At 67.6% G+C, this 55,236-nt stretch carries 51 protein-coding genes, 1 pseudogene and 1 other annotated feature (2 of these 53 only partly in view); of the genes and pseudogenes, 20 read left to right on the forward strand and 32 right to left on the reverse strand.

Going from position 1 to position 55,236, the window contains the following annotated elements:
* The 5 genes from H8R02_RS08865 to H8R02_RS08885 all read right to left on the reverse strand — a co-directional run.
* Positions 1-433: the 5' end (the start) of an amidase gene (locus tag H8R02_RS08865; protein ID WP_187081021.1), read on the reverse strand. It extends 1,025 nt beyond the left edge of the window; 433 of the gene's 1,458 nt are visible here — the first part of the coding sequence; the start codon lies at positions 431-433; the stop codon falls past the left edge of the window.
* A 69-nt stretch (positions 434-502) separates the two neighbouring features.
* Positions 503-1,870, reverse strand: a complete 1,368-nt coding sequence (gene yjjJ, locus H8R02_RS08870; RefSeq protein ID WP_354004887.1) for a type II toxin-antitoxin system HipA family toxin YjjJ — start codon at positions 1,868-1,870, stop codon at positions 503-505.
* A 76-nt stretch (positions 1,871-1,946) separates the two neighbouring features.
* Complete coding sequence (locus H8R02_RS08875) at positions 1,947-2,624, reverse strand: phytanoyl-CoA dioxygenase family protein (protein ID WP_187081022.1); 678 nt, start codon at positions 2,622-2,624, stop codon at positions 1,947-1,949.
* Positions 2,625-2,712: 88 nt separating this feature from the next.
* Positions 2,713-3,966, reverse strand: a complete 1,254-nt coding sequence (locus tag H8R02_RS08880; protein WP_187081129.1) for a type II toxin-antitoxin system HipA family toxin — start codon at positions 3,964-3,966, stop codon at positions 2,713-2,715.
* Positions 3,959-4,294 (reverse strand): XRE family transcriptional regulator, encoded by a 336-nt coding sequence (locus H8R02_RS08885; RefSeq protein WP_255429233.1) that lies wholly within the window; start codon positions 4,292-4,294, stop codon positions 3,959-3,961. The genes H8R02_RS08880 and H8R02_RS08885 overlap by 8 nt, the downstream gene beginning before the upstream one ends.
* A gap of 143 nt (positions 4,295-4,437) precedes the next feature.
* Between H8R02_RS08885 and H8R02_RS08890 the strand changes: the two genes are divergently transcribed.
* Together H8R02_RS08890 and H8R02_RS08895 are read left to right on the forward strand one after the other, a co-directional pair.
* Positions 4,438-5,925 (forward strand): protein adenylyltransferase SelO, encoded by a 1,488-nt coding sequence (locus H8R02_RS08890; protein WP_187081023.1) that lies wholly within the window; start codon positions 4,438-4,440, stop codon positions 5,923-5,925.
* Between the two features lie 81 nt (positions 5,926-6,006).
* The gene (locus H8R02_RS08895; protein ID WP_187081024.1) at positions 6,007-7,050 is read left to right on the forward strand and encodes a Fic family protein; all 1,044 of its coding nucleotides are present in this window, start codon (positions 6,007-6,009) and stop codon (positions 7,048-7,050) included.
* Between the two features lies 1 nt (position 7,051).
* On the opposite strand, the gene H8R02_RS08900 is transcribed toward H8R02_RS08895, so the two are convergent.
* Positions 7,052-8,299 carry a hypothetical protein gene (locus H8R02_RS08900; RefSeq protein WP_187081025.1) on the reverse strand — a complete coding sequence of 416 codons (1,248 nt, stop codon included), beginning with the start codon at positions 8,297-8,299 and terminating at the stop codon, positions 7,052-7,054.
* Positions 8,300-8,391: 92 nt separating this feature from the next.
* On the opposite strand from H8R02_RS08900, the gene H8R02_RS08905 reads away from it, so the two are divergent.
* The gene (locus H8R02_RS08905; protein WP_187081026.1) at positions 8,392-9,033 is read left to right on the forward strand and encodes a glutathione S-transferase family protein; all 642 of its coding nucleotides are present in this window, start codon (positions 8,392-8,394) and stop codon (positions 9,031-9,033) included.
* 22 nt (positions 9,034-9,055) lie between these two features.
* Here H8R02_RS08905 and H8R02_RS08910 read toward each other — a convergent pair whose 3' ends face one another.
* Both H8R02_RS08910 and H8R02_RS08915 read right to left on the reverse strand, forming a co-directional pair.
* Positions 9,056-10,315: a hypothetical protein gene (locus H8R02_RS08910; RefSeq protein ID WP_187081027.1), complete on the reverse strand. Its 1,260-nt coding sequence runs from the start codon at positions 10,313-10,315 to the stop codon at positions 9,056-9,058.
* 85 nt (positions 10,316-10,400) lie between these two features.
* Positions 10,401-11,375, reverse strand: coding sequence for a Bug family tripartite tricarboxylate transporter substrate binding protein (locus H8R02_RS08915; RefSeq protein ID WP_354004888.1), 975 nt, complete (start codon positions 11,373-11,375; stop codon positions 10,401-10,403).
* Positions 11,376-11,527: 152 nt separating this feature from the next.
* Between H8R02_RS08915 and H8R02_RS08920 the strand changes: the two genes are divergently transcribed.
* Both H8R02_RS08920 and H8R02_RS08925 read left to right on the forward strand, forming a co-directional pair.
* Complete coding sequence (locus H8R02_RS08920; RefSeq protein ID WP_187081028.1) at positions 11,528-11,899, forward strand: addiction module protein; 372 nt, start codon at positions 11,528-11,530, stop codon at positions 11,897-11,899.
* Positions 11,896-12,192 (forward strand): type II toxin-antitoxin system RelE/ParE family toxin, encoded by a 297-nt coding sequence (locus H8R02_RS08925; protein WP_187081029.1) that lies wholly within the window; start codon positions 11,896-11,898, stop codon positions 12,190-12,192. The genes H8R02_RS08920 and H8R02_RS08925 overlap by 4 nt, the downstream gene beginning before the upstream one ends.
* A 24-nt stretch (positions 12,193-12,216) precedes the next feature.
* Here H8R02_RS08925 and H8R02_RS08930 read toward each other — a convergent pair whose 3' ends face one another.
* The gene (locus H8R02_RS08930; RefSeq protein WP_187081030.1) at positions 12,217-12,516 is read right to left on the reverse strand and encodes a hypothetical protein; all 300 of its coding nucleotides are present in this window, start codon (positions 12,514-12,516) and stop codon (positions 12,217-12,219) included.
* A 170-nt stretch (positions 12,517-12,686) separates the two neighbouring features.
* Here H8R02_RS08930 and H8R02_RS08935 point away from each other — a divergent pair, with 170 nt between their 5' ends.
* From H8R02_RS08935 to H8R02_RS08945, 3 genes are all read left to right on the forward strand, one after another.
* Complete coding sequence (locus H8R02_RS08935; RefSeq protein WP_187081031.1) at positions 12,687-13,598, forward strand: ferritin family protein; 912 nt, start codon at positions 12,687-12,689, stop codon at positions 13,596-13,598.
* Positions 13,599-13,646: 48 nt separating this feature from the next.
* Positions 13,647-14,603: a Bug family tripartite tricarboxylate transporter substrate binding protein gene (locus H8R02_RS08940; protein WP_187081032.1), complete on the forward strand. Its 957-nt coding sequence runs from the start codon at positions 13,647-13,649 to the stop codon at positions 14,601-14,603.
* 66 nt (positions 14,604-14,669) lie between these two features.
* Positions 14,670-15,650, forward strand: coding sequence for an ABC transporter substrate-binding protein (locus H8R02_RS08945; RefSeq protein WP_187081033.1), 981 nt, complete (start codon positions 14,670-14,672; stop codon positions 15,648-15,650).
* Between the two features lie 18 nt (positions 15,651-15,668).
* Here the strand turns inward: H8R02_RS08945 and H8R02_RS08950 are convergent, their stop codons facing one another.
* The 6 genes from H8R02_RS08950 to H8R02_RS08975 all read right to left on the reverse strand — a co-directional run bounded on the left by H8R02_RS08950 (position 15,669) and on the right by H8R02_RS08975 (position 19,563).
* Complete coding sequence (locus H8R02_RS08950; RefSeq protein WP_187081034.1) at positions 15,669-16,484, reverse strand: mechanosensitive ion channel family protein; 816 nt, start codon at positions 16,482-16,484, stop codon at positions 15,669-15,671.
* Between the two features lie 81 nt (positions 16,485-16,565).
* Positions 16,566-17,534: a Bug family tripartite tricarboxylate transporter substrate binding protein gene (locus tag H8R02_RS08955; protein WP_255429234.1), complete on the reverse strand. Its 969-nt coding sequence runs from the start codon at positions 17,532-17,534 to the stop codon at positions 16,566-16,568.
* A 91-nt stretch (positions 17,535-17,625) separates the two neighbouring features.
* Positions 17,626-17,874, reverse strand: a complete 249-nt coding sequence (locus H8R02_RS08960; protein ID WP_187081036.1) for a hypothetical protein — start codon at positions 17,872-17,874, stop codon at positions 17,626-17,628.
* Positions 17,871-18,092 (reverse strand): hypothetical protein, encoded by a 222-nt coding sequence (locus H8R02_RS08965; RefSeq protein WP_187081037.1) that lies wholly within the window; start codon positions 18,090-18,092, stop codon positions 17,871-17,873. The genes H8R02_RS08960 and H8R02_RS08965 overlap by 4 nt, the downstream gene beginning before the upstream one ends.
* A 41-nt stretch (positions 18,093-18,133) precedes the next feature.
* On the reverse strand, positions 18,134-18,841 hold the full coding sequence (locus H8R02_RS08970) for an RHS repeat-associated core domain-containing protein (RefSeq protein ID WP_187081038.1): 708 nt from the start codon (positions 18,839-18,841) through the stop codon (positions 18,134-18,136).
* Entirely contained in the window at positions 18,838-19,563 is a 726-nt protein-coding gene (locus H8R02_RS08975; protein ID WP_255429260.1) for a transglutaminase-like domain-containing protein, read from the reverse strand. Before H8R02_RS08975 ends, H8R02_RS08970 begins: the two co-directional genes overlap by 4 nt.
* Between H8R02_RS08975 and H8R02_RS30350 the strand changes: the two genes are divergently transcribed.
* Both H8R02_RS30350 and H8R02_RS08980 read left to right on the forward strand, forming a co-directional pair.
* Entirely contained in the window at positions 19,474-19,761 is a 288-nt protein-coding gene (locus tag H8R02_RS30350; RefSeq protein ID WP_255429261.1) for a hypothetical protein, read from the forward strand. The genes H8R02_RS08975 and H8R02_RS30350 overlap by 90 nt on opposite strands.
* Positions 19,762-19,948: 187 nt before the next feature.
* Entirely contained in the window at positions 19,949-21,775 is a 1,827-nt protein-coding gene (locus H8R02_RS08980; protein ID WP_187081040.1) for a GmrSD restriction endonuclease domain-containing protein, read from the forward strand.
* Positions 21,776-21,808: 33 nt separating this feature from the next.
* Here H8R02_RS08980 and H8R02_RS08985 read toward each other — a convergent pair whose 3' ends face one another.
* Entirely contained in the window at positions 21,809-23,359 is a 1,551-nt protein-coding gene (locus tag H8R02_RS08985; protein WP_187081041.1) for a class I SAM-dependent DNA methyltransferase, read from the reverse strand.
* A gap of 19 nt (positions 23,360-23,378) precedes the next feature.
* Here H8R02_RS08985 and H8R02_RS08990 point away from each other — a divergent pair.
* A pseudogene (locus tag H8R02_RS08990) lies at positions 23,379-24,574 on the forward strand (IS3 family transposase); the annotation flags it as partial.
* Positions 23,654-23,770: a sequence feature (AL1L pseudoknot), on the forward strand. It overlaps the preceding pseudogene by 117 nt.
* A gap of 77 nt (positions 24,575-24,651) precedes the next feature.
* On the opposite strand, the gene H8R02_RS08995 reads toward H8R02_RS08990, so the two are convergent.
* The 7 genes from H8R02_RS08995 to H8R02_RS09025 all read right to left on the reverse strand — a co-directional run bounded on the left by H8R02_RS08995 (position 24,652) and on the right by H8R02_RS09025 (position 33,273).
* Positions 24,652-26,271, reverse strand: coding sequence for a DNA methyltransferase (locus H8R02_RS08995; RefSeq protein ID WP_187081042.1), 1,620 nt, complete (start codon positions 26,269-26,271; stop codon positions 24,652-24,654).
* 371 nt (positions 26,272-26,642) lie between these two features.
* Complete coding sequence (locus H8R02_RS09000; RefSeq protein ID WP_187081043.1) at positions 26,643-27,602, reverse strand: Bug family tripartite tricarboxylate transporter substrate binding protein; 960 nt, start codon at positions 27,600-27,602, stop codon at positions 26,643-26,645.
* A 26-nt stretch (positions 27,603-27,628) separates the two neighbouring features.
* Positions 27,629-28,696, reverse strand: a complete 1,068-nt coding sequence (locus tag H8R02_RS09005) for an Ldh family oxidoreductase (protein WP_187081044.1) — start codon at positions 28,694-28,696, stop codon at positions 27,629-27,631.
* A gap of 8 nt (positions 28,697-28,704) precedes the next feature.
* On the reverse strand, positions 28,705-29,454 hold the full coding sequence (locus H8R02_RS09010) for a FecR family protein (RefSeq protein WP_187081045.1): 750 nt from the start codon (positions 29,452-29,454) through the stop codon (positions 28,705-28,707).
* Positions 29,451-31,142, reverse strand: coding sequence for a caspase family protein (locus H8R02_RS09015; RefSeq protein WP_187081046.1), 1,692 nt, complete (start codon positions 31,140-31,142; stop codon positions 29,451-29,453). The genes H8R02_RS09010 and H8R02_RS09015 overlap by 4 nt, the downstream gene beginning before the upstream one ends.
* Entirely contained in the window at positions 31,133-32,761 is a 1,629-nt protein-coding gene (locus H8R02_RS09020) for a CHASE2 domain-containing protein (protein WP_187081047.1), read from the reverse strand. Before H8R02_RS09020 ends, H8R02_RS09015 begins: the two co-directional genes overlap by 10 nt.
* The gene (locus H8R02_RS09025) at positions 32,761-33,273 is read right to left on the reverse strand and encodes an OmpA family protein (RefSeq protein ID WP_187081048.1); all 513 of its coding nucleotides are present in this window, start codon (positions 33,271-33,273) and stop codon (positions 32,761-32,763) included. Before H8R02_RS09025 ends, H8R02_RS09020 begins: the two co-directional genes overlap by 1 nt.
* A gap of 80 nt (positions 33,274-33,353) precedes the next feature.
* On the opposite strand from H8R02_RS09025, the gene H8R02_RS09030 reads away from it, so the two are divergent.
* Entirely contained in the window at positions 33,354-35,222 is a 1,869-nt protein-coding gene (locus H8R02_RS09030) for a caspase family protein (RefSeq protein WP_187081049.1), read from the forward strand.
* Positions 35,223-35,228: 6 nt separating this feature from the next.
* Here the strand turns inward: H8R02_RS09030 and H8R02_RS09035 are convergent, their stop codons facing one another.
* From H8R02_RS09035 to H8R02_RS09050, 4 genes are all read right to left on the reverse strand, one after another.
* On the reverse strand, positions 35,229-37,841 hold the full coding sequence (locus H8R02_RS09035) for an RCC1 domain-containing protein (RefSeq protein WP_187081050.1): 2,613 nt from the start codon (positions 37,839-37,841) through the stop codon (positions 35,229-35,231).
* Between the two features lie 47 nt (positions 37,842-37,888).
* A complete protein-coding gene (locus H8R02_RS09040; RefSeq protein WP_187081051.1) occupies positions 37,889-40,267 on the reverse strand; it encodes an RCC1 domain-containing protein in 2,379 nt (792 codons plus the stop codon).
* Complete coding sequence (locus H8R02_RS09045) at positions 40,264-42,741, reverse strand: RCC1 domain-containing protein (protein WP_187081052.1); 2,478 nt, start codon at positions 42,739-42,741, stop codon at positions 40,264-40,266. Before H8R02_RS09045 ends, H8R02_RS09040 begins: the two co-directional genes overlap by 4 nt.
* A gap of 64 nt (positions 42,742-42,805) precedes the next feature.
* Positions 42,806-43,936, reverse strand: coding sequence for a GDSL-type esterase/lipase family protein (locus H8R02_RS09050; RefSeq protein ID WP_187081053.1), 1,131 nt, complete (start codon positions 43,934-43,936; stop codon positions 42,806-42,808).
* A gap of 196 nt (positions 43,937-44,132) precedes the next feature.
* Here H8R02_RS09050 and H8R02_RS09055 point away from each other — a divergent pair, with 196 nt between their 5' ends.
* Complete coding sequence (locus H8R02_RS09055) at positions 44,133-45,470, forward strand: hypothetical protein (RefSeq protein WP_187081054.1); 1,338 nt, start codon at positions 44,133-44,135, stop codon at positions 45,468-45,470.
* Here the strand turns inward: H8R02_RS09055 and H8R02_RS09060 are convergent.
* Both H8R02_RS09060 and H8R02_RS09065 read right to left on the reverse strand, forming a co-directional pair.
* Positions 45,443-46,639, reverse strand: a complete 1,197-nt coding sequence (locus H8R02_RS09060; protein WP_187081055.1) for a Bcr/CflA family efflux MFS transporter — start codon at positions 46,637-46,639, stop codon at positions 45,443-45,445. The genes H8R02_RS09055 and H8R02_RS09060 overlap by 28 nt on opposite strands.
* Positions 46,632-47,312: an aspartate/glutamate racemase family protein gene (locus H8R02_RS09065; protein WP_187081056.1), complete on the reverse strand. Its 681-nt coding sequence runs from the start codon at positions 47,310-47,312 to the stop codon at positions 46,632-46,634. The genes H8R02_RS09060 and H8R02_RS09065 overlap by 8 nt, the downstream gene beginning before the upstream one ends.
* Before the next feature lie 36 nt (positions 47,313-47,348).
* Here H8R02_RS09065 and H8R02_RS09070 point away from each other — a divergent pair, with 36 nt between their 5' ends.
* The 3 genes from H8R02_RS09070 to H8R02_RS09080 all read left to right on the forward strand — a co-directional run bounded on the left by H8R02_RS09070 (position 47,349) and on the right by H8R02_RS09080 (position 49,173).
* Positions 47,349-48,245 (forward strand): NHL repeat-containing protein, encoded by an 897-nt coding sequence (locus H8R02_RS09070; protein ID WP_187081057.1) that lies wholly within the window; start codon positions 47,349-47,351, stop codon positions 48,243-48,245.
* Positions 48,246-48,307: 62 nt separating this feature from the next.
* Positions 48,308-48,682: a hypothetical protein gene (locus H8R02_RS09075; RefSeq protein WP_187081058.1), complete on the forward strand. Its 375-nt coding sequence runs from the start codon at positions 48,308-48,310 to the stop codon at positions 48,680-48,682.
* Positions 48,682-49,173: a 5' nucleotidase, NT5C type gene (locus tag H8R02_RS09080; protein WP_187081059.1), complete on the forward strand. Its 492-nt coding sequence runs from the start codon at positions 48,682-48,684 to the stop codon at positions 49,171-49,173. Before H8R02_RS09075 ends, H8R02_RS09080 begins: the two co-directional genes overlap by 1 nt.
* Here the strand turns inward: H8R02_RS09080 and H8R02_RS09085 are convergent, their stop codons facing one another.
* Both H8R02_RS09085 and H8R02_RS09090 read right to left on the reverse strand, forming a co-directional pair.
* Positions 49,174-49,620 (reverse strand): type III secretion system chaperone family protein, encoded by a 447-nt coding sequence (locus H8R02_RS09085; RefSeq protein WP_187081060.1) that lies wholly within the window; start codon positions 49,618-49,620, stop codon positions 49,174-49,176. It abuts the gene before it with no gap.
* A gap of 52 nt (positions 49,621-49,672) precedes the next feature.
* Positions 49,673-50,437, reverse strand: a complete 765-nt coding sequence (locus H8R02_RS09090; RefSeq protein ID WP_187081061.1) for an SDR family NAD(P)-dependent oxidoreductase — start codon at positions 50,435-50,437, stop codon at positions 49,673-49,675.
* Between the two features lie 67 nt (positions 50,438-50,504).
* On the opposite strand from H8R02_RS09090, the gene H8R02_RS09095 reads away from it, so the two are divergent.
* The 4 genes from H8R02_RS09095 to H8R02_RS09110 all read left to right on the forward strand — a co-directional run bounded on the left by H8R02_RS09095 (position 50,505) and on the right by H8R02_RS09110 (position 54,795).
* Complete coding sequence (locus H8R02_RS09095; RefSeq protein WP_187081062.1) at positions 50,505-52,181, forward strand: MFS transporter; 1,677 nt, start codon at positions 50,505-50,507, stop codon at positions 52,179-52,181.
* A gap of 93 nt (positions 52,182-52,274) precedes the next feature.
* Positions 52,275-53,363, forward strand: a complete 1,089-nt coding sequence (locus H8R02_RS09100; RefSeq protein ID WP_187081063.1) for a sensor histidine kinase — start codon at positions 52,275-52,277, stop codon at positions 53,361-53,363.
* The gene (locus tag H8R02_RS09105) at positions 53,360-54,097 is read left to right on the forward strand and encodes a LytR/AlgR family response regulator transcription factor (protein ID WP_187081064.1); all 738 of its coding nucleotides are present in this window, start codon (positions 53,360-53,362) and stop codon (positions 54,095-54,097) included. The genes H8R02_RS09100 and H8R02_RS09105 overlap by 4 nt, the downstream gene beginning before the upstream one ends.
* Complete coding sequence (locus tag H8R02_RS09110; RefSeq protein ID WP_187081065.1) at positions 54,094-54,795, forward strand: head GIN domain-containing protein; 702 nt, start codon at positions 54,094-54,096, stop codon at positions 54,793-54,795. The genes H8R02_RS09105 and H8R02_RS09110 overlap by 4 nt, the downstream gene beginning before the upstream one ends.
* 56 nt (positions 54,796-54,851) lie before the next feature.
* Here H8R02_RS09110 and H8R02_RS09115 read toward each other — a convergent pair whose 3' ends face one another.
* Positions 54,852-55,236: the end of a ketopantoate reductase family protein gene (locus H8R02_RS09115; protein WP_187081125.1), read on the reverse strand. It continues 515 nt past the right edge of the window; only the last 385 of its 900 coding nucleotides appear in the window; the start codon falls outside the window, past its right edge; the stop codon is at positions 54,852-54,854.

Genomic DNA, 55,236 nt, shown 5'->3' on the forward strand with positions numbered 1-55,236 from the left:
TGGTGCCGTAGATCTCGTTGTAGCTCTGGAAGTCGCCCAGGAAGAGCGGCACGTTGGTCTTGCCGAACACCACCGCGCCGGCCGCCTTCAGGCGCTGCACGGCCACCGCGTCCTGCGTGGCCATGTTGTCCTTCGCGGGCACGTAGCCCTGTGTCGTGGGGTGGCCCTGCAGGTCGAACGATTCCTTCACCGTCATGGGCACGCCGTGCAAGGGGCCAAGGACCTCGCCGCGCGCGAGTGCCGCGTCCGCCGCCTGCGCATCGCGCAGCGCCCGCTCGCGGTCGTCGACGATGAGCGCGTTCAATCGCGGGTTGAACTTGTCGACCCGCGCGAGGTATTCGCGCAGCAGTTCGACCGCGGAGACTTCGCGGTCACGCAGGGCGGCGGCGAGGGCGGTGGCGGAGCCGAAGGGGAATGCGTCGATGGACTTCATCGGCGCATCGTTGGGCAGCGGGGCGGGCTTGTCAACCGGTGGTGCCGTCGACCCGCTTCAACGATGGCGTCAGCTCGGCGCTGCGCGCTGGAAGCCCTGCTCCTGCGCAGCCGGCCGAGGCAGCCCTTCGGTCTCCTCCAGCCGCAGCACATGGCTGGCCGCAACTTCGCGGAACGCGCTGGAGATGCCCTCGTGCGCCGACACAGCCTGCCAGAACGATTGCGCCGCCTGCCGCGCCGCGGCCCACGCGCGCAGCGTGTCGGTGGACGGCGCCAGCGCCGCGGGGTCGAACTCGCGCGCGACGATTTCGCCATTGACCGGCGCATACAGCATCGGGAGCATGTCGTAGGCCGGTGCAAGCCGCCATTGGTCATCCGGTGCCATCAGCAGCGACACGTTGCCGTAGTGCCGGTCCGTGTTGGCGATGAGCTGGCCGAACGCCTCCATGAACACGAGCCGCTCGGCATCGGTGCGATCGAGCAAGCCCCTGCTTTGCATGCGGCCGGCGGCGGCGGCCCAGTTGTCGATCATGCCGATGTACTCCGAGTCGTACGAGAGCAGCGACACCATGCCGATGCGCCCTTGCCGCGTACGGTCGAATCGCTCCACCTCCAGGAAGGTCCGGCCCCCCGCGCGCGACAGCCGCGACACGGCCGCCGGCACACCCGCCGCGCGCAATGCCTCGAGCGCGAGGTGTTCGCAGGCCAGCAAGTCCGCCCAGCGCAGGTCCGCAGGTGAAGAGCCCGAGGGAGAGAACTTCACGATCACCGCGCAGCCGTCCGGCCGAACGCAGCAGAACTTGGGCTGCTCACCGCCCGCGGAGGAGCCGGGCAGCGCGCCCTGCATCGCGGCCTCCGCCAGCGCGGCATAGCTCTCGGCTGCGCACGGTGCTGCGGGTGTCGCATGCATGTACCGCTCGAAAGACGCACTGCCCACCAGCAGGTTGCCGGGGAGGTCTTCACCGGCATGGCACAACGCGCGCAACACGTCGTCATCGACCCAGTGCGCGGGGTTCGGCGCGAGCCCGAGCGCGGCCTGCGCATGCGCGAACGAGCGCCCGAGGAAGCCTTGCGGCCGCATGTCCGCCACGAACCACGGCAAGCCGCCGTGCAGTTGCGAGGGGCCGCCCTCCTCTTCCATCCAGAAACGCCCGCCGGTGACGGGGATCAGCGTGCCGAAGTTGCGGACGCCGCCATCGCGATCAACCGCCATCACCGGCACGAGCGCGCTCGCGAGCCCCGCGACACCGCGCGGCATCACATAGGCCTGGTTGCGCCCGCGCCCGACTTTCAGCACTTCGCCGGCGCGCAGCAGCGGCGCGAGCGCGCGCGAAACCACCGGTTGGCTGACGCCCAGCGCCTCCTGCAAGTCGCGGCTGCGCATGGCACCTGCCGCCCGCAGCAGTTGACGAATACGGTCGGTGAAGTGATCAGCCACGAATAGAAAGCTTCAGCCAACTCTCATTGGGGAGCCTTCAATATAGCATAGAAAACAGAATAGAAAACTGGATAGATCAGCCAAGCCCTGCCATGAACCGCAAAGCCACCCCCGTGCGGCGCCTGCCCGAGCGGTTCGGCCGCGCCCCGTGGATGGTGAACATGTCGTGCAGCGACAGCTCGCCGGCGAACAGCTCGACGTCCAGGGCAGCCGATTCATCGAAGGAGCTGGAGGCCAGGCGCCGCCGCACGGTGAGGTCGCTGCGCTCTTCGTGCAGGTGCTCGTAGAGGCGCTTGGCGCGGTGCGAGCCGGGGATCACGCGCAGGCAACCGTTGCCGCGGTCGGAGTCCTCCACGGCCACCCACACCGTGCAGCTCGCGCGCGGGCGGCTCGACCAGTACTGACCGTCCTGGTGCCACGGTGTTTCGTAGCCGTCGCCGGGCGGCTTGCAGAACAGTTGGCAGCCGTGCAGCACGGCGTGCTGGCCCAGCACCTCCGACGCGAGCTGCAGGATGTCGTCGTCATGGCCGATGTCCGCCAGCGCCACGGCTGCATCGTCGGTGAGGCCCTCGACGTGCGCCACCGCGAACGATTCGGGCCGCACGCCGGGGTTGCTGCCCAGGAAGCGCTCGACCGCGCTGCGCAGCGCCGCGATGCGGTCATGTGGCAAGCGGAATGCGGGGCGCAGCCAACCTTCGGCGTGGTAATGGTGGACTTCGTGTCGCGTGAGCACGCGATCGCGGACTTGCTGCAAGGCGGACCTCCCTCGGACCGCCATCAGAAACGATCCGTGAGCGCGCGTGAACGGGTGTTTTCCTGCCTGTCAGGTCTGACAGGGAGGGCTAGCGCCCGGCGGGCTTCGTACGGCGGCGCGCGGCGAATTCCCGGCGCTGCGCGCCCAGGTGGTCGCCGTCGATGTACTGCGCGAGCACATCGACCTGCGCGGCTGGTACGCCTGCTTTCCCGAAGTGCTTGCGCCAACGGTCGACCGCGCGCGCCACGTCCTCGACGACGGCGCGCGCGTCGGCCTCCCTCAAGCCGAAGGCACGGCATTGGGAGAGCGCATTGGCGATGGAAGCCTCGGCGCCGGCCGCACCGACCCCGATCGCCTGGTAGCCAAGCCCTTGCGCGGAAGGCACGACGTCGAATGCGGGAGCGAGCGCATAGGAGCCATCCGGCGCGCGCAGCAGCGCATGGTTCTTCTCGTGGTCGTCGGTGTTGTCGATGAGGATGTTGAACACCATCCGCCGGAAGAGTTGCTGCTGCTGCTGCGCGATGGCCGATGCCGGGGCGACGCGGCGCAGCAGCTGCGCGAGTTGCGGGTATCCGTTCTCCTCCCCTACGGCGCGCAACGCGACGAAGGCCGAGACGGCGTGCACACGCACCCCGGGCGCGCGGTCGAACCGGCGGATCGCCACGGCGTGGCGCGTGCCGACCTGGAGCGCGCGCGTGGCCGCGACTTCGATCCCGCAGGATGTCGCAAGCGTCATCGCCGCGTGCTCCATGAGTTCGGTGTCGAGCTCTTCGCCTTCGGTGAACTTCACCAGCCACGCCTCGCCGTCGATCATCACCAGCGACTTGGGCCGCGCACCGCCGAGGGATACGCCTGGCCGCAGCAGGCGCTTCTGGCGTTCCGGGACCGGTTCGTTCGCGAGGATCTTGCGGACCACGTCGGCCATCTCTTCGAGGCTGCCCAAGCCGGGAATCGGTGCCGTCGGCCATGGAACGTAGGCGTCGGGCTCAGTGCTCACGCCCAGCGCCCCGTAGCGGTCGTCGCCGGCAAAGAGGAGGAATTCCAGCAGCGACAGCCGCGGCGACTTCTCGAACTTGCGGATCACGCGTTCGCCCCAACGGTCCGGGCGCGCATCGTCGAGCGCGCCCGCAGCGCTGTCCTTTTCGGGCGGGAGAAACAGTTGCGGTGCGAGCGGCAGGTCTTCGCTCAGCGCGAAGCCGCTGCGCAGCCACTCGGGCGAGTACTGCAAGGCCACTGCGCGCTGCCCCATTGCCAGGCTGATGTCGCCGACGCGCCGTGGCTGCGCCGGGTCGCCGAGCCACCAGAGCGACAGCGTGTCGCGCGGCCGGTACGCGTCAGCCACGGCGGCCACCCCGCGGGCTGTGGCGTTCGGCTGCCGCACGGATTTCGGCTTCGAGCGCGGCAGCGTCCTCCTTGGGGTCCGCCGCGCTGCCGAGTGCCTCGTGCCGGCCGACCAGCCACAGGGCCGTGGCATAGACACCCATCGAGACGGTCGGGTCGCCTTTTTCGAGCCGGATCAGCGTCGGCACGGAAACCTGCAGGCGCAACGCCCAATCACGCAACGACTGGCGCCTGCGCTTGCGGGCCGTGGCCAGGTCACCGCCGAGCTTGCGCAGGGCTGCCGCCGCCACCGGGGGCAGTGCGTGAACAGCGGTGGCGACTTGTGGCATGCCTTATATTTTAACGACTGCGTATGGTTTGTGCAATTATATGTTATCGAAATGACCCAGATGAGGCTGCGCTGCCCTTTGCCGCACGCGGGATTCGGCGCCTGCCCACACCCGTCCCGCCCGGCAGGCGTCAAACTCCCGTCATGCAAGCCCGCTTCGACAACAGCTACGCCCGCGACCTGCCCGGCCTGTACGTGCCTTGGAAACCGGCCGAGGTGCCCGCGCCCCGGCTGCTGTACCTCAACCGCCCGCTCGCCGAGGAGCTCGGCCTCGACCTCGCCACGCTGCCCCCCGGCGAAGTTGCGGCGGTGATCGCCGGCAACCGCGTGCCCGAAGGCGCCGAACCCATTGCGCAGGTTTATGCGGGCCACCAGTTCGGCGGCTTCTCGCCGCAACTGGGCGATGGCCGCGCGGTGCTGCTGGGCGAGGTGGTGGACCGCAACGGGCAGCGGCGCGACATCGCGCTGAAGGGGTCCGGGCGCACACCGTTCTCGCGCGGCGGCGACGGCAAGGCGGCCGTGGGGCCGATGCTGCGCGAGGTGATCATCGGCGAGGCGATGCATGCGCTGGGCATCCCGACCACGCGCGCGCTAGCCGTCGCAGCCACCGGCGAAGACGTGTACCGCGAGCGCGTGTTGCCAGGCGCCGTGCTTGCACGCGTTGCTGCGAGCCACCTGCGCGTGGGCACCTTCGAATTCTTCGCGTCGCGCGACGACCGCGAGAAGCTGCGCCAACTCGCCGACTACGCCATCGCTCGGCACGACCCCGACCTCGCGGGCACGCCCGGGCGCTACCTGCAATTGCTCGCGCGCGTGACGCAGCGGCAGGCCGAGCTCATTGCGCAATGGATGAACGTGGGCTTCATCCACGGCGTGATGAACACCGACAACATGACCATATCCGGCGAGACCATCGACTACGGGCCTTGCGCTTTCATGGAAGCGTACGACCCGCGGGCGGTCTTCAGCTCCATCGACCATGGCGGGCGCTATGCGTACGGCAACCAGCCGGCGATCGCGCAGTGGAACCTGGCGCGGTTTGCCGAGGCCTTATTGCCGCTGGTTGTGGGCGACAACGAAGATTCCGCGCCTGCGGTTGCAGAAGCGACCGCGGTGCTCGAGACTTTCCCGAAGCTGTTCCAGGCTGCGTTGCTGCGCGGGTTGCGCGCAAAGCTCGGTTTCGCCGAGTCGGGTGACGACGCGGCCGATGCAGGCCTTGCGAACGACTGGCTCGGCTTGCTGCACGCGCAGAAGGTCGACTTCACGCTCGGCTGGCGCCGCCTGGCGGATGCGGCGGCCGGCAACGACGCGCCACTGCAATCGCTCTTTGCAGATGCCGAGCCGCTGAACGCATGGCTCACGCGCTGGCGCGCGAGGTGCGCGCAGGACGCCACGCACTCCACCGAAACGCGCGTGCAGCAGATGCGCCGCGCGAGCCCGTGGGTCATCCCGCGCAACCATCGTGTCGAAGAGGCGTTGCAGGCCGCCTCCGAAACGGACGACCTGGGCCCGTTCGAGCGGTTGCTGGCTGCCCTGCGCAACCCCTACGAAGTGACCGCGGAGAACGCCGCGTATGCGCAGCCGGCACCTGAGGCCGTGACGGCCTGCTACCAGACGTTCTGCGGGACTTGAGCACTCACGTATCTTAGAACTTTCAGTTGCAGATGAGGCAGCGTGCTGTTAGATTGCGCGACGACAAATCAGGGAGTGTCCATGAACACCTTGAGTGTGGCGCGCGACTTCGCCGGGGCGTACTGCCCGAACAAAACTTTCTTGTTGCCGCAAGGCCTCGCAGACGAACTGGCTGCCTTGGGCCGCCTGCCCGAACAAATGCCTGCTGGCGCCTACGCCCGCAAGGTGGTCGAACAACTGCTGATCGACCTCTCGTGGTCCTCGTCGCACCTGGAAGGCAACCGCTACACCTTGCTCGACACCGAGGAGCTGTTCAAGAGCGGCGCTGCGCCGACAGACAGCGACGCCATCATGCTGTTGAACCACAAGGCCGCGATCGAGTTCATGGTCGATGCCGTGCCGGTGCAGGGCCTCACGCCCGTCGTCGTGCGCAACCTGCATGCGGTGCTGATGCAGGGCCTGCTGGTCGACGAAACGGCGCTCGGCACCATCCGCAACAAGATCGTAAACATCAGCGGCTCCGTATTCTTGCCTGCGCAAGCGCCGCAGCTGCTGGGCGAGATGTTCGGGCATGTCGTTGCGAAGTCGCGCGAGATCCGCAACGCGGTGGAAGCGGCGTTCTTCCTCTGGGTGAACCTCGCCTACCTGCAGCCCTTCGAAGACGGCAATAAACGCGTGAGCCGGCTCGCGGCCAATATCCCGCTGATGCTCTACAACCAGGCGCCGCTGTCCTTCATCGACGTGGACCGCGACGACCATGCGTTGGCGATGATGGGCGTGTACGAAGCCCGGGACGTGTCGATGGCCGTGGACCTGTTCGCATGGACGTACCGCCGTTCGCAGGCGCGCTACAAGGCGGTGCTCGATGCGGTGGGCAAGCCCGATGCCTTCCGCATCCGCCATCGTGAAGCGCTCACGCAGGCCGTGGTGCAGGTGGTGCGCAACGGCAAGAAGCCTGCCCAGGCTGTCTCGCTGCTGCGCCTGCCCGCCGCGGACAAGGCACGGTTCGCGCAACTGCTCGCGCGCGAGCTGGGCGCGCTCGCGCCGTACAACTGCGCGCGGTTCAGGCTCGGCGTGGACGAGGCGCAGGCGTGGATCGACAAGGGGCGGCCGGGCCTCGCGTGACCTACGGCGACGTCACCGACAACGTGTATTGCCCCTGCGACGTGAAGGTGTTCGAGGTAACGATGATCTCGTGGAACCCCGTGAACGTGGCCGTGTAGCTGAACGTCGCGCGGCCGGCCGTCGTCTTGCGGTCGGTCGCGACGGCGGGGCTCGTCGGCGTGCGGTCGTCGCGCAGGATGAGGAAAGGCGCGAACGCCGTCGTGTCCAGCGTCAGCGTGACGCGCTCGCCCGTGCGCATCATGAGGATGTAGCGGTCTTCCAGGCCGCCCTGGAACGAGCAGGTCGTGCCCTGCGCGATCGACTGCGTCGTCGTGGTGTTGTACGTGATGAAGGTGACGGGCATGCACGTAGCGCCCGTCGCCGCCGTCGAGAAGTTGTTGGACAGCTTGAGCGTGTAGTTGCCCGTGGTGGTGGCCGCCGGCGAGTAAACGCGCACGCTGTAGCTGCCGGCCGGCAGGATGTATTGCAGTTGCAGCGGGTTCACGGCCGCCGGGGCGAAGGCGTCGGACGGCTGCGCACCGACGATGCGCCCGTCCGCCGCGAAGATGCGCAGCTGGCGGCCTTCCGCGCCGGTGACCTCCGCCTTGAAGGCGGCCTGCGACGTGAGCTGCAGCGTGTACTGGTCGTAGCGCACGTTGAGCGCCGTGTCCACGCAGTCGTCTGCCGTCCATGCCCCCGTCGTCGTGAGGCCGATGGTCACCTGCGCGGCCGTGCAGTCCGATGCGACGGCCGTGCCGTTGAGCACGCTCACGGCATTGGCCACCATCGTGTTGAACGCACGGGCAGGCGCGCCCCAGGTCACGTCCGTGGCGAGGTTGGCCAGCAGGCCGGCCAGGTTGTTGACGATGACGCCGCGTGAAGCGCTCCCGTAGGCCGCGAAGAACTGCGCGAGCGCGTCCTGCAGGATCGTGTACGAAGCAGGCGGCACGGTCTGTGCCGTGACGCCGAGGTTGGCGAGCACCGTGGTCGACAGCGAAGTGTCCGGCGTGCCGGCCAGCGTGGCTGCCAACGTGGTGCCCAGCGCAGCGCCCGATTGCGTGCCGAACGTCGCGAATTCGGCCGAGGTGGGTGCCCGGCCGCGAAGCGCGACGAACACGCGGACCTGCTCCGAGGTGGCTGTGGACCCCGCCTGCTGCGCCTGCGGCACGGGCCGGGGAGAGGAAAGGGTAGAAGAAGAAACTACGTCGCTGCCGCCGCCGCACGCCGTGAGCGCGATCGCGGCGGCCAATACTGCCAACTGCCGGTACATCTACTGCCTGCCTGACTGTCGAAACCGCGTTTCTATCAGGCAATGCGCGCGCGCGAGCCGGGGTTATCCCGATGCAGTGCTACCCTGCGCCCATGTTGACCGTCCACCACCTCACCACGTCCCAATCCGAACGCGTGCTCTGGCTGTGCGAGGAGCTGGGCATCGACTACACCATGGTGCGCCACGAGCGCCTGCCGGACACGCGCCTCGCGCCGCCCTCGCTACGCGCGCTGACGCCGATGGGCACCGGCCCGGTGATGCAGGACGGCGACGTGACGATGAGCGAGTCGGGCGCCATCGTCGAATACATCATCCACAAATACGGCGGCGGCCGGCTCGCACTACCGCCCTCGCACCCGGACTACGCGCAGTACCTCTACTGGTTCCACTTCGCGAACGCCTCGCTGCAGCCGGTTATGGGCCGCATCATGATGTTGAAGCGCCTCGAGGTGCCGCAGGACCACGCGTATTCGAAGGCCATGCACGAACGGCTCGACCGCGCGCTGCGCACCGTGGATGCACGCGTGCAGCCGCACACGTGGCTGGCCGGCAGCGATTTCACGGCCGCGGACATCATGACCGTGTTCAGCCTGACGACAATGCGCATCTTCGCGCCGGTGGACCTGGGTGCGTATGCAGGCATCCTTGCGTACCTGCAGCGCGTTGGCGCGCGGCCGGCTTACCGGCGCGCGATGGCCAAGGGCGACCCGGGGATGGAGCCGCTGCTGGCCTGAAGCGGCAACGGCACCTTGACCCTCATGGCGAGGTGACGGTCAAGGTGTAGGTACCCTTCGACGTGAAGTCGTTCGACGTCACGATGATCTCGTGGAACCCGGAGAACGTGGCGGTGTAGCTTACGGTGACGCTGCCCGCCGCGGCCTTGCGGTCGGAGCCCACCACCGGGCTGGTTGGCGTGCGGTCGTCTCGCAGCAGGAGGTAAGGCGCGAAGGCCGCCGAGTCGAGCGTGACGGTCACGCGTTCGCCGATGCGCATCAGCAGCAGGTAGCGGTCTTCCAGGCCGCCCTGGAACACGCACGACACGCCCTGCGCGATGGACTGCGTGGTGGCCACGCCGTACGTGGTGAAGGTGACCGGCAGGCACGTGTCGCCCGCGGCCGCCGTGGAGAAGGCGCTGGACAGCTTCAGGGTGTAGTTGCCGGTGCTCGTGGCAGCCGCCGAGTACACGCGCACGATGTAGTCGCCCGCGGGCAGGATGTACTGCAAAGTCAGGGGGTCCACGGCGGCCGGCGCAAAGGCATCCGACGGCTGCTCGCCCACGGCGCGGCCATCGCTGGCGAAGATGCGCAGTTGCCGCCCCGCGCCGCCCGACACCTCCGCGCGGAAGGCCGCCTGCGAGGTGAGCTGCAGCGCGTATTGGTCGTAGCGGACGTTCAGGTTCGGGTCCACGCAGTCGTCGGCCGTCCACGCGCCCGTGATGGTGAGGCCGATCGCCATCTGCACCGTCGTGCAGCCGGACACAGCCGCTGCGGTGTTGTTCAGCACGCTCAACCCGCTCGCGACCATCGCGTTGAAAGCGCGCGAGGGCGCGCCCCACGTGACGTCGAGCGGCAGGTTGGCCAGCAGGCCCGCCAGGTTGTTCACGATCACGCCGCGGGCGGCGCTGCCGTAGGCGGCGAAGTACTGCGTGAGGGCGTCCTGCAAGGTGGTGTACGACGCGGACGCGACAGTCTGCGGCGACACACCGAGGTTGGCGAGCACCGTTTGCGCCAGCGCAGCGTCCGACGTGGCCGTGGACGACGACGCCAGCGTGGTCGCCAGCTCGGCGCCCGTCTGCGTGCCGAACGCCGCCGCCTCCGCCGCCGTGGGCGCGCGGCCGCGCAGCGCGACGAAGGCCCGAAGCTGTTCGGCCGTCACGCCTGTCGCGGCCTGCTGCGCCTGCGGCTCGGGCCGCGCGGCCTGGGCCTGCGCCGAAGCGGAAACTGCGTCGCCCCCGCCGCCGCACGCTGCGAGCGCCAACGTGGCTGCGATCAAGACACCCTTGCAGATGCGGCTCATGGTGCTGCCCTCCGTGGCGCAGTTCTAGCAGCACGCGTGCCGGGGACGGGGCGGGGTTATCCCTCGGCGGGCTCGCCCCGCATGATCACTCCGCCTTCACCCCGGCCGCCTTGATCACCTTCGCCCACTTCGCGATCTCGTCGTCGAGGTACTTCGCCGCCTGCTCCGGCGTGTTGCCCACCGGCTCGATGCCGAGGGCTTCGAACTTGCCCTTGATGTCGGCCGAGTGCACGGCCTTGGCGACTTCCGTGGACATGCGGTTGACGATGTCGCGCGGCACGCCGGCGGGCGCGAGGAACATCACCCACGTGGACGACTCCAGCTTCGGGCCGCCCGCTTCTGCGATCGTCGGCACTTCAGGATAAGCCGGCAGCCGCTTCGCGGAGAACATGCCCATCGCGCGCAGCTTGCCCGCCTTGACCTGCGGCATCAGCGAGCTGGGCGTGTCCACCAGGATCTGGATGGCGCCGCCGATGGTGTCCTGCATCGCGGGCGCCGTGCCGCGGTACGGGATGTGGACCATGAAGGTGCCCGTCTCCTGCTTGAAGAGCTCGGTGGTGAGGTGCGCCGCCGCGCCCACGCCCGACGAACCGAAGGACACCTTGCCCGGGTTGCGCTTGGCGTAGGCGACGAGCTCCTTCACGTCCTTGGGCGGGAAGTTGTTGTTGACCGTCATGATCAGCGGCGCGATGCCCACCAGCGAGACGGGCGCGAAGCTCTTGACCGGGTCGAAGGGCATGCGGCCCTGGTACAGCGTGGCGTTGGCCGCATGGCCGGCGATGACGGTGAGGAAGGTGTAGCCGTCGGGCGTGGCCTTGGCCGCCAGGTCCGCGCCGAGCAGCGAGTTGGCGCCGGGCTTGTTCTCCACGACGATGGTCCAGCCGGTCTGCTTGGAGACTTCCTGCAGGACCATGCGGGTGGAGTTGTCCGTGATGCCGCCGGGCGGGTACGGGACGATCCAGCGGATGGGCTTGCTCGGCCAGGCTTGCGCGTTGGCAGCGATGCTGGTGGCGGCGGCCAGCGTGAACGCGGCAATGCGAACGAAGGTACTGAACTGCACGGGTGTCTCCTTGTTGTGGTGCTGCGAGGAGACAGGATACAGCGCGGTGGAAGTGGGAGGGAGCGTTGCGTGAGCAGGTCGCGGTGGCGCTCGATGCCGCAGATACACTATGTTCGTTCAGGCGCCTCACTGCGCATATTCAGGGAGCGGGTATGTCGGACATGAGTGATCTAAGCAAGATCGAGCAGGCAATCGCCGAGCTGGGCAGTGACGACCTCGCAGAATTGCGGCTATGGCTCGCCGCGTTCCGCGGGCGCAATGTCGTGTCCGAGCCTCGTGCCGAATACCAGATAGGCGGGGGCCTCGTCGCGGAGCTCGCCGGCAAAGCGCGCAAGCTGGCGGCAGAAGACCGCGCCAGGCTTGTGGACCTGCTTCTTGGTTCTCTCGATGACGCAGCCGATCCCGATGTGGAAGAGACGTGGCGAGCCGAGATTCATCGCAGGGTCGCCGCATACGAGCGTGGCGAAAGCGTGCTGTACGACTATGACGAGGTGATGGCCGAGGCCAAGCGGTTGGCGCCGTGAGCCGCGTTCGCCTTGACGCCGCCGCAAGGGCGGAGTTCCTGCACGAGGTGCTCTACTACGAAACCGTCCAGCGCGGACTGGGCAGGAAATTTCGTGAATCGATCGATACGGCTGTCGAGAGGCTCCTGCGCGTGCCGGACTCGGGAAGGCCGGAGGACCTGGACTGCCGCCGGATACGTGTGGAAGGCTTTCCCTTTTCGCTTGTATATCGCGTGGAGGCCCGGGAGACGGTCATCTATGCCGTTCGGAATGACGCGCGCCAGCCGGGTTATTGGTTGGAGCGAGCCAAGTAGCTGCGCCCCGCGCGCGCCTGGTCGCTATCGGATCTGCGCCTTTCCAAACTTCCACGTGAGCGCGGCCGCGGCCATCGCAACCAGCGCGGCCACGATGGTGGCGAGCCATGCCGGCCACTGCCAGAAGTCGAAGACCATTGCGGCAACGAACCCGCAGGCCAGGGCCATCAACGTGGCGCCGATGGACTTGGTGAAGACGATGAGCACGTCGTCGCGCGTGACGCGGCGGCCGGTGGCGCGCAAGGCGAAGGCGATAAGTGCGGCCAGCACAAAGAGGATGGCGAAGAGCAGCCAGCCGAAGAGGCCGAAGAATGCCAGCGACATGGAGTCCCCTTGTTGTTCTTGGTGGGCGAGCAGATGCTGCCGCAGCGGGGCGTTGGGGGTCAACGCCGTGTGTCTGCCAACTCGGCAGCGATACAGCGCGAGGGCAACTCGCGATTGACTAACCTGCCCGTACCCCGCAGCATGACCGTGGCCAGAACCAGGAGTACCGCATGCAGGCATCGATGCTGGAAGAGATCGTCCAGGTCCCCAACCCCTACCCCATCCGCTTCGCCACCGAATACCCGGAGGTGCTGCGCCTGTGCGACCAGGCGCGCGAGCTGGCGTGGAGCCCGGCGGACATCGACTTCACCGACATCCGCGAAGCCGACCTGCCGCCCGAAGTGCGCGCGGCAGGCGGCGAGTGGTGGAGTCTGCGCAGCTGGATGGAGCACGGCGCCATCCCCTACGGCGCGGAGCGGCTGCGCGAGGCGATCTTTTCGCACCAGCCCATCGAGATCAAGCAGCACGTGGTGAACTTCATCAACGAGGAGCTGCGCCACCACGAGGCCAGCGTGCGCATCGCGCAGGCGCTGGGCGACTACCACCCCGAGCCGCGCGCGGACTACTTCAAGCAGGTGATCCCGCGCTTCCACGACGAACGCGACGAAAAACAGATGAGCTTCTTCGCGGGGCTGGCGGTGAACACGCTCTTCGAGCAGCTCAGTGGCGAGCTGCTGCAGGCGCGCTACGAGAACGCGCGCTTCAAGAGCATCAAGACGGCGTGCCAGCTGATCCTGCGCGACGAAGCGCGCCATATCCAGTTCGGCCGCATCATCATGCGGCGCTTCTTCAGCGAGCTGCCCGCCGACGAGAAGCGGCTGCTGGGCGTGAAGGTGGCCAAGAAGCTGCGCGGCAGCTTGCTCAACGGCGTGTATGCGGTGGTGAACCTGCCCGACGACGAGCGCCAGCGTGCCGGCCGCAACCGCGCGCTGGCCGCGGACCATGGCCTGGGCGCGACGCACCCCGACGACGAGGTGGCCATCATCCGCCGCGGCCTCACGCAGATCCGCGAAGACGTGGCGCCGTATGGCGTGGAGATCCCTGAAGTGCCCGAAGTCGATCGCGCCGCCGCGCAAGTGTGACGTTGTCATGCCGGGCTCGACCCGGCATCCATGCCAGGAGTACCCGCCATGTTGTCCCGCCGCCTCTTCCTCACCGCGTTCGCCTTCGCCTCCATCGCGCACGCGCAATCCTTCCCCACCAAACCCGTCACCCTCGTCGTCCCCTACCCACCCGGCGGCAGCGCCGACATCCTGGCCCGCGCCATCGGCATCGAACTGGGCAAGAAGCTCGGCCAACCCGTCGTCGTGGAGAACAAGGCGGGCGCGGGCACCGCCATCGGCGCGAAGGCCGTCGCCGGTGCGGCGCCCGATGGCCACACGCTGCTGCTGGGCACCGTGAGCAGCCATGCCATCAACCCCGCGATGACGAAGGTGGGGTACGACCCGGTGAAGGACTTCGTGCCCGTGTCACCCATTGCCGCCATCCCGTTCGTGCTGGTGGCCCACCCGCAGTTCAGCGCCGCGAACATCGCCGATGTGGTGAAGATGGCCAGGGCCACGCCCGGCAAGATCGGCTATGCGTCCGCGGGCCCGGGCACGTCCAACCATCTCGCCGGTGAACTGCTGGCCAGCACGGCCAAGGTGGACTTGCTGCATGTGCCGTACAAGGGCAGCGCGCCTGCGCTGAACGACGTGCTGGCGGGGCATGTGCCGCTGATGTTCGACTTGATTGCGACAGCGCTGCCGAATGTGCAAGGTGGGAAGCTGAAGGCGCTCGCGGTGACTTCCGTGAAACGGAGTCCGTTGCTGCCAGATGTGCCGACGGTGCAGGAGAGCGGAATGGGCGACTTCGATGTGACCGCGTGGTTTGGCGTGTTTGCGCCGGCGGGGACGCCCGATGCCGTCGTCACGAAGCTGAATGCGGATCTCACTTCGATCATTCAGTCGAGTGAGATGCAGAAGAAATTGAGGGACCTGGGGGCGGAGCCGGAGACGGGTTCTCCCGTTGCATACGCCAGGTATGTGCGCGAGGAGAGCGGGAAGTGGGCTACCGTGCTGCGCAAGGCGGGCTTGGCGCCGCAATAGGGCCCTTGCGGAATCCTGCATTCCCACGCAAAGTGGCGCAGCACGAACACGCCGAAAGGTGACCCGATGCTTCGTCGACGCACTTTGGTCCGCGCAACCGGCGCCGCCCTGCTCCCCGCAGCCGCATTGCTGCACGCGCAGGCGCAGGGCAGGCCCATGCGCGTCTCGTACCACTCGGTGCGCATCACGCCCAACGAGTTCGAGCAGGCCTTCGAGCGCGGCATGCGCGAGCGCGGGTGGGTGCCGGGCTCCAACCTCCTGCTGGATTACCGCTTCGCCGGTTTCGACGCCGACCGGGAAGCCGCGCTCGTCACGGCCGCCCTGCAGTCCAAGCCGGACCTGTTCGTCGTGGCGGATGCGATGTTGTCACGCTCGCCTTGGACACTGACGACGGTGGCCCCGATGGTGTTCCCGGCCTTCGGAGACCCCATTGCCAGCGGCGCCACCACCAGCCTGTCGAGGCCGGACGGCAACGTGACGGGGACGACCGTGTTCCATATCGAGCTCAGCGCCAAGCGGCTGGACTTCCTCAAGCAGGCGCTGCCCGACATGCGCCGTGCCGCGGCACTGTTCAACGTGCGCCGCCGCGTGAAGCCCACGGGCGTTGCGGCCAGCGTGAAGGCCGGCGAGACGCTCGGCATCGCCGTCAGCGAACTCGGTGTCGTGTTGCCCGACGGCCTGGAGGAGGCGGTGGGCCACGCCGCGCGTCAAGGCGTGCAAGGCATCGCCGTGATTTCGGACCTGGGCACCATCAGCCACCGCGCGCGAATCTGCGACGTGACGCAGGCGCACAAGGTGCCGACGATCTTCTCGAACCGCACTTACCTGCGGGCCGGTGGCTTCATGAGTTATGGGCCCGACCTGGAGGGCGTGTTCCACCGCGGCGCGTACTTCGCGGACCGCATCCTCAAGGGTGCCAAGCCGGCGGACCTGCCCATCGAGCAGGCCACCAACTTCCAGCTGGTGTTGAACCAGAAGACGGCGAAGGCGCTGGGGCGGAAGTTTCCGGCGGCGTTGATGGCGCAGGCCACGGAGATCATCGAGTAGCGCACCCGCGCGCGCGAACTACGCCACCTGCTGCACCCGCGTGACAGTCACCGGCACCGGCGCGGGCCAACCCGCTTCCTTGCACGTACGCGCAATCGTCTCGTTGGTGTCGAAGTACACCTGCCAGTAGTGCTCGTTGCTGGTGTAGGGGCGCACGGCAATCAGCGACCCGAGCCCATTCAGGTCGAGCACGTTCACTTCCGGCGCGGGCGACGTCATCACGTTCGGCACGCGAGCCACGGCTTCGCGCAGCCGCGCGCAGGCTTCGACCGGGTCTACCGCGCCGGACAGCTGCGCAGTGCGGTCCACGCGGCGGTACGGCAGCGTCGAGAAATTCTGGATGGTCTCGGCAAACACCTTGCCGTTGCCCACCATGGTGAGGACGTTGTCGGGCGTGATGATGCTGATGCCGAACATGCCGAGCTCGTGCACGGTGCCGGTGATACCCGCGACGCTGACGAAATCGCCCACCTTGAACGGCCGCAGCATCAGCATGAACGCGCCGGCCGCGAAGTTGCCCAGCAACCCGCTCCACGCTGCACCGATGGCGAGCCCGGCGCCGGCAAGGAGCGCGGCGAAGGAGGCCGTCTGCACGCCGAAGTAGCCGAGGATGCCGATCACCAGCACCACCTCCAGCGTGACCTTGATGATGGTGCCGAGATACCGGCCGAGGGTGGGATCGAGCTGCTTGCGGTTCAGCGCGGCCTGCACGATGGCCACCACGCGCACGATGATCCAGCGGCCGACCACCCAGAACGCGATGGCGGCGAGGATCTTGAGGACGAGTTCGAGTGCGGTGACTCGCAGGAAGGTTTCGACAGCGGTGAGGTCCATGGGTACTCCTGGCGGGTGGCGCGGGAGGAGGACTTTATCGGACCGGTGCTCAACAATGGGCCCGATGGACGCGCGCCGTCGCTAGTCGGCCTTGATGTTGTTCTCCTTCACCACCTGGGCCCATGTCGTGAGCTGCTTGTCGATGAACGCCGCAGCCGCCTCCGGCGTGCCACCGACGATCGTCATCCCCTGCCCCTGCAGCCGGCTCGCCACCTCGGGCACCTTCAGCGCCTTGTTGATCTCGTCGTTCATGCGCCGCACGATCTCGGGCGGCGTCTTCGCGGAGGCGAGCACACCCCACCACGCCGGTGCGTCGAAGCCCGCGAAACCGCTTTCGGCGACTGTCGGCACGTCAGGCAGGTCCGCCGAGCGAACGCTGGTCGTGACCGCCAGGGGGCGCAGGCGCTTGCTGTCGATGTGCGGCTTGGTCACCACGATGGATGCGATCGACAGCGGGACGTGGCCCGCCACTGCGTCCTGCATCAATGGACCGCCGCCCTTGTAGGGCACGTGCGTCCATTCGAGGCCGCCGTTGCGTGCCAGCAGGGCCATCGCCAGGTGGCCGAGGCTGCCGTTGGCGACGCTGCCGACACTCACGTTGCGGCGCGCCTTGGCTGCTGCCACGACGTCCGCGAACGTCTTGTATTCGGAGTTTGCGGCGGTGGCCAGCAACATCGGCGCGGTGCCCACCAGGATGACCGGTGCAACGTCTTTTCGGGTGTCGAACGGGATGTTCGAGATGAGGCTCGGGTTCACCGCGTGCGTGTCGAACACCACGGCGAAGGAGTAGCCGTCCGGCGGGCCGTTCACGACGGAAGCAGTGCCTACGACGCCGGAAGCGCCGACGCGGTTTTCGACGATGACGTTCTGGCCGAGTTGGGTGGAGAGCTGCTGCGCGAGGATGCGGGCGACCTGGTCGACCGAGCCACCGGGGGGGAACACGGCGACGAGTTTCACTGGCTGGCGCTTCGGCCAGTCGGCGACTTGGGCGAGTGCAGGTGCCCATACGGCAGACACGATCAGGAGGGTGCAAAATGCGCGGCGCAGCATGGGATCCTCCATCAGGTTTGAGGCATGGTACGGGCGGCGCTGCAAGAAGCACTCCGAAGGAACCCGCATGGTCAGCGAGATGTCGCCTCGTTCAGCCGGCGATGCGTTCCCAAACCCACCACAACGCCGACGAAATGGCTGCAACGTACAGCGCTTGGGCGAGGGCAAACTGAACAAGCGATAGGGGACCGTCAACACCGAACAAGAAGTACGGAGCCAAGTAGAACAACAACACATCGCCCGCGTGAACGAACTCCGCTCGCCAATGAAGTGCGACGAACGACAAAAGGACGCCGACCACCGCCCATGTCGAAAACCAGATGCGGGCCTGCTTGCTCACTTTCGATCGGCTTCGGCGTCGCCGCGCGAGCGTACCCAAACTGCCGCCTCGAACCAGAACCAGTACCAGAGCGCATTGCCGACGGCTGCAACAGCCCACGCGATGTACTCGTTGGTGAACGCGCCGAAGAACACCGGGATCATTCCTGGGAAGCCGAGGAGAAGCAAGGCGAAGCCGCCTTCCGAATGGGCTATGACCATGCCCAGGCGCTCGGCCATGAAGACGCCGAGCGCGCCTGCGACGAGCAGGAGGATTGGCTTCAGTGGCAACCGCACTCCGAAAGATCTCCTTGCAACACAGCTCGCATCCTCCCAAGCGTGCGCTCAGTGTGGAAGGGTTGCTTCGCCACTGCAAGGTTTTCGGCCGAAGTGGGCCACGGGCCGTGCTTGTGCCCGTCCCTTGTCGCCCCGTTCCAACGCTGGAAACCCTCGTGCGACGGGGAGGTGGAATCCATCACCGCGTGAAGCGCCATCCCGAGCCAGAACCATTGGCGCGGGCTGCCCGCCCGGCTGTCTGCTTCGGCGCGGCTCAAGTGCTCCTGCACGTACTTGCACATGAGCACCTGCGCCTGCGTGGGCGTAAGCGATGCCGAGGACATGGCGTGCATGTACGCGAACTCCGCGGCCTGGAACCTCGGGGTATCCGCATACGCGCTGCCCTCTTTAATGATGTCGCGGATGGGGTCGCTCAGGTGCGGGAACATCTTGTCGATGAAGTGGTTGTGCGCCTCGGTCGACCAACGCCCGTCAGGATCGACACGCGTCAACGGCGAATTGTCCGCGTAGACAAATCGGTTGATGCCTCCCACGAGGCCCACCGTGTCCGGCTGGAGAAAGCGCCCGGTCCCCGGCTGCCAGGTCCTCGTGATGTTGTAGAGAAGATTCGACTCCTCATCAAAGTAGGTCGCCAAAGCTGGCACCGAAATCAACAGCGCAAAAGCAGCGGCAAGCGCATGTTTGAACTTCATGAGTTCTCCTTTGTGGTGGGTCGTTGCGGCTGGGGCACAAGTTCGACCGGCACATAGCCAAGATCGGTGGCTCGCTGTGCCAGCAGTTGCGCGCGCTTGCGCAACGCGCCGTAGCGGCGAGGATCATGAGCCGCGAGGCTCGCGAAGACCCTTGCAAACTCGTTGTGGGCAAACGCGTCGCGCGGGCCGAGCTCCAGCGATTGCTCGGCGTACCAGATGTACTGGTCGTAGTCCCCGCGTTTCAGCGGAATGGCTGCTGCCGTGTAGAACAGGCTGCCGAGATGCTCGCGCCTGGACAAGCCACGCATGTAGGCTCCGGTCTCCATGCCGCGGTCGCTCACGAGGAATCGCCGGATGTAGCGCTCGTCCGGCGTGTACTTGCCACCATTGGTGCACTCGATGTTCGGGTACGGGAGCGGCGGAAATGCCTTGTAGCGCGCGAAGACGTGGTCCGGCACGTTCACCGGCTGAACGGGGAACCCGGCACGCTGTGCGACTGCAACGTAGGCCAGAGGAAGACCGACGCACGTGCCAAGCTTTCGAGCCAGCACCCCGTGCAGAAAGTAGTTCAGGATGTTGCCGCGTGCGTCGGCGCTGTGGTCGTAGCCCAGGCGCTCCTCCCTGAACATCACATGATTGAGCGCACGAATGTGCACTTCCGGATCATTGATGCCGCCGCCGGTTCGAAGAAGGTAGTGAACGCGATCTGCGAGCGACTGCAGTTTGCGGCTGCACGCGGCTACATCAACCTCGAAGAATTGCGCGCCGAGCAAGAACGAGGCCTCCCCGATGTCGATGCTGGTTTCGGACGCAGCTGCGAGATGACGGATTGGGGAGGGAGTCGGGGGCGCTGGACCGGCGAAGCAGATTCGATGGATGCTTGCGGTACACGCAATACCAGCCGTGGCCCGCAGCACTGACCTTCGTGTCAACGCTGGCAAGGCGGGTCTCCCTGAGTCCGGCGGGCATCATAAACACTGCGCAGCAACCGTCAAGTACAACCTCGCGGTATCTCCCCTAACCGAAGCTCGAGCGGCCGCGCCGCAGCGAAAGGCAGGATTGGCGCACTACTTCGAATACCATTGCGGAAGCATCGGGGGCACTTAGATGAGCACGTTCGACAGCACGAAGCGCTTGTTGCCTGACATCTTGTCAGACATTGTGAAGGGCAAGATCCAGCTGCCCGACTTTCAGCGCGGCTGGGTCTGGGATGACGATCACATCAGAAGCCTACTTGTGAGCATCGCGCGCTCATTTCCAGTCGGCGCTGTGATGTTGCTCGAAACCGGTGGCGAGGCCAAATTTCAGCTGCGGCCTATCGAAGGCGTTGGACTTACACCCCAAGACAGCGAAGCGGAACTCCTGATCCTCGACGGACAGCAGCGGCTCACAACTCTCACTCAGGTATTGGCGCTGAAGTCGTCGGTCAAGACACGCACGGAAAAAGGCAAGCCTATCGAGCGCCACTACTACTGGGACATTTCGAAAGCGCTGGACGGCACTCCACTTGAAGACGCCATCGTCGCCGTCGAGGCTGATCACCGGCTCCGCACGAATTTCGGGAAGGAAATCAAACTCGATTTGAGCAGCACGGAGCTCGAGTGCGAACAATTGCACTTCCCTTGCGATCAAACTCTGAAGTCGGACGCTTGGGAATCCGCATTAATCAAGATCAGCCCGGAGAAGTTCATGACATACATGAAGTTCCGGGAGTCAGTCCTTGACGCATTCCGCAACTATCAGTTGCCCGTAATCCAGCTGCACAAGTCCACCTCTAAAGAAGCTGTATGTTTGGTCTTTGAGAAGGTCAACACAGGGGGTGTTCCGCTTAACGTCTTCGAGCTTGTCACGGCAACGTATGCGGCAGATGGCTACAACCTTCGCGACGACTGGTACGGCAGCGCTGCACGAAAGGTATCGTCCCGCCAGGAACGACTTCGCAAGGAGCCGGTGCTTGAACAGGTGGAGACCACGGATTTTCTGCAGGCAATCACGATGTTGCAGACACTGGAACTCCGAAAAGCTGATCTTGCGACAGGGAAAACTGGCAAACAGGTCACACCAGCAAGCGCCAAGAGAGCTTCGATCCTGATGCTGGAGCTCGGGGACTACAAGAAGTGGGCGGGGCGAGTGGAACGCGGGTTTCTGCTTGCCGCAAAATTCTTGCGCAAGGAACAAATCCGAGACCCTCGCGAGCTACCGTATCGCACTCAGCTCGCACCCCTCGCGGCGGTCCTGGCTTTGCTTGAAGAGCGGTGGCTTGAACCGGTAATTCAAGGCAAACTTTCGCGCTGGTACTGGTGCGGTGTGCTAGGCGAGCTTTACGGTGGAGCTGTCGAGACTCGCATCGCCAACGACGTTGAGGAGCTTCTGCAGTGGATATTGGACGACGGGCCGGAGCCCCGCACCATCCGCGATGCATCCTTCAGTCCTGATCGACTCGACCGAATCACTTCCCGCTTGAGTGCGGCGTACAAAGGCATCAACATGCTCGTATTGCGTGAAGGTGCAGCGGATTTCTTCTGGAAGGCGCAAATCAAGGAGCTGGAGCAGGAAGAGATCAACCTCGACATCCACCACATCTTTCCGCAGATCTGGTGTGAAAACGCGGGGATCAAGCGAGCCACCTATAACGCAATAGTGAACAAGACTCCGATCTCGTACAAGGCTAACCGAATGATCGGTGGTTCTTCCCCTTCGTCATATTTGCGCCGCCTTCAAGATCACAAGCAGGTGCAGCTCTCTGACATCGCGATGAATGAATTGCTATCAAGCCACTGCATTGACCCGGCAGCTATGCGCTCCGATAACTTCAACTCCTTCTACCAAGCGAGAAAGAAATCGCTCCTCGCGCTAATTGAGCGCGCCATGGGAAAATCCCCAGTGCAAGGTTCGGTCGACGAATCTGAATTCGATGACGCCGAAGCCGCGTAGCAACGATGGCCGTTTAAGGGGTGAGTACGCTGTTCATGCTGCGCGCCTAAGTGCAGCCTGCGAGTCGCGTACGCCTCCCTTGGGGCTTCTCCTGGCGCCGAGTCGCGTGCGCGGCTTGAAGCCGGAATCCACGTCGAATTGAATTGAGAATTGCGTCATCCGAGTCGAATTTAGTGCTAGAACGCGCTTCAGTATTTCGTCGTCGGACATCTCCGGAGAGTACTCCGTCCAGCCGTATGCTGCGGCAACGGCCCTATCGAGATTCGCGTGCGCTTCGGCCAGCCAGGTCGGGAACGCGTTGTACAAGTCGGTTAGCGTTCGACCCTCAAGGTCTGCTTCATGTCCGGGCTTTGGCAACACCCGTTGGGGATACGGGCTGGACTCCAAACCAATTGGGGTTACCTCTTCGGAACGGTCGCACCACTCCGGCGGGTTCAGCCAGCTTTCTCGAAGCGTGTTCAATTTCACCGCAGCCGCCGAAACCTGTCTGTGCGCTTCGTCAGAAGCAGAAGCGCTTGGGAACGGGAAAGTTTCGAAGCAGGACTCCGCGTTGTACGTCGGGTCATTCCCCACACCATGCATTGACGCCTTAGCCAAGCTCCAAACAGTGTGAATTCGAGAAGAGAGAACACCGAAACTGAAATCGTCGTCTAGCGTTATGGCCAAGAGGCGCGAGTCTGGCCAAATGCTCGATGAAAGCCAAACAAAGAACCGGTGCTTCGAAACTCGGCTTGTCGCAATGTACCGGTCGATCCCCGCGACTGCCTGCCTAAATTCGGCGCCCGAGCGTCCGTGCCTCCACCAATAGAACTTCCTTGATGCGTCGTTCTGCTTCATTCTCGCTGGATAGACGTACTTCTTGACGTGCTCGAACGGATCGAAATAAAGACTTGCATCAGCCTCTGTAAGTCCGTGAAAGTCGATGATCCAACGATCGGCCCGCCGCCCCGTCACATCATCACCATTCATCAGCGGCTTCAACACATCTGCGTTCGACTTCCCTGATGGATTTGGAGTCGCGAGCCATTTCCTTGCGAGGTCACCGTCTATATCGAATGCGCCGACTTTCACTGGCCCCTGAAACGCCTTCCCGTGATTCTCACTAAGATCTCCAGCAGTGGTGAGATCAAAGCTGGCGTTTCCCCGCAGGTCGGCAGTGATAACAGGGACCTCGGAGCCATCAAGCCGGCACTCTTGATTGGTGCGTCCAAAACAAACCATTGACACTCGTACTGCGGTGCCCCTGTCCCACCAAGGCTCATCTGACCATGCCTCGAAAACCCGAGTGGCTTTGCTGATTGCGTCGAGTACGGAACGGTTCGCTCCATTACGAATTGCCTGCGTCGCAACCAGCCCGACTGCGCCCACTCCGCGTTCGACGAGCTGTTTTCGACTCTTCTCGAACCAATAGCACACAAGGTCAACTTCCGCCGGCAAGGCCCCTTTGTACGCAGCACGAAGTGCGGTAGCATACTCGGGGCCGAGTTCCCGCCTCACCTTCTTGTTCCCGACGAATGGCGGATTCCCAACTATCACACTGGAATCTGGCCTGAACCGCCCCGGGATTTGAGGAGGCTCCTTCATTTGAGAAGATGGAGCCATCATGAGGAAGTCAAAGTTCTCCCCCGAGGTGCAGGAACGTGCAGTGCGCATGGTCTTCGACGCCAAGGACCAATATCCGTCGCAGTGGGCGGCGATCGAATCCATTGCCATCAAGATCGGCTGCACGCCTGAGACGCTGCGGCGCTGGGTGCGCCAGGGCGAGCGTGACATCGGCGTGCGCGAAGGGCCGACGACGGCTGAACAGCAGCGCGTGAAGGAACTCGAGCGCGAGGTGCGCGAGCTGCGCCGCGCCAACGAGATCCTGAAGCTGGCCGGCGCGTATTTCGCCCAGGCGGAGCTCGACCGCCGCTTGAAGTCGTGATGTCGTTCGTCGACGAGCACCGCGCTCGTTTCGGGGTCGAGCCGATCTGCAAGGTCTTGCAGGTTGCCCCGTCGATGTATTGGCGCGAGGACGAGCGTCGCCGCGATCCAGCACGCTGCCCGCCGAGGCGCCAGCGTGACGCGCGGCTGATGCCCGAGATCGATCGCGTGTGGAACGCCAACATGCGTGTTTACGGCGCCGACAAGGTCTGGAAGCAGCTCAATCGCGAGCGCATCCGGGTGGCGCGCTGCACCGTGGAGCGACTGATGCGCCGGCTCGGCCTGCGCGGTGTTGTGCGCGGCAAGAACGTTCGCACGACTGTTGCGGACGCGAAGGCGCCGTGCCCATTGGATCGCGTCAATCGGGAGTTCCGCGCCGACAGGCCCAACCAGCTGTGGGTCAGCGACTTCACCTACGTGTCGACCTGGCAGGGCTTCGTGTACGTGGCTTTCGTCATCGACGTGTTCGCTCGGCGCATCGTCGGCTGGCGAGTCAGCTCCTCGATGACAACCGACTTCGTGCTCGATGCGCTGGAGCAGGCGCTTTACGCGCGCAGGAACGAACGCGAAGGCGACCTGGTCCATCACTCCGACAGGGGCTCGCAGTACGTCTCCATTCGCTACAGCGAGCGGCTTGCCGAGGCGCGCATCGAGCCCTCGGTGGGCAGCAGGGGCGACAGCTACGACAATGCGCTGGCCGAGACGATCAACGGCCTCTACAAGGTCGAATTGATCCATCGTCGGGCGCCGTGGAAAACGCGCGAGGCCGTCGAACTCGCGACGCTGGAATGGGTCTCGTGGTTCAACCACCATCGCTTGCTTGAACCGATCGGCTACATCCCGCCGGCCGAGGCCGAGGCGAACTACTGGCAGCAGCAGAGGGCCTTGCATCCTGGGGGGCCTCCGGCGGCCCCTGCGGGGGGCTTGAAGAAAGGAGAATCCAAAAGCCGAATTCAGCAGACCGCTTCGGTCTGACTCACACCAACTGGTCTCCACGAAACCCGGGGTGGTTCAGGCCACTGCGCTGGAGCAACATGTCCGCTACTTTCTGACAAGAGCGCATCACGACACTCAATTTGATCAAGGGGCTCAAGCACCGGATTCAGTTTCCACCCGTAACCATTCTGCTTTCGCCACTGCAGCTCACCAATCCAAATTGTCATTCGCGCAAGTTCGGCTGCGTACTCGTTGATCTCAATGCCGCGCACGTTGTGGGGACCCGTCACGGGCAATTGCGGCTGAAGCCCGAGCATCTCAGCTTCGATGTTCACTTGGCGCTCAATGTCCTTTAGTACCTTCAGCGCGAGATAAAGAAAATTCCCGCTACCACATGCTGGATCAAGCACTGTGAAGTTCTTGAGGCGCTCAAGGAACAGTGAAAAAACTGCCTTGGCATCGCGATCGGCCTTGTTTGCCCGAGCCTGGAGCCCCGAATGGCGCTTCCGCAGCGCCTCTGTCTTGCTGGAGATGCCCTTCGCACGTACTCGCAAGTAGTCACGCGTGCTCAGGAGAGTGGAAATCTGAGTCTTCGCAACATTCCACTCATGGATGAGCGGACGTCGAATTACCGGATCTATGATCTTCCAGATGATGCTTGGATCTGTGTAGAAGGCGCCGAGCTGGCCTCGCTTCGCAGGATCAAGTCCACGTTCAAACAGCGTTCCAAAGATGCTTGCGTCTATCGCACTCCAGTTCAGCGATGCGACTTCGGCGAGTGTGTCGACGCACGCTGCAGGTAAGGAAGGAACTTCGATCCGGTTGAACAAACCACCATTGAACCAGGCGATGTCATCCGCACCGAAGGCCCCGCCCAGACGCATCGCGTCGAACAGACCCTGCAGCCCTTTCTGCAGTGCCTTTCCCTCAGACCTCTTGAGAAGCATGCGCTTGTACACGTTCTTCGGAAGAAGTCCAATGTCCTCCGCGAAATAGCAAAACACGCATTGCGACAAAAAGTGCGCGACGACCTGCGGTTTCGCACCGGAGGACCTCAGCGACTCGGCTATCGATGCGAAAGCCGTTGCTGCACTTTCCGTAACTTGCTTCGAGCTCTGCGCTGGTTGAAAGCTGTATGGGTCGGTGAAAACTGCTCTAAGCTTTTGCCGAACTCTCGCATCGCGAAGATCGTCGGCTGAGAATTCGATGGTGGTGCTTGGAAATCCCGTGAAGTGCGTGTGTATTTCAAAGCGCAATCGATCGCAAACGATTAGAAGCGGCGGATTGTCAAGCGGCAACGTGTACTGCATTAGCTGCTCAAGCGCTTCGCGCAGGTCACCACCAGGCCTCTTGTACTCCCATGCAAAGCAGCCTTGCTTCCATACGTCCGCGAACCGCACGCGTCCACTCGCGGAGTTGTGACCGCGCTCGAAACAATAGCTATCAGCATCTTCCGGAGGATCGACGCCAAGAATTCGGCAAAGCCCAATGAAGTGAGGCTGAGCGCCAGCACGTTCGCTAAGTCTGAATGACTTACCGCTAGCGCTCCATTGCCGAATAAAGTCGACAACTTCGGCCGCGATGGGAGCTGGCGCTTCGCCTGCCGGCGTGGCGAGCTCTGACCCACTCGTGTTCATTCTGTCTCTCCCAATCCGGGAGAAGACATGGTCAACAGCCATTGAAGTAGGGTCAACAATGCACGCGCCAGTTCACAATGGCCCAAGGGTAACCCCTAACACCACTGACGCACGAGAGCAACGAATGCTCCAAGTAAAGAATTCAAATTTACTAATCGACCGTCGTCCGCAGTCTCCTGCGAATAGCAAAGGTCGCGGCCGTATACAGAGGGCTCTAGGTTGGGTGCAAATAGATAGTTGTTCCAACTGACACCGTGTATGTACCCAGCATCTTCACCGTTTTGCGCGGCGGCGCCACACCCTTGTTCAGTTGCCGAGCGATTGCGGCTAGCTTTTCGTCATAAACCATATCGCGCCCCCTCATACTGCAACTACTCTGAAGTTATCCCATTCTTCCGGATCAACTCCCCATACTTCACCAACTGCCCCTTAGTCGCCACCCCCAACTCCTCCGGACTCGTCCCCCTGGGCGTCAACCCCTGCGCATCCAGCTTCGCCTTCACTTCCGGATCCTCCAGCGCCTTCTTCACTTCCTCCGCCAGCCGATTCACGATCCCCTTCGGCGTCCCCGCCGGCGCCATCAGGGCGAACCACGAATTGAACTCGAACCCCGGCAACCCGCTCTCCCCCACCGTCGGCACATCCGGGAACTGCGGCATCCGCTTCGGCGTCGTCACCCCCAGCAGCCGCACCTTCCCCGACTGGATCAGCGGCTTCACGGTGCTGATGCCCTGCATCGCCGTCAGCACCTCGCCCGCGCCCACGCCCACCGCCGCCTGCGTCGCGCCCTTGTAGGGCACGTGCTGCATCTGCACGCCCGCCTGGCTCGCGAACAGCGCCATCGCGATGTGCTGCGGGCTGCCGTTGCCGCCGCTGCCGTAGTCGATCTTGCCGGGCGCCTTCTTCGCGCTCGCGATCAGGTCCGCGGCCGTCTTCTCGGGCGCGGTGGCAGTCACCACCAGGCCCCACTCCACGGTGGCCACAAGCGATACGGGCTCGAAGTCCTTCAGGATGTCCCACGGCATCTTGGCCGTCATGTTGGGCACCATGGTCATGATGCTGTCGTTGAAGCCGCCCAGCGTGTAGCCGTCCGGCGCGGCCTTCGCGACGTCGGTGGCGCCGATCAAGCCCGCGGCGCCGGGCTTGTTCTCGATGACGATGCCCTGGCCCATGTTGCGAGACATGCGTTCGGCGACGATGCGGGCGGCGTTGTCGACGGCGGAGCCGGCGGCCAGGGGGACGATGATGCGGATGGGTTTGGTGGGGTAGCCCTGTTGCGCGTGGGTACTCGCGACGAGCAGCAGGGCAAAGGCGATGGCGAAGGATTTCATTGCGGCACTCCTCGATAGATCCCGGGTCAAGCCCGGGATGACTGTGTTGACAGCCGTGGGACGCCAAGATCGTCGGCGAAGGTGTGCAGGTTGGCAAGCAACGCATCGGGCAACGCGATCCCGTCGCGCTCGTTGGCGAGCCGCTTCGCATGGCTCTGCTCGCCCGGCATCCAGATGCGGTCCACGCCCGGCATGCGCTCGCTCGCGCGCAGCTCGCGGATCAACTTGTCGACACGGGCCTTGAACTCGGCCACCTCGCCGAACGCATCGGGGTCGATCACGCAGATCGCCTGCCCGGTGTTGGTCACGCTCACGATGTCCTTGTTGAAATCGATCGTCTCGCTGCCCATCGCCGCACCGTTCAACGTGCCCGCCAGCAGCCCCACCACCATCGCGAGCCCATAGCCCTTGTAGCCGCCGATGGGCATGAGGAAGCCCTCTTCCGACCGCTTCGGGTCCGTCAGCGGCTCGCCCTTGCGGTCGATCATCCAGCCCACCGGCATCTGCTCGCCGCGTTGCGCTTTCGCCTTCACTTTGCCGTACGCAGCAACCGTGGTCGCCATGTCCAGCACCACCGGCGGCTCTTCGCCGGCGGGCACTGCGACGGCGATGGGGTTCGTCGACAACAGCATGTCCAGCCCACCCCAAGGCGGCAAATGGTTCGCGTTGCCCACCGCGTAGTACATGCCGATCATGTCGTGCTCGAGCGCCATGCGCGCATACAGGCTCGCCGGCCCCGCGTGGTTGGACAGGCGCGCGCCCACCCACGCCACACCGCAGTTCCTCGCCTTCTCGATTGCGATCTGCGCGGCCCGCTGCATCACGAGGTGGCCCATGCCGTTGTCGCCGTCGAGGAGCGCCATCGCGGCTTTCTCCTTCACCACCTTGATGTTCGGCGTGAGGTTCATGCCGCCCGCGCGGATGCGCTTCGAATACGGGATGAGCCGGATCACGCCGTGCCCGTCGCTGCCCTGAGCCTCGGCTTCGGCCATGAGGTGGCCCACGGTCGCTGCGTCCTGTGGCGGCAGGCCCAGTTTTTCCAGGCAGGTGGTGATGAAGCGGCGCAGCTGCGCCACGGGGATGCGGTCTGTCATTCGCGTTACTACCTCAACAAATCGTCCATCGACCCACGCTGGAAGAGGCCCGGCGGCAGCGTCACCTTGCGCACGAGCGGCGTGCGCACGATGCCGCGCGCCGTCAGCCCGGGCGGCGAGGCCACGGCCACTTCGCCGGGCGTCACGCTCACCGTCGCATCGCGGCCGGCCAGCTCCACCTCGCCCTCGTTCACCCGCACGTAGGTGCCAACGTCGAAGGTGCCGCTCGGGCTGGCCTCGACATGCGACGCGTCGAAGTCGGTGCCGCGCACGCCGATGGTCGACGTGGGCGTGAACACGCGCACGTTGCGGCTCACCGTGGCCCTGCCGGACACATAGCGGATCGCACCCTTCACCATTCGCGCCTTCACCGCGCCGCGCTCGGGCCACTGCGGGCCGGGCACTTCGTGCAGCTTCAGCAGCGTCTCCGGCCGCATCGCCACGCGCGAGCCGTCGTCGAACTGCAGCAGCACTTCGGACTGCTCCTCGGTCAGCACCTCGTCATCGTCGCGCAGCTCCATGCCCTCGGTGGCGGGCAGCACCACCGCGGCGCGCTGCACCGTGGCCTTGCCGCGCAGGCGCGCCAGGATGCCGGCGTCGGCGTCCACCGAGAAAGCGCCCAGCAGCACGGCGACAGCCAGGGCGGCCGCCGCGCGGCAGCGGCTCGTGCGCCCATCGACAGGGTCGCGGCCCGCCGACGTGCGCCCGTCGACGGCGGTGCGGCGCCCCGTCATGCGTCCATCCGCGGCTTCGGTCATTGCGTCTCCTCGATCTTGAACATGGCAGCGCCGAACGGCTCGCGCGTGAGCAGCGCGCCCAGGTTGGCGCGGCCCTCCTGGTTGTTCAGCGACTTGATGAAGGGCCCGAGCTTCGCCGCGGGCAGCTGCGACAGGTCGCGCGGCGCATCGGTCACCAGCACCAGCAGCTCGTTGGTGCCCGCGGGGCCGGAGGCGCGCACGCGCCAGGTGTCGCGCGGCAGGGCGAGCGGCTTGCCGGGCTCCACGGTGTTGGCCTTGTCCAGCTCGTTGGGGAAGAGCACGTAGAGCGACTGGTTGTCCGAGCCGGCCATGGCCACGTACACGTAGCCCTTGCGGTTGGCGGTGACACTGAACTCCAGGTAGTCCTTGCCGATGGCGAGGCGGTTGCGCGCGGCCTGCACGCGCACGTCGCGCTTGGCATCGCGCTGGTCGTACACCTGCTGCAGCGCCTCGGCGCCCGTCAGCGGCTTCGTGGTGGTGGGCAGCGCGGCGGCGACCAGCTGCACGGCGCTGAACCACGTGGGCACGAAGCCCGCGTTGCCCTGGATGAGGAGCGTGCTCGGCTGGAAACGCACCTCCTTCTCCAGCCGCTTGACCAGCTTGGCCTGCGCGCACTGGCGTATCTCGTCGATGGTGACGGCGCCACTGCCATCGAGGTCCTTCGCGTCGCGCAGCAGGCAGTCGCGCACGAACTGCGTGGCCAGCCCGCCCTTGTCCTCGTCGTCGAAGCTGATCTCGTTGTCGCGCGAGCTGCTCAGGTGCACCACGTCGTTCGGCGGCACGCCCTTGGCCGTCACTTCGGGCAGCAGGTTGCGCGTCTTCACGTTCGCGGGGCGCGAGCACTCGTCCGACGCCGGCGAGAACTTCGGCCGCAGCCGGCCTTCGTCGCCCGGCGAGAGCAACCCGCGCGTGCGGATGCCCGCGTCGGCCGTGAGCACGCCGCCCGAATGGCACGCGTCGTACATCACGAACATCTTGTCCGCCTTGCGCGTGAGCGGCGCCAGCAGGTCGGCCATCTCGCGGTTGGTGAGCGTGCCGCGCGCGCCGCCGTCGTGCGCGAGCAGGGACTCGACGCAGCCGCCCGCCGCCGCATCGTGCGTGCGCGTGCCGTGGCCGCTGAAGTGGATGTAGACGCGGTCGCCCTCGGCCATCTGCTGCTCCAGCTCGCGCAGCGCCTTGCGGATGCCGTCACCCGTGGCCTTCTCGTCGGCGAGGTAGCGGATGTTCTCCTGCGGGATCTCCATCGCGCGTGCGATCTGCGTGGCCGACTCCACGTCCACCCGCGTGCCGGGCAGCGGCGCGATGTTGGGGTCCGCGTAGGTGCCGACGGTGATCACGAGCGCGTGGCGGTTCGCACGGGGGGTGAGGCTGCGCACGCCCAAGGTCTGCATCGTGCCGGCCGTCATGCGCGCTGATGGCACGCTGGCCGCGGCTGCGGTGGCCGTCGCGAGTTGCAGCGTGCCCGCCCTCACCCAGCCACGCTCGCTGCCCGCCTGCACCCATGCCCAGCCGCCTTCGAGGCTGAGCGGCTGCACGCGCGCGCCTTGTGGCAGCTGGCGCAGCACGGCGGCGGTGGGCAGCTTGTCTGCGCGAAGTTCGGTGGCGCGCAGCACCTGCACGGCCGGGTCCTGCGCCTGCGCGATGGCGCAGGCGGCGAGCGCGGCCGCAGCGAGGGTCTTCAGGCGCATTGGGCTTTCCTTTCCTCTTGTTCCTGCATGCGTGCCGCCGTGGCGGGGAAGTCGGCCCACAGCCGCAGGCACAGGCGCGCGAGTGCTTCGCGGTCCGCGCCGGCAGGCGTGGCGACGGGCTCGCCGGTGCGGCCGGCCAGGCGCTTCAGCCGCGGCTGCAGCTTGGTGTGCGCGGCGCGCAGTTCTTCGGCGGGGCCGACGATGGCCGCGTACTGCGCGAGCTCGGGCCAGCGCATGCGGCCGGGCCAGCGCACCCACGTGTCGGCCACGACCACGCGGCAATGCGGCGCATCGCGCTCCACCGCGTCGATCAACCGGTCCACGGCCTGCGGCGCCCACGCCTTGCGGCGCGCGAGCGGCAGCACGGCCATCCCTGCCCCGCGGTCGGCGGGCAGCTCGCACCAGTGGCGGCGGCGCTGGTCGCTCCACAGGCGCAGGCTCACGAGGAAGGCCAGCGCGAGCGCGGCCGGCGCCTGCAGGTCCAGGAAGACCGGGCTGCCGTGCAGCGAGGCATAGGTCAACGCGAGAAGCGCAGCGGGCAACGTGAGCAGCAAGGGTTCGAGCGAAGCGACGGAGCGCCAGTGCGCCCACGCGGCGATCGCAAGGCACATCGCGATGCTCAGCGCCGCGAGCAGCCACCGCGGCAGCTCCGCCATCGTCTCGCGGTGCAAGGCGTTGTCGATGGCGGTGGCGATGATGTCCGGGCCCGGGTGCGCGCGCGCGAGCGGCGACGCATGCACGTCGTGCAGCGCAGGCGCGGTGCTGCCGATGACGACGATGCGGCCTTTCCAGCGCGGCGCGGCGGTGGGGTTGCGCTCCGCTTCCTGGAACACCTGCCAGAACGGCACGCGCTCGTACTGGCCGGCGGAGCGGCGCCAGTTCAGCAGCGTGTCCTGCGGGTGCAGGGGCGAGTCGAGGTGCGCGACGATGGCTTGTGCCGCGGTCGGATCCACGGCCGCCGCGGCACTGAGCGCGGTGGACTTCAGCACGCCGCCATCCGGCAAGCGCTCGACGTAGCGGAAGCGCCGCACCACGCCATCGCTGTCCGCATACGCGTTGTTATAGCCGAGCGCGCCGGCAGCAACCGCGGGCAGCACGGGCGGGATCATGGCGACGGTTGCGGTGCCTTCGCCGGGCGCGAGCCACAGGCCCGGCAGCACTTTCGCGGTGATGCGGCTGGCGGTGTCGTCCGCCTCCGCAAGCCGCACGACGGAAAAGTGGCTGTGGCGCGACTTGCGCACTTCGGCATCGAAGGCCGCGTCGCCGCCCGGGTTCAGCTTGTCCGCATCGCTGAAGAGGATGTCCCAGACGATGGCCGCGGGCTCCTGCTTTTCCAGGTGCGCGAGCACGGTGGCGAGCGTGTCGCGCGGCCACGGCCAGCGGCCGAACTGCGGGGCCATGCGCGCGAGCGAGCCTTCGTCCACGTCGACGATCACGATGCGCGCATCGGGCTTCGGCGCGTAGAGGCGCCAGCGCACCATCGAGTCGAACGTGCTGTGCGCCACGCCGCTCGTGGCGCCGACCGCGAGGAAGTCCACGAGCGCCCACGCGCAGAACACCAACGCCAGCCCCCAGACCACGCGGCTGCTGCGCCAACTGCCGACGCGGGGCAGCTTCATCACTCGAGGTTGACCACCCGCACGCGGCGGTTCTCGGCGGCCAGCGGGTCGGCCGGGTTGGCCGGCTCGCTCGCACCCTTGCCCGAGGCGACGAGCCGCGCGCCGTCCACGCCGCGCTGCATCAGCACCGCGCGCACGGCCTCGGCGCGGCGCTCGGAAAGGCGCTGGTTGTAGTCGGCGCGGCCTTTCGCGTCGGTGTGGCCCTCGAGCGCGAAGCGGTAGTTGCGCAGCTGGTCGGAGGCCAGTGCTTCGGCCAGTTTCTCGAGCTGCGAAGTGCTTTCGGGGCTGACCTTGGCCGAATCGAAATCGAAGTGGATCTGCAGCGAGACCGACGCGCGCTCGGGCACGAGGTTGCGCGAAGGCGCGGCGATGGAGCGCGTCAGCGGCCGCTGCCTGGGCGTGAGGCTCTCGACGAGGTCCCGGGTCTCCACATCGGCCGCCGTGGCAGCCGACGCGCCGCACGCGAGCACCGCGCATGCAAGCAAGTTCAACACCCGGGTCCCACCAGCCATCGCCCGATCTCCTCGTATTGCCGGCGCATGTTAACCCGTGCCGCTTGGGCCCGAGCGGCAAATAGGGTACAACGCCTTGCATGAAGTCCTACGCTGTTGCCCGTGCCTTGCTCGCCTTCACCGGCCTGGCTTTCACGAGCAGCGAAGCACAGTCCCCGCTCGACGTGCGCGTGGCGCTGGTCATCGGCAACACCGCCTACCAGCACGCCAACCCGTTGCCCAATGCCGGCAAGGACGCCGAAGGCGTGGCGACCGCGCTGCGCACGCTCGGCTTCAAGGTCGAGCACGTGCGCGATGCCACGCGCGAGGACATGGACGCCGCACTCGCGCGCACCCGCCAGGCGCTGGACAAGCGCAACGGCCTCGCGATGCTGTACTACGCGGGCCACGGCCTGCAGGTGTCGTGGCGCAACTACATGGTGCCGGTGGATGCGCGCGTCACCAATGCGGCCGACCTGCCGAAGACCACCTTCGATGTAGCCGGCGTGCTGGACACCTTCGCGCGCACCGGCTCGCGCATGAACATCATCGTGCTGGACGCCTGCCGCGAGAACCCCTTCCCGGCCGCCGGCGGCTCGCGCGGCCTTGCGCAGATGGGCGCGCCCATCGGCACCTTCCTGGCCTATGCCACGCAGCCGGGCGCACTCGCCGAGGACGGCGACGACAAGATGCCCTTCGGCCCTTATGCCGACTCGCTCATCCTGGAACTGGGCCGCCCCGGCTCGCGCGTGGAGGACGTCTTCAAGCGCGTGCGCTTCCATGTGCGCCGCAAGACCGAGGGGCGGCAGGTGCCGTGGGACGCGACGACGCTGGAAGAAGACTTCGTTTTCAACGACGGCAAGAACACCGTCAAGCTCGACCCGACGCTCGTCGCGCGCATGATCACCGACGCGCGCCAGCGCGAGCAGCAGCTGCGCGAGGAAGCCGAGCGCGCGCGCCAGCGCGAGCGCGAGCTGGCCGAAGCCGCGGAACGTGCGAAGCGCGAGGCGGAAATTGCCGCGGAGCGAGCACGCCGCGAGAGCGAAGTGGCCGCACAACGCAAGCGCGAGGAAGAAGCGGCGCAGGCTCGCGAGCGCGAAGCGCAGCTGGCCCGCGCCCGCGCCGACGAGGAAGCACGCAAGAAGCGCCTCGAGATGGAAGCCGCCATGGCGATTGCCGCGGCGCGCCAGCAGCAGCAGGTCCAGGAGGAGCAGGTCGCCCTGGCCGCCTTGCAGAACGCCAACGCGCAGCGCCGCCGCGAGGAGTTCTTCCGCATCGAGAAGGCCAAGTGGGACCAGCTGAAGGATTCGCGCGACCCCGCCCTGCTCTACGACTACCTGCTCGCGCACCCGAGCGGCGCGATCAGCGAGCTGGCGCAGGCGCGGCTCGAAGTGATCCAGCCCGCCAAGGTGACGCCGCAGGCGGACCAGACTGGCCTGGTGCAGCCGCTGGCCGCCAAGCGCTTCCGCATGGGCGACCGCTACGAGTTCGTCGTGCGCGACCTCTTCACCCGGCTGCAGGTCGAGCGCCCCGTCTTCACCGTCGTGCGCGCCACCGACGAGGAAGCCGAGTTCGACCAGGGCTACCGCGTCACGCAGGCCGGCGCGATCATCCGCACCATCGGCGGCGCCACGCTGGACCCGTACCAGCAATGGATCCCCGCGGGCGAGTACTCGGTGGGCCGCAAGTGGTACACGCGCTCGATCATGCGCATGCCCGACGGCACGACGCAGTGGGTGGAGCTCAATGGCAAGGTGGTGGCGCGCGAGACCATCGAGGTGCCCGCGGGCCGCTTCGACACCTTCAAGATGGAGATGGAGCAGCTCGCGCAGGACGGCACGCGCCTGAAGATCACCTACTGGGGCCAGCCCGACTGGGGCGTGGCCATCAGGCAGATCCGCGAAGTGCGCGACACGCGCGGCGCGCTCTCGGGGCAGATCTACGAGATGGCCGCGCGCTCGCGCCGCTGAGCGCGCCTACCGGTAGTCGCCGGTCTGGTCGTAGGTGTCCTCGAAGTCGAGCGTCACCTTGCCCGAGGTGAAGAACACCGCGATGCTGTTGTGGAAGGCCGCGAAGTGCCGGATGGGCTCAGGCGGGGTCACCCGCCGCGGAGCCACCGACACCGCGCCCGAGCGGATGTCCTGGCGCAGCCCGCCCATCGTCAGGTACGTGCCGTCGAAGGTGCGCAGGCGCAGGCCCCGGCAGCACGTCACCTCCATCTGCGCGATGTTGGTCAGGTTGGCCAGCACCACGGGCCGCGGCGTGGGGGTCGGCCGGCCGCCGCCGAAGTACCCGTCGTAGTCGGAGCCCCACGCCCGCACCGTGCCGCTCGCCTCCAGTACGTACGCGTTGCCGCTGCCGATGGCGAACTTGCGCACGACCCCCAGCCCCGCAATCTGGGTCGGCGTGGCGATGCTCGTGAAGTTGGACAGGTTGCCCTGTGGATCGACCGTGCCGTCCGAGTTGGCGAGCATGCCGATGCCGCCCGCGCCCCAGCCGTACAGCTTGCCGTCGCTGGTGAGCACGAAGTAGGTGTCGGCGCTGGTGTACACCTCGATCGCATTGGGGAAGGCGTCGTAGCGCCGCATCGCGGTGTCCTGGTATTCGTCCCCGCGCGTGCCACCGGCCCGGGGTGTCGTGCCGCACAGCGCGTTGCCGCCCAGGCGCGTGTCGCGCCCGCCGAAGCCCCACGTGTAGATCGTGCCGGCACGGTCGCGCGCGATGACGCTGCGCCAGTCGGAGCGGATGGAGGTGACGTCGCGCAGGCCGGGGATGGTCACGGGCTGCGGGTACTTGCCGTTCGGCAGCCCCGGGTTCAGCCGGCCGCAGAAATTCTCGCCCCAGCCGACCACGGTGCCGTCGGTCTTGACCGCGTAGTTCACCGAGCCGCCGGTGGAGAGGTACTTCACGTCGGTGATGAAGCGCGTGATCTTCTGCTGGCGCTCGAAATCCGCCGGGGTGAAGCTGTAGTGGCACACGCCGTTCACGTTGTTGGGCGTCATGCGCAGCACCGTGACGGTGGCATCGCTCATCAGCGCCACGGCGTCGCGGAAGCCCTGGCAGTCCACGTTGAAGTTGCTGTCGGCGTCCACGCCGTCGACCTGCGTGAACGACATCTCGTCGATCACCCGGCCCACGGAGGCCGTGAGGCGCGTGCCGAAGCGCCCGGCCACGGCGTTGGCACCGATGCTGGCCGCGGCGGGCAGCCGCACGCTTTCGTAGCTGCTGCGGTCGGCACGGGCGATCTCGCTGCCGTCGAGCGCGAAGCCGTTGATGCGGCCGTCGGTGAGGTCGCGAGCCAGGTCGTTGGCCAGCGTGAGCGCGGGTGCAGCGAGCGCCGCGTTGAAGTCGCTCGCGGCGCGCACGAGCCCGCCGTTGACGGCGGCCGAGCGGCCGTAGCGGCTGTCGTTCAGCGAGGCGGTGTTGCTCGCGGAGTCGATCGGCGTGGAAAGCGAGCGCGCCGAAGCGAGCTGGTAGTTGGCGGTCAGGCGTTCGTTCACCTGTGCGCGCACGAGCTCGTTGGCGGCGACCACCTGCGCGCGCGTGAGGCCGACGAGGCTGCCGCCCGCCGCGAGGCTCGCGCGGCCCGCGGCGATGTCGCCGGCATTGGCCTTGTAGTTGTTCAGCGCGTAGCGGTACGCCGCTTCCGTGAGCGGCGACACGCCCACGTGCTCGTCCCACTGGTCCACCAGCGCGTGCAGCGCGCTGCCCGCCGGGAAGTCGACGAGCGCGTTCCTGCCCTCGTCGAAATACCGTGCGCCCGCCTTGCCTTCCAGCCGCAGGAGGAAGGGGCCCGCAAGGCTGCAGGTGCGGATGGTGACGAGGCCCGTGGCGCTGTCGGTGGTGCCCTGCCCCACCACGTTGCCGGTGGCCAGGTCGGTCACGGTCATGGTGCCGCCCAACACCTTGCCCAGGCCGCCGCCCGCGGCCGCGCCGCCGCCGGAACCGCCCGAGCCGCCGTCGCCCGCGCCCGCATTGGCCGCGGCCGTCTCGATGTCGCCCTGGAAGCCGGTGGCCACGCCGGCCACGCAGGCGCCGCCGCTGCCCGTCGACGCGGTGACGACGGCGCGCGCGCTGTCGACGCTGGTGTTGAAGCCTCGCGCCGCGGCGCCCCAGGTGGCGTCCGCACCGAGCCCCGCGAGCAAGCCCACCAGGTTGTTGACGATGACACCGCGCGCCGACGCACCGTACGCGGCGAAGTACTGCGTGAGCGCGGTGCGCAGGATGTCGAGCGAGGCGGCGTTGACTGTCGCAGCGGTCACGCCCATGTTGCCGAGCACCGTGGAGGTGAGGGCTGCGTCGCTGCTGCCCGCAAAGCCCGCCGCGAAGCCGGTCGCCAGCACCATCGAGTTCGGCGAGCTGAAGGCATTGAACTCCGCTGCCGTGGGCGCGCGGCCGTAGAACGCCTGGAAGACGCGCAAGGCGCCCGTCGTCGGGTCGGCCTGCTGGGCCTGGGGTTGCTGCGAGGCTTGCTGTGCCGTCGGTTGCTGCGCGGCAGGGGCCTGCGCCATGCTCACCCGCTCACCGCCGCCGCAACCGGCAAGTGCCATCACCAGTGCCAGTGCCGGCACGTCCAAACGAAACTTCATCGAGGTCCCTCCGTCGTCCGACCTTACACCACGCGGCGTTTGCTGCTTCAGCGAAACGCCGCGGCACGGTCTTCGGCGGCGCCGGGTGCGACGACGGCGCCTGACACGAGGTGCACCTTCGCCTCCTCCTGCATCGCGCGCGACAGCGAGAGCGCGCGCACCGAAGGCATCGCCTGCAAGGGCGTGCCGCCCGCGGTCCATTCGACCAGCGAGCCGTCGTTCTTCAGCAGCAGGAAGCCGTTCGCGCTGGCGCCGATCTGCCGCACGCCGCTTACGTCGGCCACGCGCGTGGGCCGCAGCGACGGCGCCTCGGTGCCGCGGCCGAAGATGCGCGATTCGTCGGTGCCCCACACGGAAACCGTGCCGTCGCGGTGCAGCGCCATCACGGACATGCGGTAGTAGGCGATGTCCACCACGTTGCTCAGCGACGCGATCTGCGCGGGCCGGGCCACGCGCGGCGCCTCGATGCGCTGGATGGTGCCCACCTGCCCCGCCCCGCTGAAGAAGCGCGTGCCGTTGGCCAGCACACCGTCGTAGCCGAGCCCCCAGCCGAAGACGTTGCCGTCATGGTCGATAGCCACGTAGCTGTCTGCGCCCACGGCACGCACACGCGCGATGTTCGAAAGCTCCGGCATTCGCGTGAGCGTGGTGGGGATCGACGTGCGCCAGTCGTCCGTGGGCGTGCGGCGGTTGGCGCGGCCGAAGTCCCACACCGAGCCGTCGGCCGTGCGCGCGAAGGCGTCCTGTGCATTCGCGACGGAAGTGACGTTCGTGAACCCGTCGATGCGCTGCGGGTTGTCCAGCGGCACGCCGGCCGCCACGCCGGGAAACTGGCCGGCGGTGACGAGGTCGCCGAGGACGTGCACCGAGCCGTCGGCCTTCACTGCCAGCGTCCACGCGCCGAGGCCCTGCAGCGCGGTCACGTCGGTCATCACGCCGCGCAGCAGGCCGGGCTGGCGCGCCGTGGAGCACACGGGGTGCTCGGTGACGCCGCTCGTGATGTCGGTCAGCGGCACCTTGCGCCGCACGATGCGCACCTCGCCGTTCGCCATCAGGCCTACACGATCCACGAAGCCGCACGCGGAGATCGCATTGGAGGTTTCATCCACCAGCGTGAGCGGGGTGTCCGCGGTGCCGAAGCGCCCGGCCACCGCACCGAGCCCCGCGAGCACGTGCACGGGCAGGCGCGCGAGCTCGTAGCTGCCCGCGCCGGTCGCTGTGCGCTGGCCCGTGCTGGTGAGGCCGTCGATGCGGCCGTCGGCGATGTCGCGCGCGAGTTCGGCGGCGAACGCCAGCGCAGGCGTGGCCAGCGACGAGTTGAACGCAGCGGCCTGGCGCGCCAGCCCGCCGTTCACGCGCGCGGCAGCGGCGTAGCGGCCCGCGCCGAGAACGGTTGCCGTGCTGGATGCGTCCACTTGCACCGGCAGCGAGTTCACCGACGCCAGCGCGTTGGGTGTCGCGAGGAGCGCGTTGACGAGGCCGAGCACGGTGCGATTGGCGTCCCGCACCTGCGCGGCACTCGTGCCACCCAGGCTCCCGAGCGCGTAGCGGTACGCCGCCTCCGACAGCGCGGAGATGCCGACGTGCTCTTCCCACACGTCCACCATCGCGTTGAGCGCGGTGCCCGCGGGGAAGTCCACCAGCGCGGCGCGGCCCGCGTCGTAGTAACGCGCACCGGCGCGGCCTTCCAGCTTCAGCAGGAAGGGCCCCGTGAGGGTGCACGTCTTCACCGTCGCGAGGCCGGTCGAAGTGTCGGTCGTGCCCTGCGCGACGAGCCTGCCGGTCGACAGGTCGGTGATGCTCAGGCTGCCGCCCAGCACCTTGCCGAAGCCGCCGCCCGCCGCCGCGCCTTCGGCGGACGCGGCGAGCGTTTCGAAATTGCCGCGGAAACCCGTGGTCACCGAGGGCGTGCAGGTCGCGACCGCTACCCGCGCCGCATCCACCTGCGCATTGAACGCGCGCGCCGCGGCGCCCCACGTAGGGTCGTTCACCAGCCCCGGCAGCAGGTTGACGAGGTTGTTGGCGATGACGCCGCGCGCCATGTTGCCGTACGCGGCGAAGTACTGCGTCAGGGCCGTCTGCAGGATCGCGAGGGAGTTCGCGTTGACGGTCTGCGAGGTCACGCCCATGTGCGCGAGCACGACGGACGCGAGTTCGGCGTCGCCCATGTGGCCGATGCCGGTGAAGTAGCTCGTGGCCAGCGCTTCGGCGGTGGGCGCGGTGATCTCTTCCCACTCGGCCGCTGTCGGCGCGCGCCCGAAGAACGCCTGGTAAACGCGCAGCAAGCCCGTGGTTAGGTCGGCGCTGCGCAGCGCCTGCGGCGCGGGGCGCGCAGCCGCAACCGGTGCGATCGGCGCGGCCACTTCGCTGCCGCCGCCACAAGCCGAGAGGGCGAGGACACAAGCCAGTACTGCAAGCCGTTTCATCGCACGAGCCTCGTCAGGTCGTCGGACGGGTTGGCGACGTTCACGAGCCGGCCGTCCGTGGTGTAGACATAGTTGCTGTTGAACAGGTGGATCGACAGCGAACGCGTGGCGCCCAGCCGCGGGAACTCGATGCGCTCGAAGCGCTGCTCGTTGAGCGCCTCGTACTGCGTCACGCCCCAGAAGACGACGCGCCCGTCGTCGCGCAGCAGGAAGAAGCCGACGCGGCTCTCGGCGGGCGAGATCGCCGTCGCCCACGGGTGGCCCCAGTTGAAGACGCCCGCGATCTGCTTGATGCCCGAGATGTCGGTCACGCGCACCGGGTCGAAGTGGAAGGCGGCCGGCCGCTGGCCGAGGCTGAAGATGCGCCACTCGTCGTAGCCCCAGTAGGTGAGCGTGCCGTCGCTGTGCAGCGCCAGCACCGTGCCGTTGGCGGTGGTGGCGATGTCGATCACGCGCGACACGTCGGTCATGCGCTGCGGCACGCTCGAGGCACGCGAGCCCGTCTCGTTGTGCGGGATCGCGGGCCCCTGCCCCCACACGTACACGTTGCCCTGCGAGTCGATCGCGAAGCGCGCGCCGTACGCCGACCTCACCTTGACGATGTTCGAGAGCCCGGCCACCGCGACCGGCGCGCGGTTGTCCGAGGGGATCTCCAGCACCTCGCCGGACGCGGTGCGGGCGTACATCGTGGGCCACACGTCGGAGGCCGCGATGGACGTGACGTTGCGCAGCCCCTGCACCTGCACCGGCCGCTCGTAGTAGCCGGCCGCCAGCGTGCCGATGGTGCGGCCGTTGGTGTAGCCCCAGAACCAGACGTCGCCGTTCTTCTTGATGGCCAGGATGCCCGCATACGCCTCGACGATGCCGACCACGTCCGTGACGAAGCCGGTGATCAGCTGCGCCGGCGCGTCGATGGACGCCCGCGGGCACTGCGTGTGGTTGATGGCCTCCCGGTCGCCGACGCGGTAGACGCGCAACTCGCCGGTGTTCATCAGCGCGGCGAGCTGGCGGTAGCAGTTGAACTGCTCGATGTGGTCCGAGATGGTGGCGCCGGCCGACGAGAGCGACGCGGTGCCGAACTGCTGCAGCATGCCGTCGACGCCGATGGTGGTCTTCACCGACACGGCGGACGTGTCGTACGCGGGCAGCTCGCGCGACGACGGCGTGCCGTCGAGCGCCTTGCCGTCGATGCGGCCATCGGTCATGTCGCGCGCGAGCTGGTCGGTGAGCGTGAGCGCGGGCGCCGCCGCGACCGAGTTGAAGGCGGTGGCTTGCCGGATCAGGCCGCCGTTCACCTTGGCGGAGGCCGCGTAGCGCGACGTGCGCAGCGCCGTGGAGCCGCTCGCGCCATCGATCGGCGTGGGCAGCGATTTCGCGGACGTCAACGCCACGTCGGTGTTGAGGTACGAATTGACCTGCGACGCGACGACGGCGTTGGCGGCGACGACCTGCTCGCGCGTAAGGCCCACGAGGCTGCCCGCGGCGCGCAAGGCTTCGGTGCCGCCGCGGATCGCAGCCGCGTTGCCGCGGTAGTTGTTGAGCGCGTAGCGGTACGCGGCCTCGGTGAGCGGCGACACGCCGACGTGCTCGTCCCACCGGTCCACCAGCGCGTGCAGCGCGGTGCCCGCCGGGAAGTCGAGCAAGGCGTTCTTGCCTTCGTCGAAGTAGCGCGCGCCGGCCGCGCCTTCCAGCGTGAGCAGGAACGGCCCGGCGAGGCTGCAGGTGCGGATGGTCACCAGGCCCGTTGCTGCGTCGGTGGTGCCCTGCCCGACAGTTGCGCCGGTGGAGAGGTCCACCACCGACATCACGCCGCCCAGCACCTTGCCGAGGCCCCCACCTGCCGCGGCACCGCCGCCCGAGCCGCCGCCGCCGTCGCCGCCCGCGGAAGCGGCGACGACTTCGATGTCACCCGCGAAACCCTGGGCTACGGAGGGCGTGCACCCGCTGGAGTTGCTCGTCGACGCGCCCACGAGTTGCCGCACGCCGTCGATGGTGGTGTTGAAGCCGCGCGCGGCCGCGCCCCAGGTTGCGTCGTTCACCAGCCCGGCCAGCAGGCCGACGAGGTTGTCCACGATGACGCCGCGCGCCATGTTGCCGTAGGCCGCGAAGTACTGCGTGAGCGCGGTGCGCAAGACCGCCAGCGATGCGGCGTTGACGACCTGGTCGGTCACGCCCATGTGGCGCAGCACGGCGTCGGTGAGGTCGGCATCGCTCATGCTGCCGATGCCCGTGAAGAGGCTGGTGGCCAGCGTCTGCGAACTGGCCGGGAACGCGAGGAATTCGTCGCGCGTCGGCGCGCGGCCGTAGAACGCCTGGAACACGCGCAGGGCCGCCGTGGTCGGGTCGGCCGCCTGCTGGGCAAGCGGCACCGGCCTTGCCTGTGCGCCCGGCGGTTCGGGTGCGGCCTCCCGGTTGCCGCCGCCGCAGCCCCCCACGACGATCGCGGCTGCGGCAAGAATCACGCGAAACTGCATCGCTGTTCTCCTCCGTCAGGCCGCTTGTACCAGCTTAAGCCGTGGCAGCCAAGGCGGCACAGCCCTAGTTCAATGTGATGAGGTCGAGCGCATTGGCGATGGCGGCGTGCCCAGCTGCGTTGGGATGCAGGTGGTCGCCGCTGTCGAACGCGGGGCGAAGCCACAGCGGGTCCGCCGGGTCGCGCAGCAGCAGGTCCCAGTCCAGCACGCCGTCCGCGCCCGCCGTGTTGGCACGGATGAAGGCGTTGACGGCCTGGCGTTCGGCCTCGCCGTTGTAGGGCGCCGCGTCGGTGTAGTACGCGCAGCCGCGGTAAGGCAAAAGCGTTGCAACGTAGACCTTCAGACCCTGCGCCTTCGCGGCCTGGACCGCCGTGCGGATCGCGGCCGTGATTTGCTGCGCGGTGACGAGCTGGGCGGCGTCACCGAGCACACGGCTGTAACTCCAGCCGTTGCCGATGTCGTTGATGCCAAGGTGGATGACGACGTGCGTCACGCCGCGTACCTGCAGCACGTCGCGTGCGAAGCGTGAGGCGCCGGCGGGGCCGAGCGCGCCGAGCACCCAGCGGTTGCCGGCAATGCCGGCATTGAGCACCGCGGTGTCGCGGCCGGCCTGCGCGAGGCGCAGGCGCAGCTGGTCGGTCCAGCGCTGCTGCGAGTCGAGCGCGGTGCCGAAGCCTTCGGTGATGGAGTCGCCGAACGCCACGACGACGCGCGGCGTCGCGCTGCGCAGCACTTCGATGCGCGGCATGAAGAACGCGGAGGCCAGCGGCTGCGCGCCGGTGAGCGTGCCCGCGCCAGCCTGGTCGCCGGCGGCGAGGTAGTTGGTGCGATCGGAATAGCGGTGGGCCGTGCGGCCGGTCGCGCGGGGCAGGTAGAGGCTGACCGACACGTCGGTGCCGTTCTCGACGCGCAAGGCGACGGCGTCGCTCGTGGCTTCGGCGCCCGGCGCGATCGTCACCGAAGCCTGGCCGTTGAACAGCACGGCCGTGTCGCTCGATGCGTCGACGGCGCCCGCGGCCAAGGCGCGCGCCACGCGCACCTTCGGGACCACGAGCGCCTCGGTGCCGTACTGGTTCGAAAGCGTGATGCGCAGCGCGTCGCCGGAGACTGCCATGCGCGCCACCTGCCGCAGGGTCTGCGCCTGGAACTCCTGCAGCGCGGGCACGAGCGCGGGCACGCCACCGGGCTCGGTCATGTCGGACTGCGGCGCAAGCCACGCCGCCACCTGCACCGATGGCGAAGCCGCGCTAGGAGGCGGTGCGGTGGCTGTATCACCACCTCCGCCACCGCCACCACCACATGCCGAGGCCAACACGGCGAGCGCTGCGATGCACCACGCGCGGACGCGAACCGAAACGGACATCCGGCCAGCATAGCGGCATACTGGCCGCATGATCCAGCAGTTCCGGATGTTCGCCGCGGCGCTCGCGCTCGCATGGCTCTCGGCGTGCGGCGGCGGAGGCGGCAGCGGCGGCGGTGCCCACGCCACCGCTTCAACGCGGCCGCTCGCGCAGGCGCAGCGCAGCGCGGAAACCGCCACCGGCCAGATGCGCGTGTACCAGGCCTTCTTCGGCCGCGCGCCGACCGCCGCGGAATGGGCACAGATCACCGCGCCCACGGCCGAAGCGCTCGCCACGAGCTACTTCACCGGCATCCCCCAGATGGGCGATGCGGAGCTGTCGGCCGCGGTGCTGTCGCACATGAACGTGAATTCACAGACCGTGAACGCAGCGTCGCTGGCGGTCCTGCAGGCGGCGCTCACGCAGTACTTCGCGGCGTACGGCAACATGGCGCGCGGCGTGATCGCGAACAACCTGGCCAACCTGCTCGCCGGTCTGACGAACGACGCCACGTGGGGCACCGCGGCGCGTGCGTTCAACGCGCAGGTCGCCGCCGCCTGCACGTCGCTGTCGGCATGCAGCGGCAGCGGCGCGCAGAAGGTGGGCGAAATCTTCAGCAGCGGCTCGGAGCTGGCGACGTCGGAGCTGCGCATCACCTTCGGCTACGCGGGCAACCTGCCCACCTCGCGCGCGATCCAGGCCGCGGGCAAGCAGAACATCCTCGACATGCTGTTCATGGGCCATGGCCCCGCCGCCGGCGACAAGCTGGCGGGCCGCCTCGCGCCGGACGTGGAGCAGCAGCTGGCCGCCTACGTCAGCGCGAACCAGGCCTTGCTGGTGCCGGGCGTGCGCGTGCTGGTTGCGGACGAAGTGTTCTGGAACCCGGCCGACACGCGCGACACCGACGCGGTGCTGCGCCCGCAGCTCGAGGCGCTGCGCACGGCCGTCGCGCTCGTGCGCCGCTACCTGCCCAACGCGATGATCGGCGCGACGCTGAGCCCCTATGCCACCTTCGGGCGGCCCAACACCGTTGCGTACATGCGCGAGGTGATCCCGCTGCTGGATTGGGTCGGCACCGACCCGTACTGGTTCGGCGACCCGGGCAACGTGCAGGCACTCAACGACTGGACGGCAGGATTCGTCGCGATGGCCAAGGCGGCGAACCCGCGCGTGGAGACGTGGTACATCGCGCAGGCCTTCCGCTTCCCCAACTGGGACCTCGCGACTTACCGCGCCTTCACCGCGCGGCAGCTCGAGCTGTCGCTCGCGTTCGACGGCGTGCTCATCTTCGGTTGGCAGTTCGTCTCGGAGATCGACCCGTCGACCGCGGGCAAGTTCTTCGACGCGGAGACGCGGCGGCTCTACGCGCGTTTCCTGCTGTCGCCCTGACGCGCCGCGGCGCGCATCAGCAGCAGCGCCACCAGCCCCGGCACCGACCACGCGAACAGCACGAGCCCAAGGTCCACCTGGCCCGGCCCCGGGATCAGGCCCACGGTGTAGCCGCCCACCGCACCCCCGAGCTGCTGCAGCACGCCCGCCATCGCGGCGGCGGAGCCGGCAACCGCGGGCACGAGGCCCACCGTACCGGACAGCGTGGGCGGCACGAGCAGCCCGTGGCCGATGCCCAGGATGATGAAGGGCAGCGAGAACGCCAGCGCACTGTCCGGCACCAGCACCCCGAGCGCGAGCACGATGACGAGCCCCGCCATCGTGATGAGCTGGCCCGCCAGCATGATCCAGTACTCGCTGTGCGTGCGGATCAAGCGCGTCGTCACGATGTTGCCCACGATGTACGCGATGGGCGGGCCCATGATGTACCAGCCCAGCCGGTCCGGCGTGACGCCGTAGCCGCGCAGCACGAGCGGCGCGCCGCCGAGGAAGGCATAGAAAGTGCCCGTCGTGCCCGCGAGCAGCATGGCATACCAGATGAAGGAGGGCTCGCGCGCGAGTGCCGCGTAGCCCGCGGCGTAGTCGCGCAAGCGGCCCGCATGCGGCGCCTCGTGCACGCGCGGCGGCAGGCGCCACGCGGCGGCCAGCAGCAGCACGCCGATGAGCGCGAGCACCACGAACACGGCCTGCCAGCCCACGCGCACGTGCAGCTGCCCGCCCAGCAGCGTGGCCGTCGGCGGGACGAACCCCATGGTCATGCCCACCAGCGCCATGACGCGCGTGCGTTCGCGGCCCTCGAAGAAGTCGTGCACCAGCGCGCGGCCCATCACCATGCTCGCGCCGCAGCCGGCGCCCTGCACCAGCCGCCCGGCGATCAACATAGGCAGGTTCTGCGCGAACGCAGCAATCGCCACGCCCACCAGGCCGAGCAGCAGGCCGAAGACCAGCACGGGCTTGCGGCCGATGCGGTCCGACAGCGGCCCGTACAGCAACTGCATGCCGCCGTAGGTGACCGCAAAGCCGCTGAAGGTGAGCTGCACCGCGGCCTGGCTGGCGCCGAACTGCGCGGGCCAGTCCTGCATCGAGGGGAAGCAGATGGTCATCGACAGCAGCCCGAAGGCCAGCTGCGCGACGACGTTCGCGGTGAGCCAGCCGCGCCGTTCAGCCATGCGCGCCCTGCACCGCGGCCTTCAGCGCGAGCACGGCACAGTCGGGGCTGGTGAACACGGGCGGGGCCACCTTGGCCTGCACCTGCTGCACGGCGTCGGCCATGGAGAACTGCGCGAGCATGATCGCATCGCAGCCGTTCAGCTTCGTCGCCGCTTCGGCGACCTTGCGGTGATGGTCCGCCGTGCGGCCCTGCGCGAGGTCGTGCATGGCTTCGGGCACGAACGCGCTTTGCAGGTCCACCTCGATGCCGCGCTGCTTGGCCATCGCATGCAGCTCTTCGGACATGCTGCCGATGGAAGCCTGGAAGGTGGCGACGAGGCCCAGCCTCACCGTGCGGCCGTCGCTGGACCTCGCGAGGGCCTGCTCGAACATCGCTTCGTTCGGCTTGAGCGTCGGCAGCCCGCAGGCCTTGCCCGCGGCTTCGATCGCGGGGCCGAACGCGGAGCACGTGAAGAGGATGCCGTCGCAGCCCGTGCCCGCCACGTACCTTGCGAGGTCGATGAAGCGCTGCGTCATCGCGGGCGTGAGCGCGCCGGCATCGGCGCGGTCGACCGACAAGCTGTCGTCCAGCAAATTCATGCGCCGCGCCTGCGGCCAGTGGCGCTCGAACGCGCTCTGGATGGGGGCCATCGACAGCGGCGTGGCGTGGATGAGGGCGATGCGTGCGGGCATCGAAGTAGTATGCCAACTTCGAAGGAGACGAGACGCATGAAGAAGTACTGCACGCTGCTGCTGGCGGCGGCGCTGGCCGGGTGCGCGAGCACCGGTTCCGTGATGGGCGAGCGGCCCGCCTACCTCACCGCGACCACCGAGGACGTGCCCAACGCAGCGGCGCTCACGAACCGCATCTACGTGCCGGGCCTTGCGGACACGTACGTGCCGCAAGGGCTGGCCAGCAGCGGGCCGCACCTGTTCGTCAGCAGCTACAAGCCGACGCCCGAGCTGAAGTCCAACACCGGGCCGTGCCGCGTGTTCCGCGTCGAGAAAGCCACGGGGCGCCTGCAGGGCCACTTCGACATCCCGCCGGGCACGTGCACGCACGCGGGCGGCCTGGCCTACGCGGGCAACGGCAAGCTGTTCCTCTCCGACACCTTCCAGCTGTTCCTGGTGGACATCGACAAGGCGCTGGCCACCGGCACGTCGGCGGGTGCGCAGAAGGCCGTGAAGATCGCCGGCCTCCTGCGCGGCTCCTACGCCACGTTCGACGGCAAGGACGTGTGGATCGGCACGTGGACGAAGGAGCAGCCCAAGGCGCTGATGTTCCGCTTCGACTCGCGCTTCTTCGACACCTACGACGGCCAGACCGTGCGCGAGGACCGCGCCGCGGAGTCGATCCCGGTGCCGCTCGAGGCGCAGGGCGCCGCGTTCGACAAGGCGGGCAACCTGTGGGTGTCGGCCAGCAATTCGCAGTGGGGCAAGCTGTACCGGCTCAACCGCCAGGGCGTGGTGCAGGCCAGCTGGGACATGCCGGCGGGCCTGGAGGACCTCACGGTCGACGACGAAGGCCAGCTGTGGGGCCTGTCGGAGTCGGGCACGCAGAAGTACATCGGCTGGGCCACCAAATTCCCGTACATCTTTCGGATCGAGACGGGCCGCCTGCGCTGAATCGCCCTACACCGCGCCTGCGAAACCAGCGCCATCATGAAGCACGATTCACAGGAGACAACATGAGCGGATGGCACGTCGTCGGCTGGAAGCTCGACCGCGCGCAACGCGACGAGCTGCTCGGCCGCTTCCGGCCGAAGTATGACAATGCGGTGGCGGACCACGTGACGCTGAAGGCGGGCGTGGACTCGAAGACGCCCAAGCCCGGCGCGAAGCAGGGCGAGATCGTCGGCCGCGCCGACGACGGCAAGGGCGTGGAGGCGATGGTGGTGCGCATCGACGGCAGCACGGACCGCCCGGGCGGCGGCACGTACCACATCACATGGTCGCTCGCGGAAGGCCGCAAGGCCAAGGAAAGCAACGACGTGATCGCGGCGCGCGGGTGGGAGGCGATCGACCCGCCGGTGCCGGTCCAACTGGAAGGGGCGATGTTCTGATGGGTGCGGCAACGAAGCGGCAGCTTTACCTGGACTGCGACGGCGTGCTCGCCGATTTCGACGCGGGGGCCACGCAGATCCTCGGCATGGGCGCGAAGGACTTCCAGGACAAGTACGGCGCGGGGCGCTTCTGGGCGAAGCTCGCCAGGCACCCGGACTTCTACGGCACCCTGCCCCTGATGCCCGGCGCGATGAAGCTCTTCGGCGCGGTGCGCCACCTCGACCCGATCATCCTCACCGGCCTGCCGCGCGGCAACTGGGCGGCGCAGCAGAAGGTGCGCTGGGCGGCGCAGCACTTCCCGGGCACGCGCATCATCACCGTGATGGCGGTGGACAAGCGCAAGCACGCGAAGGAAGGCGACGTGCTGGTGGACGACATGCTCAAGCACGCGCACCTGTGGCAGGAGGTGGGCGGCATCTTCGTGCACCACCGCACGGTGGAGACGACGCTGGAGGAACTGCGGAACTGGTTCGAGCTGGTGGTGGCCTGATCAGGCCGCGAGCCCGTCGGCCTGCAGCATGCCCGAGGGCCGCGCGAGCGAGGTGATGGACTCCCACATCCGGCTGCCGTGGTGCGCCACGTCGGAGAGCTCCTGCCACAGCTCCTGCGCGGTGAGGCCCTGCACGAGCCGCACCTTCATCGTGATGACCGCGTCGTCGGTTTCGGGCATGAGGCTGAACACGCACTCGCCGCCGTAGCCGCTGACGTAATTGGCCTCCAGCAGCGCGCGGGCCACGAGGTCGGTCTCCTGCGGCGGCAACGCGCCCAGCAGCAGGCGCACCTGCAAAAGCTCCGCGTCGTAAGCGGGGTCGTGCTCCAGCACCACCGGGACTTCGCCCACGCGGACGCGGCCATGTTCCAGCAGGCCCGTGGTGTCCGCCATGCCGGCGAGCTGCGCAAGCTCCTGCAGGAGCACCTTGAACTGGTCGGATGTCATGTCTTCTCCTTGCCAACGCGAGTTCGTGGCAAGGCGGCCGGCATGGTTCCAGTCAGCGCCGGGCCACCCCCGCCAGGTGCATGCCGCTGTCCAGCAGCAACAGCTCGCCCGTCACCGTGCGCGCGCCAACGAGGTAGACGATGGCGTCGGCCACGTCCTCGGGCGAGCACGCGTTGTGCAGCGGCACACCGGCTTCGTACGCCTCGCGGCCCTTCTGCGCCGCCTCCGCGCCGACGCCCTGCACGAACCAGCGCGACGTGATGAGGCCGGGGCAGACCGCGTTGACGCGCACGTCGGGTGCGAGCGTCTTCGCCATGTTGAGCGTCATCGAGTTCACCGCGCCCTTGGAGGCGATGTAGGGCATCGACGAGCCGACGCCGAGCGCGCCGGCCACCGATGACACGTTGACGACGCAGCCTTTGGCCGCCTTCAGCTGCGCGAGGCAGGCGCGCACCATCTGGAAGGTGCCGAGCGTATTGACGGCGAGGATCTTCTGGAACGCCTGCGCGTCGAGCGCGTCCCACTCCGCGTCCTTGCCGAACACCGACATGCCGGCGTTGTTCACGAGCGCGTCGATGCGGCCCCAGCGGTCGACGGCCGCCTGCGCGAGCGCGCGGCAGTCGGCGTCCTGCGAGACGTCGCCCTGCTGCACGACCACGTCGGCGCCGGCTTCGCGGCACGCGGCCGCGCTCTCCTGCGCTTCGGCGGCGCTGCGCGAGTAGTTGACGACGATGTTCCAGCCCTTGCGGGCGAGCTGCAGCGCGGTGGCCGCGCCGACGCCGGTGCCGGCGCCCGTGATGAGTGCGACTTGCTTCATGGGCCCGAGTCTGCGTCATTCCCGCGCAGGCGGGAATCCAAGGCTTCCCTTGGTTACGATGCGCCCCATGCTCCCCGACCTGCTTGCGACCCGCAAGGGCCGGCTCACTGCCTTCTTCGCGCTGTACATCACCGAGGGCATCCCCCTCGGCTTCGCCGCGACCGCCATCGCCACGCAGCTGCGGCGGCAAGGCGTGGGGCCGGCGGAGATCGGGGCGTTCGTCGCTTCGTTCTACCTGCCGTGGGCGTTCAAGTGGGCGGTCGGACCCTTCATCGACGTCTACCGCTCCAAGCGCTGGGGGCACCGGCGCGGCTGGATCCTCTTCACGCAGGTGATGATGGTGGTGACGCTGCTCGCGCTCATCCCCATCCCGCTGCCCTCGCAGCTGGGCTTGTTCACGGTCATCCTGTTCATCCACAACAGCTTCGGCGCGATGCAGGACGTGGCGATCGATTCGCTGGCCGTCAACACGCTCGGCGAGGACGAACGTGGGTTGGCGAACGGGTTGATGTTCGCGGGTGCCGGCGTCGGCCAGGCGCTGGGCGGCAGCGGCGTGTTGTTCCTGCTGGACTGGGTGCCGTTCCAGACCACTTTCGTTTTCGTGGCCTTGGCGATTTCGCTGGTGACGGGTGCCATCGTGCTGCCGATGAAGGAGGCCGCGGCGCAGGCGCTGGAGGTCGCGCCGGGCGAGAGCCGGTGGCGAGCGGCCGCGAAGGAGATGCGAAGCTTCGCGGTGGAGTCGTTCCGCTCGTTCATCGGGACGCGCGGTGCGTTCTACGCGCTCTTCTTCGCGCTGCTGCCGGCCGGGGCGATGTCACTCGGGCTCGCGCTGCAGTCGAACCTGGCCGTCGAGATCGGCATGAAGGACGACGAGGTCGGCGCGCTCGCCTTGTGGACGGGGCTGGTGTCGTCCGTGGCGATGGTCATCGGCGGCTGGCTCTCGGACAAGTGGGGGCGGCGCCGCACGCTGGCCGTGTACATGCTCGGCATGAGCTTCCCGGTGCTGTACCTGATGTGGATCTTGCAGCAGGCCGGCTACGTGATGCCGCGCGAGCCCGGGGGTGCGCCTTTGCCGGGCCTGATCTGGCACTTCTGGATCGCGAACTTCTGGTATTCGGTGTTCCAGGGGCTGATGTACGGCACCCGCACGGCCATCATGATGGACGTGACCAACCCGCGCGTGGCGGCGACGCAGTTCACCGCGTACATGGCGATGATGAACCTCGCGATCGCCATCGCGGCGATGTGGCAGGGAGTGGCGGTGGAAGCGTGGGGCTACCCGGTCACGCTGCTGGTCGATGCGATCACGGGGCCGTTGTGCTGCCTGCTGCTGCCGGCGATGAAGCGCGAGGTCTCGTTCTCGGATTCGCTGGCGCAGGGGCGGGCCAAGAAGATGTCGCTGGTGCTGGGCGTGTTGTGTTTGGCATGGCTGCTGTACTGGGCGAACCACGACGTTCTCGGAAAGGCGCAGCCGATCATGGGGACGTTCTTCACGCTGGTGTTCATCGGGTCGGCGCTCTTCCTGCTGGCGGCGCGGGAGGTGCTCGGCGAGGGCGCGGGTCCGTGGCGCTCCGCCGCTTTGTGGGCGGCGCCATTGCTGCTGGCGATGCATGGGCGGTATTACGTGGACAAGCTGGCGCCGGCGTTGCAGCCCGTGGCGCAGGGTCTTGTCTACGTCGTGCCGCTGCTGGGCGGGATCGTGCTGATCGCGCTTTCGCGCAGGAACTGGGCAGCAGTTTCGTAACGTCATGCCGGGCTGCGACGGTTCAACCCAGCCATCCTGCAATTCGTCGCAAGGTCGCGGCCGCGAACGGAAAGCGCCTATAGCATCCCGACCATGCACCCCAAGGACCCCGCCTCCACCACCCGCGTCACATGGGCGTACGTGGGCGGGTGCGTCCTCGCCTGGTTGCTGCACATCCTGGCCAACCTCGACACCCAGCGGGGCACCTGGTCCGCTTGGGAGGCGATCTACCAGGCAACCTGGGCGCTCTGGCCCGCGGCCCTGCTGGGCGCCCTGCTCTTCCCCTGGGTGCGCTGGCTCGACGCCCGCGCGCTGTCGCTGCCCGCGCTGGTCGCGGCGCACACCGGCGCCGCGCTGCTCTTCGGCGCGGCGTGGCAACTGCTGGACTTCGCCGGCCTGTGGCTCGCCTTCGGCCCCGAGCACGCCGGCGCCAACCTGCGCAAGGCGCTGCTGTCGCGCGAGATCGTCGGGCTGGTCGTCTATGCGGGCATCGCCATCGGCTTCACGGCCGTGCTGCAGGCCCGCCGTGCCCGCGCCGGGCTGATCGCTGCCGCGCAGGCCGAAGCGGACCTGGCGCGCGCCGAGCTCGCCGCCATCACGGGCAAGCTCAACCCGCACTTCCTGTTCAACACGCTCAACTCGGTGATCGTGCTCACGCGCAAGGACCCGCAGCGCGCGGAGCAGGCCCTGCACCAGTTCAGCGACATGCTGCGCTACGTGCTCGCGACGCAGCGCGAGGCGAAGGACCGCGTGAGCCTGCAGGACGAGCTGGACTTCGTGCGCAACTACCTCGCGCTCGAGTCGCTGCGCCTCGGCCCGCGCCTGCAGGTGGACTGGTCGCTCGACCCCGACACGCTGCAGGACGAAGTGCCACCGCTCACGCTGCAGCCGCTGGTGGAGAACGCCATCGTGCACGGCGTGGCGCCGCGCAAGCAAGGCGGCCGCGTGGGCATCGTCAGTGAGCGCGATGCCGCCGAAGGCGTGCTGCACCTGTGCGTGCAGGACGACGGCGCCGGGTGCGACCCTTCGAAGCTCGATGCAGCCGAGGGACGCAGCGGCATCGGGCTGTCCGCGCTACGCCGCCGCTTCGCGCTGGACTTCGGCGGCCGCGCGCGCATGTCGATCTCGACGGCGCCCGACGCGGGCTTCCGCGTCGACCTGTGGATTCCGCAACCCGCATGACCACAATCACCACCCTCATCGCCGAAGACGAGCCGCTCGCCGCCGAAGCGCTGGCGGACTGGGTGCACGACACCCCGTCGCTCAAGCTCGTCGCAACCTGCGCCGACGGCGAAAGCGCATTGCAGACCATCAAGGACCTCGAGCCCCAGCTCGTGCTGCTCGACATCGAGATGCCCGCCCTCAACGGCCTGCAGGTGCTGCGCGGCGTTCGCGATGCGGGCCTGAAGCCGGCCGTGATCTTCACCACCGCGTACGACGAGCACGCGCTCGCCGCCTTCGAACTGCACGCCGCCGACTACCTGCTCAAGCCCTTCTCGCGCGAACGCTTCGACGAGGCCGTGGACCACGCGCTCTCGCGCAGCGAGGCACCGCCGCTCGAAGCGCTCGAACAGGTGCGCGAGCCGCAGCGGCTCACGCGCATCCTGGTGCGCGACCGCGGGATGATCATCCCCGTCGCGGTGGACACCATCGAGCTGCTGCAGTCCGACAGCAAGTACACGTCGATCACGAGCCGCGGCCAGAGCTACCTGGTGCGCCTGCCCATCACGAGCTTCGAGCAGCAGCTGGACCCGCAGCGCTTCCTCAAGCTGCACCGAGGCTGCATCGTCAACCTGGAGTTCGTGCAGTCCATGAAACCCAACGAGTCCTCGCAGCTCGTGGTGCAGATGCGTGACGGCACGCGCATCACGGCCAGCCGCGAGGTCAGCAGGAAACTGCGGGAGCAATCGCTATGAAACGTCGCCTTCTTCTCCTCCTCGCGGCACTGTCGGCCGCAGCGGCCCACGCGCAACCGAGCCAGCAGACGCTCACGCCCGGCCCGTTCGACCGCCTGAGCATCTCGGGCAACGCGCGCGTGGACCTGACGCAGGGGCCGCGCGACGAGGTCACCATCGTGGGAGAGGACGGCGTGCGGGCGAAGGTCCAGCTGCACCTGTCGAAGAGCGGCCGCCTCGATATCTCGACGGAGGACGACTGGAAGTTCTGGAACCGCGAGCCGGTGCAGCTGCGCGTGCAGATGCGCGAGATCTCGCGCCTGACGATTTCCGGGGCGAGCGACATCGCGGCGCGCGGGCCCATCCGCGCCGACAACCTGCGCGTGGACATCTCGGGCGCGGGCGAAGTGAAGCTCGCGCAGGTCAATGCCAAGCAGCTGCGCTTCAACATCTCCGGCGCCGGCGAAGGCGTGCTCGGCGGCGGCGCGGTGGACGAGCTGCAGCTGCACATGTCCGGCAAGGGCAAGGTCACGGCCGACAAGATGAAAGCCGTGCAGGGCACCGTGGTCATCAGCGGCGTGGGCAACGCCGACGTGTGGGTGACGGACGACCTGCGTGTGGTCGTGTCCGGCGTGGGCCAGGTGAACTACTGGGGGCAGCCGAAGATCCGGCAGGAGATCTCGGCGATCGGGTCCGTGAATGCGAAGGGGAACAAGTGAAGACGGCTCGACTCGCCGCCATGGACCCCGGGTCAAGCCCGGGGTGACGCGGCGGCTCAGGGCTTCGGCTTGGTCTCGATCAGCTTCACCAGCGCCCACAACACGCGATTCGCGGGGGTCGGGATGCCCAGCGCCTCGCCGCGCTTGACGATCAGGCCATTGAGGTAGTCGATCTCGCTCGGCTTGCCACGCGCAAGGTCCTGCGCGGTGGAGGAGTACTGCCCCGGCATCGTCTCCATGATGGCGCGGATGGCGGCGTCGGGGTCGCCGGCCAGCGTGACGCCCTCCGCCCTGGCAACGGCCTTGCACTCGTCGACCACGTCGCGCATGACGTCGAGGATACCGACGCCCTTGACGTTCTCGCCGTACGGCCGCTGCGCGATGGCGGAGACCGCGTTGTACGCGCAATTGAGGATCAGCTTCACCCACAGCGCGCCGCGC

Origin of the sequence: Ramlibacter albus (assembly GCF_014297445.1) — a bacterium.
Classification (GTDB): domain Bacteria; phylum Pseudomonadota; class Gammaproteobacteria; order Burkholderiales; family Burkholderiaceae_C; genus Ramlibacter; species Ramlibacter albus.

What these genes read in the sequence shown, in the direction of transcription:
- H8R02_RS08930 (WP_187081030.1), bottom strand. Translation starts at nt 12,516, where the DNA reads ATGTCGCTGGCATTCTTCGGCCTCTTCGGCTGGCTGCTCTTCGCCATC.
- H8R02_RS09015 (WP_187081046.1), bottom strand. Translation starts at nt 31,142, where the DNA reads ATGCGCCTGAAGACCCTCGCTGCGGCCGCGCTCGCCGCCTGCGCCATC.
- H8R02_RS09085 (WP_187081060.1), bottom strand. Translation starts at nt 49,620, where the DNA reads ATGACATCCGACCAGTTCAAGGTGCTCCTGCAGGAGCTTGCGCAGCTC.
- H8R02_RS08985 (WP_187081041.1), bottom strand. Translation starts at nt 23,359, where the DNA reads ATGAAGGAGCCTCCTCAAATCCCGGGGCGGTTCAGGCCAGATTCCAGT.
- H8R02_RS30350 (WP_255429261.1), top strand. Translation starts at nt 19,474, where the DNA reads ATGATTGAGCGCACGAATGTGCACTTCCGGATCATTGATGCCGCCGCC.
- H8R02_RS09090 (WP_187081061.1), bottom strand. Translation starts at nt 50,437, where the DNA reads ATGAAGCAAGTCGCACTCATCACGGGCGCCGGCACCGGCGTCGGCGCG.
- H8R02_RS09075 (WP_187081058.1), top strand. Translation starts at nt 48,308, where the DNA reads ATGAGCGGATGGCACGTCGTCGGCTGGAAGCTCGACCGCGCGCAACGC.
- H8R02_RS08955 (WP_255429234.1), bottom strand. Translation starts at nt 17,534, where the DNA reads ATGCTGCGCCGCGCATTTTGCACCCTCCTGATCGTGTCTGCCGTATGG.
- H8R02_RS08910 (WP_187081027.1), bottom strand. Translation starts at nt 10,315, where the DNA reads ATGAGCCGCATCTGCAAGGGTGTCTTGATCGCAGCCACGTTGGCGCTC.
- H8R02_RS08895 (WP_187081024.1), top strand. Translation starts at nt 6,007, where the DNA reads ATGAACACCTTGAGTGTGGCGCGCGACTTCGCCGGGGCGTACTGCCCG.
- H8R02_RS08950 (WP_187081034.1), bottom strand. Translation starts at nt 16,484, where the DNA reads ATGGACCTCACCGCTGTCGAAACCTTCCTGCGAGTCACCGCACTCGAA.
- H8R02_RS09045 (WP_187081052.1), bottom strand. Translation starts at nt 42,741, where the DNA reads ATGCAGTTTCGCGTGATTCTTGCCGCAGCCGCGATCGTCGTGGGGGGC.
- H8R02_RS09095 (WP_187081062.1), top strand. Translation starts at nt 50,505, where the DNA reads ATGCTCCCCGACCTGCTTGCGACCCGCAAGGGCCGGCTCACTGCCTTC.
- H8R02_RS09060 (WP_187081055.1), bottom strand. Translation starts at nt 46,639, where the DNA reads ATGGCTGAACGGCGCGGCTGGCTCACCGCGAACGTCGTCGCGCAGCTG.
- H8R02_RS09110 (WP_187081065.1), top strand. Translation starts at nt 54,094, where the DNA reads ATGAAACGTCGCCTTCTTCTCCTCCTCGCGGCACTGTCGGCCGCAGCG.
- H8R02_RS08905 (WP_187081026.1), top strand. Translation starts at nt 8,392, where the DNA reads ATGTTGACCGTCCACCACCTCACCACGTCCCAATCCGAACGCGTGCTC.
- H8R02_RS09055 (WP_187081054.1), top strand. Translation starts at nt 44,133, where the DNA reads ATGATCCAGCAGTTCCGGATGTTCGCCGCGGCGCTCGCGCTCGCATGG.
- H8R02_RS08965 (WP_187081037.1), bottom strand. Translation starts at nt 18,092, where the DNA reads ATGGCCGAGCGCCTGGGCATGGTCATAGCCCATTCGGAAGGCGGCTTC.
- H8R02_RS08940 (WP_187081032.1), top strand. Translation starts at nt 13,647, where the DNA reads ATGTTGTCCCGCCGCCTCTTCCTCACCGCGTTCGCCTTCGCCTCCATC.
- H8R02_RS09020 (WP_187081047.1), bottom strand. Translation starts at nt 32,761, where the DNA reads ATGAAGCTGCCCCGCGTCGGCAGTTGGCGCAGCAGCCGCGTGGTCTGG.
- H8R02_RS08900 (WP_187081025.1), bottom strand. Translation starts at nt 8,299, where the DNA reads ATGTACCGGCAGTTGGCAGTATTGGCCGCCGCGATCGCGCTCACGGCG.
- H8R02_RS09035 (WP_187081050.1), bottom strand. Translation starts at nt 37,841, where the DNA reads ATGAAGTTTCGTTTGGACGTGCCGGCACTGGCACTGGTGATGGCACTT.
- H8R02_RS08885 (WP_255429233.1), bottom strand. Translation starts at nt 4,294, where the DNA reads ATGCCACAAGTCGCCACCGCTGTTCACGCACTGCCCCCGGTGGCGGCG.
- H8R02_RS09065 (WP_187081056.1), bottom strand. Translation starts at nt 47,312, where the DNA reads ATGCCCGCACGCATCGCCCTCATCCACGCCACGCCGCTGTCGATGGCC.
- H8R02_RS08995 (WP_187081042.1), bottom strand. Translation starts at nt 26,271, where the DNA reads ATGAACACGAGTGGGTCAGAGCTCGCCACGCCGGCAGGCGAAGCGCCA.
- H8R02_RS09070 (WP_187081057.1), top strand. Translation starts at nt 47,349, where the DNA reads ATGAAGAAGTACTGCACGCTGCTGCTGGCGGCGGCGCTGGCCGGGTGC.
- H8R02_RS08980 (WP_187081040.1), top strand. Translation starts at nt 19,949, where the DNA reads ATGAGCACGTTCGACAGCACGAAGCGCTTGTTGCCTGACATCTTGTCA.
- H8R02_RS09040 (WP_187081051.1), bottom strand. Translation starts at nt 40,267, where the DNA reads ATGAAACGGCTTGCAGTACTGGCTTGTGTCCTCGCCCTCTCGGCTTGT.
- H8R02_RS09010 (WP_187081045.1), bottom strand. Translation starts at nt 29,454, where the DNA reads ATGACCGAAGCCGCGGATGGACGCATGACGGGGCGCCGCACCGCCGTC.
- H8R02_RS08920 (WP_187081028.1), top strand. Translation starts at nt 11,528, where the DNA reads ATGTCGGACATGAGTGATCTAAGCAAGATCGAGCAGGCAATCGCCGAG.
- H8R02_RS09005 (WP_187081044.1), bottom strand. Translation starts at nt 28,696, where the DNA reads ATGACAGACCGCATCCCCGTGGCGCAGCTGCGCCGCTTCATCACCACC.
- H8R02_RS08945 (WP_187081033.1), top strand. Translation starts at nt 14,670, where the DNA reads ATGCTTCGTCGACGCACTTTGGTCCGCGCAACCGGCGCCGCCCTGCTC.
- H8R02_RS09030 (WP_187081049.1), top strand. Translation starts at nt 33,354, where the DNA reads ATGAAGTCCTACGCTGTTGCCCGTGCCTTGCTCGCCTTCACCGGCCTG.
- H8R02_RS09105 (WP_187081064.1), top strand. Translation starts at nt 53,360, where the DNA reads ATGACCACAATCACCACCCTCATCGCCGAAGACGAGCCGCTCGCCGCC.
- H8R02_RS08970 (WP_187081038.1), bottom strand. Translation starts at nt 18,841, where the DNA reads ATGAAGTTCAAACATGCGCTTGCCGCTGCTTTTGCGCTGTTGATTTCG.
- H8R02_RS09080 (WP_187081059.1), top strand. Translation starts at nt 48,682, where the DNA reads ATGGGTGCGGCAACGAAGCGGCAGCTTTACCTGGACTGCGACGGCGTG.
- H8R02_RS09000 (WP_187081043.1), bottom strand. Translation starts at nt 27,602, where the DNA reads ATGAAATCCTTCGCCATCGCCTTTGCCCTGCTGCTCGTCGCGAGTACC.
- H8R02_RS08935 (WP_187081031.1), top strand. Translation starts at nt 12,687, where the DNA reads ATGCAGGCATCGATGCTGGAAGAGATCGTCCAGGTCCCCAACCCCTAC.
- H8R02_RS09100 (WP_187081063.1), top strand. Translation starts at nt 52,275, where the DNA reads ATGCACCCCAAGGACCCCGCCTCCACCACCCGCGTCACATGGGCGTAC.
- H8R02_RS09025 (WP_187081048.1), bottom strand. Translation starts at nt 33,273, where the DNA reads ATGGCTGGTGGGACCCGGGTGTTGAACTTGCTTGCATGCGCGGTGCTC.
- H8R02_RS08890 (WP_187081023.1), top strand. Translation starts at nt 4,438, where the DNA reads ATGCAAGCCCGCTTCGACAACAGCTACGCCCGCGACCTGCCCGGCCTG.
- H8R02_RS09050 (WP_187081053.1), bottom strand. Translation starts at nt 43,936, where the DNA reads ATGACCGAGCCCGGTGGCGTGCCCGCGCTCGTGCCCGCGCTGCAGGAG.